We start from the raw sequence: 57,422 nt of genomic DNA, 5'->3' as shown, positions 1-57,422 counted from the left end.
GTGTACGGCAGCGACGGGTCGCACCGCACGCCGTAGTAGTTCTGAACACGACGCTCGGTGGGCAGGCCGTTATCGTCCCAGCCCATCGGGTAGAAGACGCTCTTACCGCGCATCCGCTGAAAGCGGGCGACGACGTCGGTGTGCGTGTACGAGAACACGTGGCCGATGTGCAGCGAACCCGAGGCGGTCGGTGGGGGAGTGTCGATCGAGTAGATCGTCTCGCGGGTCGCGGATTCACGGTCGAAACGGTAGGTACCGTCGGTGTTCCACCGGGTCTCCCACTTGGCTTCAAGCCCTTCGAGGGCGGGCTTTTCGGGGACGCGGTCGGCGCTCATAGTTCTCCGGTTGGTGTGTGCGGCAGCGTGTCGTTGGTGAGCTGCCTGAGTGTTCGGTCAGTCCAATCTACCAAGGCTGGCCCGTTCGGCCGAAACGGGGCCTGCATCAGGCCAGGCGCGGCACCGCCCTGACCAGACGACGGGTATACGGATGCCGTGGGTCGCCGAACACCTGGCCGGCGTCACCGAGTTCCACGATGGCACCCCGTTGCATCACGGCGACCCGGTCGCTCACGTGCTGCACCACCCCGAGATCGTGCGAGATGAACACGAGGCTGAGGTCGAGTTCGCGCTGCAGCTCGTCGAGCAGGTCGAGCACCTGCGCCTGCACGCTGACATCGAGCGACGAGACCGGTTCGTCGCAAATCAGAATCTGCGGGGTCGAGGCGAGGGCCCGGGCGATGCCGACCCGCTGCCGCTGCCCGCCGGAGAGTTCGAGCGGCCGACGGGTGAGCACCGTGGCGGGCAGACCGACACCGTCCAACAGTTCGGCAACGCGGCGAAGCTCAGAAATGCGGCGCACCTCGGCAACGCGGGTGGTGCCGGTGGCACGACGGGTGCCGTGCGGCCCGGCCACCGCGGAGCGCAGAATCTGGCCGACCGAGAGCCGCGGATCGAACGATCCGAGGGCGTCCTGGTAGATCGCGCCGACGGATGCCCGCAGCCGGCGCCGTTCGCGAACGCTCGCGGTCGTAAAGGGCTGGCCAAGTACGCGCACGTCACCGCGCTCCGGCGTGCTGAGGGCGAGCACGAGGCGGGCCGTCGTGGTCTTGCCGGAGCCGGATTCGCCGACAATGCCGAGGGTCGTGCCGCGTACGAGCGTGAAGGAGACATCGTCGACGGCGGCGTGCCGAGTGCCGTCGGGGCGGCGAAAGCCCTTGACGAGTCCGGTCGCCTCGAGCACGACCGGTCGCTCGAGCACGACCGGTCGCTCGGGCAGGGTCGGCTCGGCGGGTCGGGACGGGCTGATCGGGCGCTCGGAGACGCCGTGCGGCACCGACAAGCGGGTGCCGCGCGGCCGATCCGCGGGAACGGCCGCGACCATCCGTCGTGTTTCCGGGTGTGCCGGGTCTGCGAGTACCTGGGCGGTCCGGCCGGTTTCGACGATGCGGCCCTCGCTCATCACGGCGACCCGGTCGGCGACGTGGCTGACCACGGCGAGGTCGTGGCTGATCAGGACGAGCGCCGTGCCGCGCCGGGTGATCTCGCGAAACAGGTCGAGAATCTGCGCCTGCACGGTCACGTCGAGGGCCGTCGTGGGCTCGTCGGCGATCAGCAACGGCGGGTCGAGGGCGATCGCCGCGGCGATCAGCGCGCGCTGGCGTTCGCCGCCCGAGAGCTCACCCGAGCGTTGGTGCACCCGCAGATGTGGGTCGGGCAGGCCGACGGCGTCGAGCAGCTCGATGACGCGGCGGCCGCGGGCGGCGGCGCCGAGGTTCGTGTGCAGGCGCAGTGAATCGCCGATCTCCCGGCCGATCGGCCGCAGCGGGTCGAGCGAGACGAGGGCGTCCTGCAGCACGAGCCCGACGCTCTTGCCGCGCCTTGCCCGCCAGGCCGCTTCGGTCGACGAGACAACGGATGTCCCGTGCAGCTCGAGTCGGTCGGCCGTCATCCACGATCCCGCCCCGGCGAGGCCGAGCAGGCTGCGCGCGGTGACGCTCTTTCCCGAGCCGGACTCGCCCACAATGGCGAGGCACTCGCCGGCCGCGACCTCGAAAGAAACGCCGTGCACGACCTCGCTGCCGCCCGCCCGGCCGCCGAAGCCGACCCGCAGATTGTGCACGACGAGCGGCGCCGGCCCGGCCGATTCCCGAGCAGCGGGGTCACGAACGTCGGCGTTCATGCGTGCCTCAGCCGGCGGTCGAGACTGCGCCCGAGCACGGTCGCGGTGACGGCGATCAGCACGATGAACAGGCCGGGGAAGAAGCTCATCCACCACGCGGAGGTGATGTAGGTGCGCCCGGCAGAGAGCATGGCGCCCCATTCGGCGGTCGGCGGTTCGGCGCCGAGACCGAGGTAGCTCAGGGTCGCCGCCCAGACGATGGCCTGGCCCACGCCGAGGGTCGCGAGCACGAACAGCGGCGCGAGGGTGTTGGGCAGGATGTGCCGCAGCAGAATCTGGGTGCGGCCGAGGCCCTGTACCGTCGCGGCCTCCACGTACGCCGACCGGCGCACCGCGATGAGCTGCGCGCGAATGATGCGGGCGTACCCGGGCGCGGTCGACAGGCCGACCGCGATCGTCGCGGTGATCACCCCGGGGCCGAACACCAGAATGAACAGCAGCGCGAGCAGCAGCCCGGGAAATGCGAAGAGCACCTCGAGTACGCGGTTCACGGTGAAGTCGACGACGGGTCCGAACATGCCGGCGAGGGTGCCGAGCACGATCCCGAGACCCAGCCCGATCGCGGTCGCGGCGGCACCGATCAGCAGCGAGCTGCCCGTGCCGTGCACAACCCGGGTGTAGATGTCCCGTCCCGATTCGTCGGTGCCGAAGCCGTGGGCGAACGACGGCGGCTGAAAGGCCGAGAGCGGGTTGATGCCGAGCGGGTTACCGGGCGCCACCCACTGCGGCACGACGGCAGCGAGCACGAAGAACAGTGCGGCGGCCCCGGCCACGACCTCCGGCGCGGTGAAGCGCCGCGCGCGGTCGTGCAGCGGGGTGGGTGCGGCATCCGCTGCCGGCAGACGGATGTCGCCGCTCACGATCGCACCGCGAGCCGCGGGTCGGCGAGGCGGCTGGCCAGGTCGGTCAGCAGCGTCATCAGAATGTAGACCACGGCGACGATCATCACGACGCCAACGACGACGGGCACGTCACGGGAGGTGACGGCGTTCAGCAGGGTGCGGCCGAGTCCGGGGCGGGCGAAGATGGTCTCCACCACGACTGCGCCGCTGATGAGCGACCCGAAGGCCCAGCCCGAGAGGCTGATCGCGGGCAGAGCGGCGTGCCGCACGGCGTGAATCCAGCGCACGCCGGCCTCGCTCTCGCCCCGTGCCCGTGCGGAGAGCACGAACGGCGATTCGAGGGCCAGCAGCAGCGACTCCCGCATGATCTGGCCGAGAAATCCGGCCAGGGGAACGGCGAGGGTGACGACCGGCAGCACCAGGCCGGCCACGCCGGAGGTGCTGATCGGGGGAAAGACTCCCAGCCAGATGCTGAAGACCACGATCAGGGCGGTCGCAAACCAGAAGTGCGGCAGCGCCGCCGCGACAATTTCGAGGCCGGAGCCGAGGTACCAGGCCACGCGCCCGCCGCGGGTCGACCAGGTCGCCAGCGCGAGGGCGAGCAGCCAGGCGAGGCCGAGGGCGAGGGTCGCGATCAGCAGGGTACCGCCGAGCTGGCTGAGCACGAGCGGGCCGACGTCGATGCTGAGCGCGTATGACCGCCCCAGGTCCCCGGTCGCGAGTCGCACCAGCTGGTCGAGATATTGCACGAACAGGGGCTGATCGAGGCCGTACTCCCGCCGCACGGCGGCAAGCGCCTCGGCAGAGGCCATCGAGCCGGGGCCGCCGAGCACGGCCTCTGCCGGGTCACCCGGAATCAGGCGCACCGCGAAGAACGTGACCGTCGCGACGGCCCAGAGCACGAAGACGGCACCGCCGATCCGGGCCAGCACCCGCAGCACAAGTCGGCCCACGTGTTAGCGGTTCAGCCAGGTGTCGTACAGCGTCGGCACCGACACGCTCGGCAGGGTGCGCATGCCCTGCACGTCGGCCTGGAGCAGAAAATGGTTCTGCTGGTCGTACAGCGGCAGCAGGTGGAATCCCTCGAGAAGGCGATTCTGGGCATCCGCATACAGCGCCGCGCGCTCGGTTTCGTCTGAGATCTGGGCCGCTTCGGTCAGCAGGGCGTCGATCTCGGGGTCACTGACCTGGGCGAGGTTGGCGAAGTAGCCGCTCGGGGCCGGAACAATGCCGTCGGAGTGATACAGCACGCGCAGCACGTCGGGCCCGGCCTTGGTGTACGGCGCGCTGACGGCGTCGTACTCGTTGGCGCCGAGAGCGCCGTACCAGCTGGAGATATCGAGGGGGGCGAGGGACACCTCGAAGCCGGTCTGCTTCGCGGTGGCCTGGATTTGTTCGAAGATCGACTGCTCGGCGGGGATCGACTGGTTGGTGCTCACCGGAAACTGAACGTTCAGGCGTTCACCGTTTTTGACGCGGTAGCCCTCGGAATCTCGTTCGCTCCAGCCGGCCTCGTCGAGCAGGGCGTTCGCCGCGTCGGGGTCGTAGTCGAACAGATCGTCTCGGCCGACCGCGAGCGGTTCGCGGCTGCCGAGCGCGGCGTATGACCGCGTGGCCGTGCCCTGGAACAGGCTCGTGACGGCGTCGTCGACGTTCGCCGAGCGGATGAAGGCCTCCCGCACGAGAACGTCGTCGAACGGGGCCTTGCCGCCGTTGAGCTCGATGCGGTTGGAGGCTCCGGGCCGCGGCGAGTCGAGGTGCACGAGCGTGTCGCTCGCCTCCGCCTGCACGATGGTGTCGGGCTGGGCATTGTCGATCAGATCGACCTCGCCGGACTGCAGGGCGGCGTAGCGGGTGGCCGACTCCGGAATGAAACGCCACACGATCGTCTCGAGGTAGGCCGGGCCCTCGTGGGCGGCGTCAGCCGGCGGGGAGTTGTAGTCGTCGTTGCGCACGAGGGTGATCGCGTTCTGCTTGACCCAGCTGTCGACGATGAAGGGGCCGGTACCGACCGGGGCCTCGCAGTTCTCGTCCTTGCTGCGTTCGAGCCCGGTGGGCGATTGGATCGCGAGCCAGGGCTGCGATAGTGATTCGAGCAGGGCGCTGTCGGGCTCGGTCAGCTCGAACCGCACGACCGTGTCGGAGACGGCCTCGGTGCTGGCAACCTTGCCGAGGGCGAGGTACCCGGTGGAGGACGCGGTGTTCGGGTCGAGCACGTGGGCGACGTTCGCCTGCACGGCCGAGGCGTTCAGGGGGGTGCCGTCGGTGAACGTGACGTCGTCCTGGAGGGTGAAGTCCCAGACCAGGCCATCATCGGTCGTGGTCCAGGACTCGGCCAGCCACGGGATGATTGCGCCGTTGTCGTCGCGGGAGACCAGGGACTCGAGGTACTGTGCGCTCACGAGGGCCTGTGGAAAGTTGCCGCCGACGTGTGGGTCGAGGCAGCTGGGTTGGGCGTCGCCCGAGGCGTAGGTGAAGGTGCCGCCACTGATCGGATCGCCGACGGCGGTCTCGGTGGGCGTGGTGGTGCATCCGGTCGCGAGCAGGCCGACGGCGACGAGCCCGGCGATGGCCGCAAGAGTCTGGGGGGTGGAGCGCATATTCCGGTGTGTCCTCTATTGTTGGACGTTATTGTTGGACCTGGCATTAATGGACTCAGTCCAATAATAGACCGGGCCGAAATCAATCCTAGATCACGGGAGACGCATGTTGCCGACCTATCCGCTGCGCTCCGGTCGACCACCACGTTCCTCCCGCGGCATCCTCGAAGAAGCCGCCGCCGAGCTCTTTCTCGAGCAGGGCTACGCCGGCACCACCATCGATCAGATCTCTCGCCGCGCCGGGGTCAGCCGCAACACCTTCTTTCACTACTTTCCCGCCAAGAGCGATCTGCTCTGGGTCGGCGTCGATGCCGCCCTCGCCGAGTTGCCCGCGGCGCTCGCAGCCTGTCCGGCCGAGCTGACGGCGACGGATGCCGCACGCTGGGCCCTGCTGCGCCTCGCCGCGGCCTGGGGGCCCGCCGAGGTGCCGTGGGCCCTCACACAGTCGGAGGTGATGGGCACCCGCAGCGAGCTGGAGGCATCCGCTCTGTCCCGACTCGCCCGGGCCGCGCCCCTGCTCGCCCGCTGTGTGGCGGCCAGGGCCGTGCGAGAACCCGGCGAGCTGCGCGCGCGGCTGCTCGCGCAGGGCTTCGCGGGGGCCGTGCTCGCCGTCGCGGCCGTCGCGGTGGCGACCTGGGCTCGGGCCGGAGTCGACCGCGGCGAGCTGAGCCCCTACCTGGACGAGGTCATTACACCGGTCTGCACCGGATACGCCCCCCTCTTCGGCTAGAATTGACCGCGAATGACAGTGATCCGGCCATCACCGGTGAGTCTTCGGCAGAACAGGGTCACCAGCCAGGCGGCCACCCAGTAGAGCCGAACGGGTCGGGCCCGTCACAGCCTCTGAACAAGCGGTCGGCCCCCGGGTCGGCAAGCGAGGTGGTACCGCGGCGATTCCGTACAGAATCGTTCGTCCTCGTGGAGCAGGGTTTTTCAACCCGTCCCGTACAGGAGAAGCATTTGTACCCCAAGGGCCAGACATCCGCAACCGGCCAGCCAGCCACCGGCCAGCCGCTCGTTCCCTCGCCGAACTTTCCGCAGCTCGAAACCGAGGTGCTCGAGTTCTGGAAGAACGACGACACCTTTCAGGCATCCATCGCCAATCGTGACGGCGCCGAGGAATGGACCTTCTACGACGGCCCGCCGTTCGCCAACGGCCTGCCGCACTACGGTCACCTGCTGACCGGGTACGCCAAAGACCTCTTCCCCCGCTTCCAGACCATGCGCGGCAAGCAGGTGCACCGCCGTTTCGGCTGGGACACCCACGGCCTGCCGGCCGAGCTCGAGGCCGAACGACGCCTCGGCATCACCGACAAGAGCCAGATCGAAGAGATGGGCCTCGCCGCGTTCAACGCCGTCGCCCGCGAGTCGGTGCTCGAGTACACCAAGGACTGGGAAGAGTACGTCACCCGCCAGGCCCGCTGGGTCGACTTCGAGAACGACTACAAGACCCTCGACATCACCTTCATGGAATCGGTCATCTGGGCCTTCAAACAGCTGCACACCAAGGGCCTCGCCTACGAGGGCTACCGGGTGCTGCCCTACTGCTGGCGCGACCAGACGCCGCTCTCGAACCATGAGCTGCGCATGGACGACGACGTCTACAAGATGCGCCAGGACCAGACCGTCACGGTCACCTTCCCGCTTGTCGGCACCAAGGCCGAAACACTCGGCCTGACCGCCGTGCGCGCGCTCGCCTGGACGACCACCCCGTGGACCCTGCCGACCAACCTGGCGCTCGCCGTGGGCCCCGAGATCGTCTACGCCGTCGTGCCAGCCGGCCCGAACGGCACGCCCGACGCCGAGGTGCTGCGCGAGGGCAGTCTCGACAAGCTCGACCAACGCAGTATCGTGCTCGGCGCCGAGTACCTCATCGCCATCGACCTCGTCGGCAACTACGCCAAGGACCTCGGCTACGACAGCGCGGAGGAGGCCGTCGCATCCGTCTCCCGCACGGTCACCGGCACCGAGCTCGAGGGCGTCGCCTACGACCGCCTCTTCGGCCACTACGCCGACACCGCCGTCTGGGGCACCCAGAACGCGTGGCGTTTCGTGGTGGCCGACTACGTCACCACGAGCGACGGCACCGGCATCGTGCACCAGGCCCCCGCCTACGGCGAGGAAGACCAGAAGGTCTGTGAGGCCGCGGGTATCCCGGTCATCATCTCCCTCGACGACGGCGGCAAGTTCCTCGCCGACATTCCGGAGGTCGCCGGCCAGCTCTGGAGCGACGCCAACAAGCCGCTCACCCAGCTGCTGAAAGACCAGGGCCGGCTGCTGCGCCAGGCCAGCTACGAGCACTCGTACCCGCACTGCTGGCGCTGCCGCAATCCCCTCATCTACAAGGCGGTCTCGAGCTGGTTCGTGCGCGTCACCGACTTCCGCCCGCGCATGGTCGAGCTCAACCAGCAGGTGAACTGGGTTCCCGAGAACGTCAAAGACGGCCAGTTCGGCAAGTGGATCGGCAACGCCCGCGACTGGTCGATCAGCCGCAACCGCTACTGGGGATCTCCCATCCCGGTCTGGAAGAGCGACAACGCGAACTTTCCCCGAACGGATGTCTACGGTTCGCTCGATGAGATCGAGGCCGACTTCGGCGTGCGGCCGACCGACCTGCACCGCCCGTACATCGACGAGTTGACCCGCCCGAACCCCGACGACCCGAGCGGCCAGTCCACCATGCGCCGCATCACAGACGTGCTCGACGTCTGGTTCGACTCCGGCTCGATGCCCTTCGCGCAGGTGCACTACCCGTTCGAAAACCGCGAGTGGTTCGAGGCGCACAACCCGGCCGACTTCATCGTGGAGTACATCGGGCAGACCCGCGGCTGGTTCTACCTGCTGCACGTGCTCTCGACCGCGCTGTTCGACCGGCCGGCGTTCAAGAATGTCGTGAGCCACGGCATCGTGCTCGGCAACGACGGCCAGAAAATGTCGAAGTCCCTGCGCAACTACCCCGACGTCAACGAGGTCTTCGACCGCGACGGCGCCGACGCGATGCGCTGGTTCTTGATGAGCTCCTCCGTGCTGCGCGGCGGCAACCTCATCGTCACCGAGGAGGGCATCCGTGAGGGCACCCGGCAGGTGATGCTGCCGCTCTGGAGCACCTGGTACTTCTTCTCGCTCTACGCCAACGCCTCCGGGCCCAGCGGCTACGACGCGTCCTGGCGCACCGACTCGACCGACGTGCTCGACCGCTACCTGCTGGCCAAGACGCGCGACCTGATCGTCGACGTCACGAACGACCTCGAGGCCCTCGACAGCACCCTCGCCACCACCCGGCTGCGCGACTTCTCCGACGTGCTCACCAACTGGTACGTGCGTCGCTCCCGCGACCGTTTCTGGACCGGTGAGGTCGCGACGGGCTCCAATGAGGCCTTCGACACCCTCTACACCGTGCTCGAAACCGTCTCCCGCGTCGCCGCCCCGCTGCTGCCGCTCGTCACCGAGCGCATCTGGCAGGGCCTGACGGGCGGCCGCAGTGTGCACCTCGAAGACTGGCCAGACCCCGAGCTGTTCCCGGCCGATGACGGTCTGGTCGCCACCATGGACCAGGTACGTCGCATCAGCTCCACCGTGCTGTCGCTGCGCAAGCAGGCCGGACTGCGCGTGCGCCTGCCGCTCGCGAGCCTGACCGTGGTCACCGCGAACACCGCCGCCCTCGCCGAATTCGAGAGCATCCTGCGCGATGAGCTCAACGTGAAGGCGGTCGTGCTCGTCGAGCTCGCCGACGACAGCGCCGAGAGCTACGGCATCACCTCCAAGCTCAGCGTCAACGCCCGCGCCGCCGGACCCCGCCTCGGCAAGCAGGTGCAGCAGGTCATCAAGGCCGCCCGCGCCGGCGACTGGAGCGAAAGCGACGGCATCGTCACCGCCGGCGGCATCGCCCTCGAAGCCGGCGAGTACGACCTCTCCCTCGAGGTCGACAACAGCTCGGGCGAGAACGATTCGGCGCTCGCGCTGCTCGCCGGAGGCGGCTTCGTGCTGCTGGACACCCGCACCACCCCGGTGCTCGAGGCGGAAGGCTTCGCCCGCGACGTCATCCGCGCCGTGCAGGACACCCGCAAGTCCGCCGGTTTCGAGGTCAGCGACCGCATCGGCCTCGACCTCATCTTCTTCGACGAAGACGACGCCGCCTCGTTCGACCTCGCGCAGACGGTCAACGTGGCGGGCGACACCCTCGCGACTCGATTCGCCACCTATCGGCCATCGACGGATGCCGCCCTCGGCTCCCCGGCGCACACCGGCACCCCCGCCGAATGGCTCCCCGGCCTCGTCGGCGCCGAGGTCGAGCACTACGTGCGCTTCGAAGCGGAACACTATGTCAATCACGGCGCTTTCATCGTTGCCGTCGCTCGAGTGAATGGACTCGTCAATGTCTGATACCCACCAGCCGTCCAACCACGACGAGCCGGTCGACCCCACCTTCGACGCGGCCGACGACACCGACGCCGACGAAGAGGCGCAGCTCAACGAACTCTCCGGCCCGGCCGAGCCGAGCGACGCCACCCGGGAGGCCGGCGACGCCGTCTTCGCGGCGCTGCTCGAGCGGGTCGGCGAGTCCGCGCCGCGCCCGCGCCTCGAGCCCACCCGCCGCGCCATGGATCTGCTCGGTGACCCGCAGAACTCGTACCCGATCATCCACATCGCCGGTACCAACGGCAAGACCAGCACGAGCCGCATGGTCGAGAGCATCCTGCGCGCCTACGGGCTGCGCACCGGACTGCTCACGAGCCCGCACCTCGTGCGCCTCAACGAGCGCATCGTCATCGACGGCGAGCCGATCACCGACGAGTTCCTCGCCGCAAGCTGGGCCGACATCCAGCCCTACCTGCTGATGGTCGACGCCGAACTGCTCGCCGCCGGCGACGAACGACTGACCTTCTTCGAGGCCCTCACCGTTCTCGCCTTCGCGTGCTTCGCGGATGCCCCGGTCGACGTCGCGGTCATCGAGGTCGGCATGGGTGGGGAATGGGATTCCACCAACGTCGCCGACGGTCAGGTCGCGGTCTTCACCCCGATCGCGCTCGATCACACGCGTCGGCTCGGCAGCACCGTGGCGCAGATCGCCCGCACCAAGTCCGGAATCATCAAGCCCACCGCATCCGTCGTCTCCGCCCTGCAGACGGGCGACGCCCAGGCCGAGCTCGAACGGGCCGTCGGCCTGACCGAGGCGACACTCGCGATCGAGGGTGACGGGTTTGCGCTGCTGGCAAGCACCGTGGCCGTCGGTGGGCAGCTCATCACCGTGCGTGGCCTGGCCGGCACCTACGAAGACCTCTTCCTGCCGCTCTACGGCACCCACCAGGCCCAGAACGCGATGCTCGCCATCGCGGCCGTCGAATCGTTCCTCGGATCGGGTTCGCAGATGCTCGTCGGCGACCTGCTCGCCGAGGGCCTCGGCTCCGTGACCTCGCCCGGGCGCCTGCAGCTCATTGGCGTCGAGCCGACCGTGCTCGTCGATGCGGCCCACAACCCGCACGGCGCCCTCGCCCTCGCGGCCGCCCTCGAAAGCTACTTCGACTTCGACGAGATCGTCGCCGTCGTCGGAATTCTCGCCGACAAAGACGCCCACGGCATCGTTGAGGCGCTCGCGCCGCGCGTGACCCGTTTTCACGTCACCGAGCCGGTGTCAGAGCGGGCCGTTCCCATGGACGACCTCGCCGAGCAGATCTCCGGCTGGGTCGGCGACGACCGCACCTTCCGCTTCGACGAACTCGCCGACGCCCTCGAGAGCGCACGGGACTGGGCAAGCGAGGGCACCAAGCGTGCGGTCATCGTGACCGGCTCGATCACCCTCGTCGGCGAGGCCATCGTTCTCGGTGACGCCGGTGAATGGATGGCGTCGTGACCGTCGCCCCCGACGCCTCCGAACCCGCGCGCCGTCGCTCGGGAGGACCCCGGTCGGTGCGGCGGTCGCTCGCCTCGATCGTGCTCGGCTTCGAGGTCATCGTGGTGTTCCTCGGCGCGCTCGTGGCCTTCGGCCTCGATGCGGCCCCGCCGGCCATCGCCCTCGGCGGAGGAGCGGTGCTCTGCGTGCTCTTCGTCGCCACGATCGCGTTGCTGCGCTACCCATGGTCCTACCCGGTCGGCTGGGCACTGCAGGCCATCGTCGTCGCCAGCGGATTCCTGGTGCCCGCCATGTTTTTCGTCGGCGCACTGTTCGCCGGCATGTGGGCCTACGCCATGATCACCGGCTCGCGCCTGGACCAGCACGACCCGGGCCCTCAAACCTCCAACTAACTCAACTCGTACCAATTCAAGGAGAACCAATGAGCACCACCGTTGAAGAGACCCTCGTCCTCGTCAAGCCCGACGGCGTCGCCCGCAACCTGACCGGCGAGATTCTGCGCCGCATCGAAGCCAAGGGCTACTCCCTGGTCGACGTCAAGCTCGTGCAGGCCGAGCGCTCGCTGCTCACGCAGCACTACGCCGAGCACGAGGGCAAGCCCTTTTTCGGCCCGCTCGTCGAGTTCATGGAGAGCGGCCCCATCGTCGCATTCCGCGTCGCGGGCAACCGCGTCATCGAGGGCTTCCGTTCGCTCGCCGGCACGACCGACCCGTCGACCGCGGCGCCCGGAACCATCCGTGGTGACCTCGGCCGCGATTGGGGCGTCGCCGTGCAGCAGAACCTCGTGCACGGCTCCGACTCGCCCGAGTCCGCCGCTCGCGAACTCGCGCTCTGGTTTGACTAACACCGAGGTTTGACTAACACCGAGGTTTGATTAACACCGAGGTTCGACTAACAGTCACCCCGGAGCACACACCGCACACCGCACACCGCACACCGTGGCGACGGAAACTTCGGTTTCCGTCGCCATCGCGGTTTCCTTATCACGCTCGGCGCGTATGCTGCCCACAGTCTGCATCTTCCGAGGAGAGGACATCACAATGACGACTCAGCCCACCCCGGTCGACCCGCCCGAACTCTTCCACAGTCCCGCCTTCGCCCAGGGCATGATCGCCGCAGCCGGGCGCACGCTCTACGTCGGCGGTCAGAACGGAACCGACAAGTCGGGTGCGCTGCTCCACGGGCTCGGCCCGCAGACCGAACAGGCGCTGCGCAATGTGATTGCCGTGCTGGCCGCGGCCGGCTCCGGCCCCGAGTACGTCGCCAAACTCACCATCTACCTCGCCGTCGGGGTCGACCCGACCGCCGCGTACGGCGCCACGGCATCCGTCTGGGGTAACCGCCGCACCGCCGTGACCGTGCTGGCCATCACCCCGGCGCGCGAGGGCGCCCTCGTCGAGATCGAGGCCATCGCCACCGTTCCGGGCGTCTGACAGCGTTCCGGGCGCCTGACAGAGAGTACGCCCCCGCCGACGGATGCCCCGGTGCCCGATCGCGGCCCTCGCCACCCCAGGCTCGGAGCCCAAGGGGCCATTCTTGGCTTCTCGTGAGCGAGATGCCAAAATATGCCCCTTGGGAGACCGCGATCCCGCGCGAGACGCCAAAAAATGCCCCTTGAATCGTGACGAAGGGGCATTTTTTGGCTTTTCGCGTCGTGGACAGGGCACCCAAGGGGCCATCTTTGGCTTCTCGTGAGCGAGATACCAAAAAATGCCCCTTGGGCCATTCACCTCGCGCCGGGTCGCCGACAGCCGCTGCGGGGCCATCCGTTTCGAAGGCGGGGCAGCCGTTCGCAGGCAGGCAGGCGGTCGCGTACCGTGGAAGCACTAACGCAAGGAGAGCCATGCCCAGCACCATCCCGACCGTGCTGCTCACCGGCTTCGAGCCCTTCGGCGGCGAGAGCACCAATCCCTCTTGGACGACCGTGCAGGCGGTGCAGGCAGGCTGGGTCGGCGACGCGACCGTGCACGTTCGCGAGCTGCCCGTCAGTTTCGCCCTGGTCGGGGCGGCTCTCGACACGGCGATCCGACAGACGAACCCCGACGTTGTCATCTGCGTCGGGCAGGCCGGCGGCGCTGCCGAGATTCGCGTCGAGCGCATCGCGATCAACGTCGACGATGCCCGCATTCCTGACAACACCGGGTCGCAGCCGATCGATGTCCCCGTCGTCGCCGGCGCACCGGCCGCGTACTTCAGCACGCTGCCGATCAAGGCATCCGTCGCCGCCATCGGCCGCCTCGGAATCGCGGCGGTCGTCTCTCAGACCGCGGGAACCTACACCTGCAACCACGTCTTCTACCGGCTCATGCACGCACTGGCAGTGAGCGGGTCGGGGGTGCGCGGGGGGTTCGTGCACGTTCCCTACGCACCGGAGCAGACCGTGGGCACCGACCACTCGTCGATGTCGATCACGAGCATGGTGGCCGCCGTGACTGCCGTCGTCACGGCAACGCTCGCCACCCGCGTCGATGCCCGCATCGGCGGCGGCGCGCTGGCCAACGAGATCGCACAGGCCAACGAGATCGCACAGGCCAACGAGATCGCACGGGCCAACGAGATCGTTCGCTGAACGCATGCACTCATACCCGGCGCGCCCTGACTCGCACTACGAGGCATCCGCTCTCATCAGGGTGCTGCGCTGGTCAGGGTGTGGCGCAGCCCTCGTCGGCGCGGCGGCAGTCGGGCTTGCCTACGGCAGTCTGCCGCAGCAGATTCCCACGCATTTCGGTGCGACCGGGCAAGCGGATGCGTGGGGCCCGCGCTGGAACGTCTGGCCCCTGCTGGGCGTATGGCTGCTGCTGCAGGTGCTGCTCGCGTTCCTGTCGACCAAGCCCCACGTGTTCAACTATCCGGTCTCCGTCACGAAGGCGAACGCGCAGACGCTGTACCGCGAGGGTGAACGGCTCATGGTGTTCCTCGGCGTCGCGGTGGCCGTCATGTTCGCCGGTCTCACGCTTCTGCTCGTGGGGGCGCCGGGATTTGCGCTCGTCAGTGCCGGCTTCGTGCTGCTGGTCGTGGCCAGTGCGGTCGGTGTCGGCCGCATGCTGCGCAGCCCGCGAGGCTGATGCCCGCAGGGCCGATGCCCGCAGGGCCGATGCCTTCGGGGCCGTGCGCATCGTGCCCGCCTACACTGGGACTCATGAATCGACGTCTCTTCGCGCTTGTCACCGTGCCGTTCCTGTTTCTGTTGGTCGGGTGCAGCCAGATCCAGGACGCAGCCACCGACGCGGCGGGCGACGCCGCGTCGCAGGCCGCGACGGCCGCCGCTGACCGGGTTCAGCAGGAGATCTGCACGGCCGTTGGTGACGGCCAGATCAGTGAGCAAGACCAGGCCGTGCTGGCCGGGCTGCTCGTCGCCGCCGAGGCCGCCGGGGTGCCGTCCGAGTTCACCACGCCGCTTGAAGACATCGCCCAGGCCGGTGACCAGCTGCCCGCCGACGCCATCACCGCGCTGAACACCGCGTGCGGGGTCACACCCACACCGACCCCCGCAGGCTGACGCCCCGTACCACTCGACGCAGATCGGGCGGCTAGATGCGGTTCAGCACGTCCATGTTCAGCTGCGCGACGACGGCGAAGATGATGTAGCACGCGATCGTGATCACGAACAGCCAGGAGTAGCCCACGCCCGCCACCCGGCGCACCGAGTCCGGCGCCGGAATGTTGCCGGTCGTGACGTTGTACAGGGTCACCGCGAGAAAGCCCGGAATCGTGACGGACCAGGTGACCATGCACCACGGGCACAGCACGTCGAGCACGAAGATGCTCTGGTAGATCAGCCAGACCACGAAGACGATCGCACCGAGAAACCCGAGGTTCAGGCCCATCCAGAACCACCTCGCGAAGCGAGCTCCGGCCAGAATCGCCATGCCGACCGTGATCACGACGCTCCAGGCGGCGAGCCCGATCAGAGGATTGGGAAATCCGAAGATGGCGCCCTGCCAGGAAGCCAGGTTCGTGCTGCACGAGACCAGGATGCTGAAGTTGCACGAGAGCTGAGCCGCGGGATTCTCGAGCATGAGGAACTTGTCGAGGGTCAGGGCGAACGCGGCCGCAAACCCGATCGCCCCGGCAATGATGAGGAATATCGCGAGTCCGGTGGGGCGGGTATAGCGCGTTGTATCGGTCACCCTCGGATTATGTCAGACCGCAAGGCACGCGCTCCGTCGAATGCATGCGATAATCGAAGCTGTCGTTGAGCCGCGCTCAAGCAGACGCCAGAGAAAACTTATGGGCAGCAAACGCCCAGATTCATTGGTCCCACGACCAAAGGTATTCGTAACCCAGCCCAGAGCCGGTTGCGGCAGTAAAAGATTCGCGTCGGAATTGCGCAAGTATTTTCTTCGCACGAGAGAGTAACCGGTTGGGTGGCGCGGTCGCCCGATCCGGTCAAGGAGCACACCAGCAATGGTGGAAGACAACGAAATCAAGAAACGCAAGAGCCTGTTCGGCGCTCGCAAAAACACGCGACGGGCGCCAGTGACGGCGGCTCGAGCCACCCCCGCGGAGGTTGACGGCGCCCCCGAGCGCGCCATCGACCCCACGCATGACCTGGCGCCCGAGCGCGCCTCCGAAGGGAACGCTTCCACCGTGAGCGCACCGACCGATACCCCCGACACCACCTCGACCTCCACGTCGTCCGACGAGCAGCGCGTGCTCGTTGAAGAGATCATGCCGTACGAGACGGATGCCCCCGCCCCCGTTCGGCCCGTGGTCCGCACCTCGACCTCGCTGCTGTTTCAGGCGCCCGACATCAGCTCGCTGCCCCCGCGGGCGGCGCCTCGCCGGGACGGTTCTGAGCTGGAACTCGACGACGATGACGACGAGGAAGAGTCGACCCCGACCATCCGTCGCCGTGCCCGTCGCCGCAGCGGCGACGAAGGCCGCGCCGGCCAGGACGACCCCGCCAACACCGTCGTCAAGGTGCGTGCCCCGCGCGAACCCGAAGTGATCACCGAACCACAACGCATCAAGGGTTCCACCCGGCTCGAGGCCAAGAAGCAGCGCCGCCGCGACGGCCGCGACGCCGGACGCCGCCGCCCCGTCATCACCGAGGCCGAATTTCTCGCCCGCCGTGAGTCCGTCGACCGTGTCATGGTCGTGCGCGCCGCGCAGAACAAGATCCAGATCGGTGTGCTTGAAGACGGTGTGCTCGTCGAGCACTACGTGGCCAAGAACCAGGATGCCTCCCTCATCGGCAACGTTTACCTCGGGCGCGTGCAGAACGTGCTGCCGAGCATGGAAGCCGCCTTCGTCGACATCGGACGAGGCCGCAACGCGGTGCTGTATTCCGGTGAGGTCGACTGGGACGCCGCCGCCGAGAACTCCTCGAACGGCAACACCGCCCGCCGCATCGAATTGGCGCTGAAGCCCGGCGACAAGGTGCTCGTGCAGGTCACCAAAGACCCGATCGGCCACAAGGGCGCCCGGCTCACGAGCCAGGTCTCGCTGCCCGGCCGTTACCTCGTCTACGTGCCCAACGGCTCAATGAACGGCATCAGCCGCAAGCTGCCTGACACCGAGCGGGCCAGGTTGAAGAAGATCCTCAAGGAGGTCCTGCCCGAGAACGTCGGCGTCATCGTGCGCACCGCCGCCGAGGGCGCGACCGACGAGCAGCTGACCCTCGACGTGAACCGCCTGACCGCTCAGTGGGCCGATATCGCCCGGCAGGTCGAGACCGTCACCGCTCCGGCCCAACTGCACAGCGAGCCCGACCTGCTGATCAAGATCGTGCGCGACGTGTTCAACGAGGACTTTCAGAAGATGGTCGTCTCGGGCGACGAGTCCCGCGCGACCATCGAAACCTACCTGGGCCAGATCGCTCCCGACCTCGTGGAGCGGGTGCAGAACCACGTCAGCGAGCAGGACGCCTTCGACGAATACCGCGTCACCGAGCAGATCGAGAAGGCACTCGACCGCAAGGTCTGGCTGCCCTCCGGCGGCTCGCTTGTCATCGACCGCACCGAGGCCATGACCGTCGTCGACGTCAACACCGGCAAGTTCGTCGGCTCCGGCGGCAACCTCGAAGAGACCGTCACCAAGAACAACCTCGAAGCGGCCGACGAGATCGTGCGCCAGCTGCGCCTGCGCGACATCGGCGGCATCATCGTCGTGGACTTCATCGATATGGTGCTCGAGACCAACCGCGACCTCGTGCTGCGCCGCCTCATCGAATGCCTCAGCCGCGACCGCACCAAGCACCAGGTCGCCGAGGTCACGTCGCTCGGCCTCGTGCAGATGACCCGCAAGAAGCTGGGCCTCGGCCTGCTGGAATCCTTCAGCGAAAACTGCGAGGCCTGCGCCGGACGTGGCATCGTCATCCACCACGACCCCGCCGTCGCGCACCGTCAGACCGCTCAGCCGCCGATGGAGCGCCGCCCGCGTGCCCAGAACGGTAACAAAGCGCAGAGCGGCAACAACGGCAGCAACGGCAACTCGAACAACAATGGTGGCGGCCGCAACAGTGGTACCGAGGGCGCCGGAAACGGCTCGCACCCCGACACCGCCAAGGCCAACGGCGGCACCCACGGCATCACCGAGGACGCCAAGAACGCCCTCGCCCTCATTGCCGCACGCACGATTGTTCGCCCGGTCACCGAGAGCATCGCCGTCATCGAGCCCGTCATCGAGCTGCCGATCGCCGCCGAGTCGACGCCGACCGACGCCGAGGCGAATACGGACCAGAACACCAACGGCAACACGAACACGTCGACGGATGCTCCGGCGCGCGCCGGACGTTCCCGCGGCGATCGCGGACGCGGCGCAGACCGCGGCCGTAACCGTCGCGGCGCTGCCGACCGTAACCGCGAAGACGCCGCGAGCGATTCGGCCGATGCCGCGGCATCCGTCGACCGAGCCCCGGAGCAGGCGCCCGCCGAATCGCCCGCCCAGCAGGCACCGGCCGAGCAAGCGCCCGAGCCGCAGACGGTCCCCAGCGAGAACGCCGAACCGGTCGAGCAGATGGCGATTCTCGACATTCCCGTCACGAAGTCGCAGCGCACTCGCCGCCCGGTCAGCAAGCAGCTCACCGACCAGCTGCTTGACTCGGTGCTCGACGCTCTGCCTGAGCCCAAGCAGCCCGGTCAGGGCCGCGCCCGCAGCCGACGCGTGACGACCGCCGGTGGATCGACTGCCACCGCGCAGCCGATCGTCTTTCCGTCGCGCGATCCGCAGAACTAGCGCCCACAGAAATACGGTCACCTATCTACATGCACCGGGAGCTGCCCGGCACGGTCATCGTGCCGGGCAGCGTTGACTCTGCCGCAGGATTCGTGCAATCCGGCCGACGGGAGCGCGGGTGCTGAGTCCACGGTCGCGGCTCGGCCGGGTACCCACCGGCGTGTGGATCGGCCTCGCCGTTGTCGCCCTCGTCTTCGCCGTGCGGGCGATCTCCCCGGCACTGTCCGGCTGGGGGCAGGACGGCGGCCCCTGGGCACTTCCCGACCGGGTTCAGGACACCCTCACCCTTGCCCTGAGCGTCATCATCGAGTCGGTACCGTTCGTGCTGCTGGGCATTCTGCTCTCCTCGGTCGTGCAGGTCTGGCTGCCGCACGGTCTGCTGGTGCGCTACCTGCCGCGAAACCCCGTGCTGCGCCGGGCCTGCATCTCGCTGCTCGGCATGTTCTTTCCGGTCTGCGAGTGCGGCAACGTGCCTCTCGCCCGCGGCTTCATGGTCGGCGGTTTCACGGTGCCGGAGTCGATCACCTTTCTGCTCGCCGCCCCGATCCTGAACCCGATCACGATCATCACCACCCATCAGGCGTTCGGCTGGGACAGCGGAATCCTGGTCGGGCGTCTCGTCGGTGGTTTTCTCATCGCCAACCTCGTCGGCTGGCTGTACAGTCGGCACCCCGACCCGCAGAGTCTGCTGACCCCCGCCTTCGCGGCGGCCTGCGAACGACCGGTCGGCGGCCATGACCATGCCCACAGTCGCCTGAACCGCACGACGGAGATCTTCGTGCGCGAGACATCCGTCATCATGCCGGCGCTCTTCATCGGTTCCTTCATCGCCGCGATCACCCAGGTCTTCGTTCCGCGCTCGGTGCTGCTCGCCCTGGGCAGCAACCCGGTCTGGTCGGTGCTGGCGATGATGGGCCTCGCTTTCATCGTCGCTGTCTGCTCCAACGTCGACGCCTTCTTCGTCCTGTCGTTCGGCAGCACCTTCATGCCCGGTGGCATCGTGGCCTTCCTCGTGTTCGGCGCGATGGTCGACGTGAAGATGCTCGCCCTGATGCGCACGACCTTCACGACAAAGACGCTGATCCAAATCACAACGATCGTCGGGCTCACGAGCGCCGCGATCGGATTGCTGGTGAACTACATTGCCTAAGTCACCCATCGTGCCGCCCCGCGGTCGGCCAGGTCGATTCACTCTCGGCTACTTCGCCGCCCGCTGGCAGGGTGTGATGCTCAGCCTGGTGGCCGTGGTGGCCACCATCTGGCTCGGCCTCAGCGGGCAGCTCGGCCTCTACATCCATCCCCGCTACTTCGTCTTCACCCTCGTGATGGCCGTCATCGGGCTGGCCCTCGTGCTCGCCGGCTTCGGCCTGCGCGAGAAGTTCGAGGTCGAGAAGACCGGCCGTGCCCGCTCGGCGCTCACGGTGGTCGGCGTCGTGCTGCTCGGCGTGATCGGCGTGGCCACAATTGTGGTTCCCCCGACCACGCTCACGAGCGCCACGGCGTCGCAGCGTGAGATGAACTCCGGCGGCACCCTGATCGAGGGCGACGCCGACGAGGCCGCGGCCCTCATCGGCACCGGCGACTTCGAATCGCTCTCGGTCAAGGAGTGGGTGTCGCTTCTGAAGCAGTCCTCCGACCCGCACTTCTACGCCGACAAGACCGCCCAGATAACCGGATTCGTGAGTCCCGACGCCAACGACCCTGAGAATGTCTTCTACGTGGCGCGTTTCGTGGTCACCTGCTGCGCCGTCGATGCGACGCCGATCGGCGTGCCCGTGTACCTGCCGGGCTGGCAGTCGAACTATGAGCCGGACCAGTGGGTGCAGGTCACCGGGCTGCTCTCGGTCAATCCGAGTGCCCGCGTCACCGAGCCGCTCGCGATCGATCCCGTCGAGATTCTGAGGGTCGACCAACCAGACGATCCGTATGTCTACTGAGCCTCCGGTGACTCACGAGCACGCGCACGCGCATCCGGTGCCGACCGCGTTGACGGATGCCCCGCGCCACGGTTCGGCCCGCTCATTCCGTCTCGCGTTGTGGTCGATCGTGACCGTGCTGACGCTTGTCTGTGCCGGGCTCGTAGCCGTCAACCTGCTGAACGGACCCCGACTGCTCGGCTTCGACGTCGACCCGGCCGGAGTCGTCGCGAGCGCCAACCAGCGGCTCGTTCTCGAGACCAATCAGCAGCTTGACGACGTCACCGCCGCGCAGGTCACCCTCGTGCCGAACATGCCGATCAGTGTCGAGACGAGCACCGATTCGGTCGTCATCCTGTTTCCGCAGCCTCTCGCCTACAACACCGACTACACAGTGAGCGTCACGGGAGTATCCGGCTCGTCCACCGGCCAGTCCTCCGACTTCGAGGTCTCCTTCGAGACCGAGGAGCCCGAACTGTACTTTCTCAGCCGTGGGGCCGCGCCTGACGCTCAGACCGGCGCCGCAAAGCAGCCCGACCGGGTTCTGCGCACCCTGATCGGATCGAACGAGACCGAGGCGGTCTTCGAGGCCCCGTACATTCAGGAGTTCGTGCCGATCGGAGCCGAGCTCGCGGTGGTGACGCTGAACGCCGACCTCAGCAGCACGCTGACCCGTGTCGACAGCGACGGGGTGGCATCCGCTCTCACGCTGCCCGGCGGTGGTGCCGTGCAGGACCTCGAGGCCGCAGCGGGGGAGTCGCTGCTCGGCTTTCGGTTCACGAGCACGGCGGATGCTCCCGGCCCTGTCTACGAGAATCACCTCTTTCTCTTCAACCTCGCCACGGGAGTCGCCGATCCGGTGCTCGGCCTCGATGCCGAGCCGGTGCAGGCCATCGATTGGGGCTTCATGCCCGGCCGCGCCGAGCTCGTCGCCCAGCTCTATGACACGACCATGCTGCTGGTCAACCCGCTGCTCGTGTCGATCGAAGCCGATGGCGCGCTGCCGGAACCGATTCCGCTCGGCCAGTTTTCGGCGCTCACCGCGTTCGCTCCGGATGGTCGCCGCATCGCCGTGTCGGACTCGAGCGCCCAGTTCGTGCTCGACCTGTCGGAGGGCACCGAAGACACCCTCACGCCAGAGAGCGTGGTCGGGACGACCCGGTACACGGCCGGGCTGCGGTTTCTCGCCGGGGGAGACGGCTTCGTGCAGCGCCTCTCTGAGTTCGATCCCGACACGCAGCAGGTGCGGCAGAACCTCACGCTCGTCAGCGACGGCGTTGAACGCGTCGTCTACGCCCCCAGTTCGGGAGCCGAGTCGATCGTCGGCTTCAGCGTGTCACCCAACGATCAGTACCTTGCCGTGCAGATCGTGCCCAACCGTGACACCTCGGTGAGCGACGGCTACCCCTTCGAGGCCCAGTCGACGGATGCGACGACCCTGTTCGTGAACATCGCCACCGGCCAGATCACCCGCAGCGTGGTCGGCTTCGCCGCGACCTGGTAGGCCGTAGCTCGCTTCCGCTGCTTCAGAGGTCGTCTCGCGGGGTTTCGACCGGCGCGCTGGGCGCGCCGGCTCAACCGGCGGGGCGATCGGTTTCGCTGGTTGAGCGCGAGCGTGCGAGCGTCGAAACCCGGTGCGCCGAACCTCAGAGCCGCGCGGCGGGCTGTGGAGGTCGTCTTGCGGGGTTTCGACCGGCGCGCTGCGCGCGCCGGCTCAACCGGCGATCGGTTTCGCTGGTTGAGCGCGAGCGTGCGAGCGTCGAAACCCGGTGCGCCGAACCGCAGAGCCGCATGTCCGCTACCGGCCGCGGCGCTCGCGGGCGGTGATGCGCAGGCCGCTGCCGACGAGACGGGTGACGAGCTGTCGGTAGGTCACCGGCACGGCGCCCGCGGCCACCAGATCGGCGTAGCGGTGCTCCGGCACGTCGTAGTGGTCCCGGTCGAAGCTGCGCGGCGGCAGGCCGGCAGCGGCGGCGAAGGCGTGCAATTCCGACAAAGATTCGTCACTCACGACGTGTCCCCACACGGTTCCGTGCGCAGGCCAGCTAGGCTGATCAATGAGTATGGTCATGGTGAGAGTGTAATTCGCTCCCGACCACGACTCGCCGCGGCCCAGTTTGACCGGGCGTGGTTGTTCAGGTAAAGTCGACCCTTGGTGTGCGTTGGGCTTAAAGTCTGCGCAGTTACACCAAAGGTTTTCTGATTGTTATGTGCCGTCCCGGCCCGTTCCACGCAGTGACTTCCATAGAATCGAGGCCTCGCGGCCTCCCAGAGATTGGTACGTAAAGTGGTTTACGCAGTTGTGCGCGCCGGTGGGCGGCAGGAGAAGGTAGAGGTCGGCACCATCGTGACGATGGACCGAATCAAGGCTGACAAGGATGGCGTCGTCGAACTGGCTGCTGTGCTCCTCGTCGACGGCGACAAGATCACCTCGGACTCGACGTCGCTGGCCAAGGTCAAGGTCACCGCTGAGGTTTTGAACAACCTCCGCGGCCCGAAGATCGTTATCCAGAAGTTCAAGAACAAGACCGGTTACAAGAAGCGTCAGGGGCACCGCCAGGAGCTCACTCGCGTTCAGATCACCGGCATCGTCTAGGCCTAGGAGAAGAACAGATGGCTCATAAAAAAGGTGCGAGTTCCAGCCGTAACGGCCGCGACTCCAATGCACAGCGTCTCGGTGTCAAGCGCTTCGGCGGCCAGGTTGTCGGTGCGGGCGAGATCATCGTTCGCCAGCGTGGCACCCACTTCCACCCCGGCGTGAACGTCGGACGTGGCGGCGACGACACCCTCTTCGCTCTCGCCCCGGGTTCGGTTGAATTCGGTGCAAAGGGTGGCCGCAAGGTCATCAACATTGTGGTGGCTGCCGCGTAGGCATCCATTTTTTGTACGAACGTGAGGGCGGGCTTCGGTCCGCCCTTACGTGTTTCTGCGTTAGTTTTCGCCACCTGAAAGGGGCCACCAATGGCCACATTTGTTGACCACGTGACGCTGCACTTGCGAGCGGGTAACGGAGGCAACGGCTGTGTCTCGGTAAAGCGGGAGAAGTTCAAGCCTCTCGCCGGCCCCGACGGCGGCAATGGCGGTGACGGCGGCGACCTCGTTCTCGTCGCCGACCAGAGCACGACGACACTGCTCGGCTACCACCGCTCGCCTCACCGCAGCTCCGAAAACGGCGGCCCCGGAATGGGTGACCACCGCAACGGCGGCAACGCCGAGATTCGTGAACTTCTCGTTCCGATCGGCACCGTCGTCAAGGACATGGAGGGCAACGAGCTCCTCGACATGGATGAGCCCGGCCTGCGCCTCGTCGTGGCCCCCGGTGGCCAGGGCGGGCTCGGCAACGCCGCGCTCTCCTCCACCAAGCGCAAGGCCCCCGGCTTCGCTCTGCTCGGCACCCTCGGCTTCGAGGGCGACGTCTACCTCGAGCTCAAGACCGTCGCCGATGTGGCCCTCGTCGGCTACCCCTCGGCCGGCAAGTCCAGCCTGATCGCGGCGATGTCCGCGGCCAAGCCGAAGATCGCCGACTATCCCTTCACGACCCTGCACCCGAACCTCGGTGTCGTTGACGCCGGCGAGACGCGCTACACCGTCGCCGACGTTCCCGGACTGATCGAGGGCGCGAGCGAGGGCAAGGGGCTCGGCCTCGAGTTCCTGCGCCACGTCGAACGCTGCACCGCCCTGCTGCACGTTCTTGACTGCGCCACCCTCGAGCCCGGCCGTGACCCGCTCAGCGATCTTGACGTGATTCTCGGCGAGCTCGGCGCCTACCCGGTGCCAGAAGGCCAAAAGCCGCTCCTCGAGCGTGCCCAGCTGATCGCCCTCAACAAGATCGACGTTCCCGAAGGCCGCGACCTGGCGAACTTCGTGCGCGCCGACCTCGAAGCCCGCGGCTACCGTGTCTTCGAGATCTCGACGGTCACGCACGAAGGGCTCAAGAGCCTCAACTATGCCCTCGCCGAGGTCGTCGAAGCCGGCCGCATCGAAACCGCCGCGGCCGAAGCCAAGAAGCCGCGCATCGTCATCCGCCCGCGCCCGGTCGACGACGGCGGATTCGTCGTGCGTGTCGAGGGCGGCTCCTTCGGCAACATCTACCGCATCCTCGGTACCAAGCCGGAACGCTGGATTCAGCAGACCGACTTCACCAACGATGAAGCCGTTGGCTTCCTGGCTGACCGGCTCGCCAAGCTCGGCATCGAGAACGAGCTCTACAAGGCCGGCGCCATCAGCGGTTCGACCGTCATCATCGGCCCCGGACACGGCGTCATCTTCGACTGGGAACCCACCCTCACCTCCACGGCGGAACTCATCACCGCACCGCGTGGAACGGATGCCCGCCTCGACGAGCCCAAGCGCCGCACCAGCAACGAACGCCGCACCGAGTACTTCGGCCGCATGGACGCCAAGGCGTCGGCGCGTGCCGAGCTCATTCGCGAGCGCGAAGCCGGCATGTGGCAGACCGGCGAAGAAGAGCAGAACGAAGACGTGCGTTCTGGGGCAGCGGATGCCGAGCCTGAGAGCGACACGGTCGTTGACGCCACCACGGCCGAGACCGAAACCGAGACCGAAACCGCGAATGCGGCCGAGGCCGACACGGTTGACACGGCCGAACCCGCCGACGCACCGACAGAGGACAAGTAATGCCCGGTTTACTCCGTGAGAACGTAGCCACCGCCAAACGGATCGTCGTGAAGGTCGGCTCGTCCTCGATCAGCGGGGACAACGCCGACCAGATCACGCCGCTCGTCGATGCCCTCGCCGAGGCCTACGGGCGTGGCACCGAGGTCGTTTTGATCTCCTCGGGCGCCGTCGCGACCGGGATGCCGTTTCTGAACCTCGACGAACGCCCGGTCGATGTCGCCACCCAGCAGGCGGCCGCAGCCGTCGGCCAGAACGTGCTCATCTTTCGTTACCAGGACAGCCTCGACCGCTACGGCATCGCCGCGGGCACCGTGCTGCTGACCGAGGGCGACATCCTCAAGGAGCCGCACCGCAGCAACACCCGGCGGGCCCTCAACCGGCTGCTCGACCTGCGCATTCTGCCGGTCGTCAACGAGAACGACACCGTCGCCGTGTACGGCCTGCGCTTCGGCAGCAATGACCGGCTCGCGGCCCTCGCGTCGACGCTCATCGACGCGGACCTGCTGATCATGCTCAGCGACGTCGACGCGCTCTACTCCAAGCCCCCGCACCTGCCGGGCGCGGTGAAGCTCGACTTCATCAGCCACGACGACCCGCTCGACAGCTTCGAGTTCAGCTCAAGCGGAGCCACCGGCGTTGGCACGGGGGGAGCGAGCACGAAGGTTGTCGCCGCGCGGCTCGCGACGGCCGCCGGAACCGCGGTGCTCGTCACCAGCACCGACCTCGCCGCCGAAGCCATTCGCGGCGAACACGTTGGTACCTGGTTCGAACCGACCCCGACCGCGATGCGGCGTGCCCTGCTTTAAAACCGGCACCGCTGTAGAACCGGGACCGCTGTAGAACCGGCACCGCTGTAGAACCGGCACCGCTGTAGAAGTCTGGTCGCGTTCGGCGTAACATGGCCGTTCTGCGGGGGCAGATGGATGCCTGCTCGACGGGTGTCACTCGCGGAAAGTAGCACCACGTGTCCCCGCTGTTCAGTCTTCCAACCACCACAGATTCCGTCGCAGGGCGGCTGTCTCGACGTGCTTTTCTTACGGGCGCCGCTGGAACCAGTTTCGGGGTGATCGGTGTGACGGCAGCCGACTGGGTTGGCCCAGCCCGGGCCGCCGGTGCTGCGCACGGTTCACCAGTCGCCGGCGCATTCGGTCAGCACCCCGCTCAGCGGCCCTACCTGGCCGTTCCGGGGCTGGGAGCTGCCGCGATCACCCGTGATGGGTTTCGGCTGTTGTACCCGAGTGGTGTGCGCACACTCTACGTTTCCGGCACCGGCAGTGACTCCAACACGGGGCTGTCCGGCGCGACCGCGTTCCGATCACTGCAGAGTGCCATCGCCGTCGCCCGCGCGGGTGATCGCATTCTCGTCGGCGCTGGCACCTATAGTCACACCCTGTTTTACGATCGACACGGGTCCGACACGGCCTGGATTACCGTTGAGAATGTGCCGGGAACGACCCCGATCATCGACGTGTCGACCTCCGTCGCGTCGTGGGACAGCAGCAAGCTGAACAACGGAATCGATATTCAGCTCTCGAGCCATGTGGCGGTATACGGGCTCGAGATACGCGGCCAGCAGAAGAGCCGGGACACGAACCCGTCTGGGGTGGCCATCTTTCGTTCGTCCAGCCATATCGCGGTTTGGGCCTGCCACATCCATGATTTTCCCGGTGGGGGCATTAACTGTTTCTACGTGGCACAGACGGCCTTCGGCGGCCAGACCCTGCCGGGCGGCGGCTGGGACGCCGTGGACCTGTTCTTCAACACCATCCACGGCACCTCCAAGTACTCCCCGTACAACACCTCGGGTATCAGCTTCTACGGTGCCCAGGACCTCACCGGCACGACCAGCGCCGAGCGCTACGGCAGCGGCTACGGCTACGGCTATCGGGCCGTTGGCAACTACATCTACGACGTGATCTGCACGGTGCCCTACTCTCCGGGAGGCTACGCCTTCGTCACGGACGGTAACGGCATCAGCCCCGACTCCCTGGCGGTGCCCAACAGCCTCAACCCGTCGCTGCGCCCCTACCTGAAACGCGGGCTCATCGAGGCAAACGTGATTGTGGCCTGCGGTGGTCGTGGCGTGCACATCTACAACACGAAAAACGTCGACGTCGTGAATAACACCCTGATTGGCAACCTCAGAACCGCCAGCCCCGCCATCAGCGGATCAACCGAGGTGGCCCTGCAGCTCGACGTCGCCGACCGGAACAACGGCGTGGTCATCGCGAACAACATTCTGGCCCCGATGAACACCTCCAAGACCTTCGACCTGACCGCTCAGACGGTAACCGCGAACACCGCGGTCGGCGGGCGCGATGCGGTGCCCGCCGGTAATCTGGACCTGCGCTCTCGGGGCCTGGCGATTTTCACCCAAACCCCGACCGCTGCCGCCCTGATCGCGGGCATGAATCTCACCGGCCTGGTGCCCACCGTCGCGACGTGGGCGCCACGCCCTTTCGGTTCGCTCGGGTTTCAGGCTCTCGGAGCGACGCCACAGACCGGGGCCAGCGTAACGGTCGGCGCCCTGCCCCCCACGGTCAGGTGAGAACGTCGCCTCGAACGAGAGCATTGTTCGCATCGCGCTTTTCCGTGCGCTCCCAGACGAGTCCGCCGTCACGTCGGAACATGGCGAACCCCTGCGCGAGCGGGATTGACCACCACAGCCAGTAGACCAAGACGAAGAGCAGGTTGACCCTCAGCACGTACCCGACCCGGTCACGCACCCGGGGGAGCACCGGCCGGGACATACGCCCCGCCTGCACCATCCCCCACACCATGAGGGTCAGGGCCAGAAGCATCGTTCCGACCGAGAGTACGGTTGTTCCCAAGCCGAAATCCACCGGGTTGGGCTGCGTTTGGTCGACGACCACCCAGATACCCACGGCAAATCCGATCGGGTTGAAGGCGAGCGACAGGCACGGCACAAAGTTGAGTCGGGCGCGAAACCGTTGCGCCGGGGTCATTCCCATTCGAGTCAGGGGAGTCGACAACGATTGAAAGAACCCGGCAACCCAACGCCGCCGCTGGATGACGCCCTGACGCCACGTCGCCGGAACCTCCTCGATCAGTGGGGATTCGACCACTCCGAGCCGCGCCCCGTTGGTCCACATTCGCATACCGATCTCGGGATCTTCGATCGTCAGCCACGGGTGGAAGCCCCCGACGGTCAGCAGGTCGCTGAACCGAAAGAATAATCCCTTACCGAGCACATAAAACGGATGCCTTCCATCCGCCGACATGTGCTTATACAGCGATGAATCCCACGCGATGTGATCCATGGCGTAGAACGACGCGGGCCAGCTGCTCAACAGATTGCCGGTAATATTCGTGTTCTGCACCACGTCGTAAGTCTGCATGCCGATCGCGGCTGTTTTCCAGTAGTCCGCCGGCACGACGCTGTCCGCGTCGATGTAGGACAGCAGCGCGTCCTCGTTGCCGGGAGCCACCTGGTACATGGCCCAGATCAGCTGACGTGTCTTCTTCGGCGGCAGGTCCTTGTCGCCCTTGCGCTTGTCGTGGTGCCACCAGTAGGCCTTCGGATTCGCCTGCCACGCGTCCCAGACGGCGTTCCAGCTGGGGTGCGTCGTGGCCGGCACGGGAAGCACCTCCAGGAACGGAAATTCCAACTGGAGTCGTTCGAGTGACACAATCGTCTCCCGATCATTGTCGTTCGGGATCGCGATGACGCGCAGCAGCCCCGCCGGATACTCGGCCCGCAGCATGCCGGTGAAGGTGGTGCGCATGGTCTGTTCGAGTTCGCGCAGCACCGGATAGAACAGTACGATCGGCGGGAGCCTGCTGGGCAGCGTGGCCGATCGGTCGACAAGGTTGACCGGCAGGGTGTAGAACCAGATCGTCACGAGCACGCTGACCAGATAGACGATCTGAACGCCGACCAGCAGTGTGGTCAGTACCGCGTCGCTCATACCGTGAGGCCGCGCTTGCGCAGTTCGTCGTTGGCCGCGCTCACCCTGTCGACCGCTGTCTGCGAGCCGACCCAGTTGACGAGTTCGGCAACGCCCTTCTCTCTAAAGCGGTATTCCGGCTCGAATCCGAGGATGTCCTTGGCGAGTGTCGGATCGGCCCAACAGTGCCGAATATCACCCGCGCGGTACTCACCCGTGATGATCGGCTCGATCTCCTCACGCCCCAGGGCGCGGGCCAGGGTGGTCGCGACCTCGGAGATGCTGACGGGATCGCCAATACCGATGTTGATCGCCTGCCCGTTCGCCTTCGGAGCCGTCAGCGCCAGCACGGTCGCGGTCGCGACGTCTTTCACGTGCACGAAGTCACGCTTCTGGTTTCCGTCCTCCATCACGATGGGCGGCAATCCATTCAGAATTCGCCCGCTGAATATGGCGGCAACCCCGGTGTACGGGTTCGACAGAGCCTGGCGGGGACCGTAGGTGTTGAAGTAGCGCACGGCCGTGACGTCGATGCCGTAGGCCGCACCGACCGAGAGGGTCAGCAGTTCCTGGTCCATTTTCGAGATTGCGTAGACGGATGTCGGAAACAACGGCTTGCTCTCGGCCGTGGGGACCGGGGAGAGGTCGTGGCCGCAGATGGTGCACGCGGGCTCCCACCGGCGTTCCCGCAGCTGGGCTTCCGAGCGCAGCCGGGGGGCGATGGCGCCGTGCTCGGCACACCAGTACGAGCCCTCGCCATAGATGGACATGGAGGACGCCACCACAATCTTGGACACCTCGTGCTTGGAATTGACGATGACATCGAGAAGGCGGGCGGTGCCGCCGGTGTTCGCGTCGACGTAGCGGGAAATTTCGTACATGGACTGGCCGACACCGACCTCGGCGGCCAGATGCACGATCTGGTCAACACCCTTGAGCGCCGTCGTGAGGCCCTCGGCATCGTTCATCTCGCCATAGATGAATTCGGCATCCTCGGAAACATAGCGGGGGCCATTCCCCGAGTGCACCTGTTCGACCAGTTTGTCGTAGACCCGAACCTCGTGCCCCTGCCCGAGCAGAATATCCACGACGTGCGACCCAATGAATCCGGCTCCGCCGGTGACGAGAATCTTCATGCGAGTGCTTCTTTCTCGGCCTGGAAGCGGCCATTTCTGTGATGGGTGGGCATGTCAGGCGGCCGGTTCGGCGTAGAGCCGATCCAGGGAGGTGTCGGAGGTCGGGCTGTCCGACTGCCCGTCGGGCTGTCCGCCGACCAGAAACGGCGCCGCATTGCGCACCTCCTCCGGGCGGCTGGCGAACCACGCAATGGTCTGCTTGAGGCCCTGCAGAATTCCCACCCGAGGGCTCCACTGCAGGGAGCGCATGGCCAGGTCGATGTTGGGCTTACGTCGGGTGGGATCATCGATCGGGAGGGGAAAATACTCGATCTCCGACTGGGAACCGGAGAGTGCCACAATGAGCTCGGCGAGACTCGCGACGGTGCGTTCGGCCGGGTTCCCAATGTTGACCGGGCCTGTCTCGGTCGAATCCAGAAGAGCGATGAGCCCGCGAATGAGATCGTCGACATAGCAGAAGCTTCGGGTCTGTGACCCGTCGCCGTAGATGGACAGCGAATCACCGTTCAACGCCTGGGCGATGAACGAGGTCACTACCCGGCCGTCGATGGCCCGCATCCTGGGCCCGTACGTGTTGAAGATGCGCACGATTCCGACATTGGTGCCGCGTGAGCGTCCGTAAGCCGTCGTCACCGCTTCCGCATAGCGCTTGGCCTCGTCGTAAACACTGCGTGGACCGGTCGGGTTGACGTTGCCCCAGTAGTCCTCGCGTTGCGGATGCACCGCGGGGTCACCGTAAACCTCGCTCGTGGACGCCAGAATGAACCGGGCGCCATGCCGGTCGGCGAGTTCCAGCATGTTTTCCGTGCCTCGACTGCCGACCAGCAGCGTCTCGAGCGGGATGCGGTGGTAGTCGGGCGGCGAGGCGGCGCTGGCCAGATGAGCGACCGCATCCACCGGCACGTCGCCGAGGGCGAGATCGAGGGCATCCCGATCTGTGACGTCAACGGTCAGAAAGGTGAAGCGTGGATTCTTGCGGATGTGGGACAGATTCTCCTCACGTCCCGTCACCAGATTATCGACACAGGTAACGGAATCGCCACGGTCGAGCAGGGTCTCGCAGAGATGCGAGCCGAGAAAGCCGGCTCCGCCGGACACGACAATATGCAAAGTTGTACCTCTTTTTCTCGGGTGAGGGCTGCGACTTGTCAGGGTGAGCGAGGGGCGAGCGAGCGGTAAGCAGGGTGAGCGGGCCGCAGGTTCGTTACGTGAGCATATTTCAGCCCCTAATGGGCGTATGTCCCCATTTCGGGGCGGTTGACGGGGGGTGGTTTGCTCACGGAGGATAGCGTGACTGTTTTGAGCCCAGTGCGGCGATTACCTGCGCAAGGATTTCGGTAAACTGCGCTTGGTTGCGCGCGGCGTGGCCGGTGTCGGCGCCGAAAGGCCGGTAGTTTGTGGGGTTGCTCGTTGTGACTGTTGAGACCGTGGGGAACAGGGGTCGATGAGGGCCCACTCGCAGAGTGTGGTGCGGTCGGCCGCCCGCATCGTCGTGAAGGTCGGATCGTCGTCGATCTCCGGCGCGAATGCCGGCCAGATCGCCGTGCTTGTTGACGCCCTCGCCGAGACGCACATGCGCGGGGCGGAGGTCGTGCTCGTGTCCTCCGGCGCGATCGCGATCGGCATGCCCTACCTCAACCTCGACGAGCGCCCGACCGACCTCGCGACGCAACAGGCCGCGGCATCCGTCGGCCAGAATTTGCTCGTGTTCCGCTATCAGGACAGCCTCGACCGCTACGACATCGTGGCCGGACAGGTGCTGCTGACCGCGCATGACCTGGAGAATCCTGCCCACCGCGGCAACGCGCAACGGGCCATGGAGCGCCTTCTCGGGTTGCGCATCATGCCGATCGTCAATGAGAACGACACCGTGGCGACCCATGAGATTCGTTTCGGCGACAACGATCGGCTCGCGGCGCTCGTGGCGACCCTGATCCAGGCCGATCTGCTCGTGCTGCTCAGCGACGTCGACGCGCTCTACACGCGGCCGCCGCACCTGCCGGGCGCCGAGCGCATCGTGCACGTCGACGCCGGGGACCCCCTGCCGGGAATGGTCTTCTCGGCCGCCGGCCCGTCGGGCGTGGGCACCGGGGGAGCGAGCACGAAGGTGACCGCGGCCCGCATTGCCGCCGCCGCGGGCACCGCCGTGCTCGTGACCTCGACCGGCCTCGTGGCCGAGGCCCTGCGCGGGGAGCGCGTCGGAACCTGGTTCGAGCCCTCGCCCACGACCAGGGGGCACACGATGTCGTGGCCGGACGGCAGCACAGGCGTCTTAAAGTAGGCCCGTGTAAACTGGGCGGATGCTGCAGCCGCTGACCGAAATCGCACCGCTCACACCGACTCTCGAGGCCGCCCGCCGCGCCTCACTGAAACTCGCTTCCGCTCCGACCGAGGTGAAGAACCGGGCCCTCGCCGCCATCGCGGGGGGGCTTCGCACGAACTCCGCCGCGATCATCGAGGCCAACGAGGTCGACCTCGCGAACGGCGTCGCCAAGGCCATCTCCGCCGGGCTGCTTGACCGCCTGACCCTGGACGCTGCGCGCATCGCCGCCCTCGCCGACGCCGTCGAGGCGATCATCGGCCTGACCGACCCGATCGGAACGGTCGTGCGCGGCAGCAGCCTGCCCAACGGCATCAAGATCAGCCAGGTTCGGGTGCCCTTCGGTGTCGTCGGCGTCATCTATGAGGCCCGACCGAACGTGACCGTCGACATCGCAGCGATCGCCCTGAAGAGCGGCAACGCTGCCGTTCTGCGCGGCGGATCCGCCGCCGAAAACACCAACCGGGTGCTCGTCGCCGTCGTGCAGGCCGCGATCGAGAGCGCCGGACTGCCCGCAGAGAGCGTGCAGACCATCGACCCCTTCGGCCGCGCCGGAGCGACCGAGCTCATGAAGAGCCGCGGCTACGTCGACGTGCTCATTCCCCGTGGTAGCGCGAACCTCATCAACACCGTTGTCACCGAGTCCACGGTGCCGGTCATCGAAACCGGCGCCGGTGTGGTGCACGTCTACCTCGACGAGAGTGCGCCCGAGCAGTGGGCGATCGACATCGTGCACAACTCCAAGACTCACCGCCCGAGCGTCTGCAACGCGCTCGAGACGCTGCTCGTGCACCGCCACGCGGCCGCGCGCCTGTTACCGGCCGTGCTGGACAAGCTCACCGCGTCCGGCGTGACCATTCACGCGGATGCCCGTGCTCGCTCTCTCTACCCGGCCGCGGTTCCCGCAACCGAGGAGGACTGGTCGACGGAGTACATGAGCCTCGACATCTCGGTGAAGATCGTGGATTCCCTCGACGAGGCGATCGCGCACATCCGTCGCTATTCGACCGGTCACACCGAATCGATCGTGACCAACGACCTCGCGAACGCGGAGCGCTTTCTGAGCGAGGTGGATTCCGCATCCGTCATGGTGAACACGTCGACCCGGTTCACGGATGGCGGCGAGTTCGGCTTCGGCGCGGAGGTGGGTATCTCCACCCAGAAGCTGCACGCCCGCGGCCCGATGGGCCTGCCGGAACTGACCAGCACCAAGTGGGTCGTGCGCGGCTCGGGACAGGTGCGCGCGTAGCCCGCACTAGGATGTATTCGACGGCTTACGCCTCATAATTTTTGTCTGAAGGAGATCCCATGTCGTTTGTGAACGCTGCGTTTGTGACTAGTGTGCTGGCCGAGGCCGAACACGCTGTCGTTGAGTTGCCCCTACCGCTGCTGACCTACCCGGCCGTGGCGCTCGTGCTGTTCGTCGCCCTCGCCGGCGTGCTGTGGAGCTACCGCGACGTCGCGAACCGCCACAGCGCCAAGGCCGAAGCGTACGCCAAGGCGCACGGCGGCGGGTCGTCGGCGGGCGGACACTGAGCTTCGTCGTTCGGAACACTATGTGCACCTTGAAGTCAATCACCACGGCGTGGTGACATCACTGACGACCCGTCGCCCGCGAATTGGCGTGATGGGTGGTACCTTCGATCCCATCCACCACGGGCACCTGGTGGCCGCGAGCGAGGTCGCGCAGAGCTTCGACCTTGACGAGGTCATCTTTGTTCCGACCGGGCAGCCGTGGCAAAAACACGGTGTGACCCAGGGGGAGCACCGTTACCTGATGACGGTCATCGCGACCGCATCGAATCCGCGGTTCACCGTCAGCCGGGTCGACATCAGCCGCACCGGGCCGACGTACACGATCGACACCCTGCGCGACCTGCACGCGGAACGGCCAGACGCCGAGCTCTTCTTCATCACCGGCGCCGATGCCATCACCCAGATCCTGGGGTGGAAAGACGTTCAGGAACTGTGGGAACTGGCCCATTTCGTGGCTGTGAGTCGCCCGGGTCATGAGCTGAGTGTTTCGGGTTTACCGAACCAGGACGTAAGCTTGCTGGAGGTTCCGGCTCTGGCCATCTCGTCCACTGACTGCCGGGCACGTGTGAACCGGGGCTTCCCGGTCTGGTATCTGGTCCCCGACGGGGTTGTCCAGTACATCTCAAAGCATCATCTGTATCGGAGTGTGGCATGACGTTGGGCAACGACCCGCAGCCACTGACCAGGCGCCAAGCCCGAGAGCTGGCCGACAGTCAGGCGAAGGCGTCGACCGACCACCACGGGCGTCACCCCGCTGACAACAGCGCCCCCGACGCGCCCAGTCCGGCCAAGACGGATGCCGCCCCGGTCGATTCCGCCAAGGCCGATTCTGCTTCGACCGCTGGCGCGCCGACGGATGCCGCCCCCGCCGCTCCGCAGTCGGCCAAGGCAGCCCGCCGGGCACGCAGCGCCGACGCCGCGGCCGAGAAAGCACTGGCCAAACCGTCAGCCAAGCAGGCAGCAAAGGCCACGTCCAAGCCCGCAGCCGTACTGCAGGCCGACGCCACCGCGAAGCCCGCAGTCGCCGCGAAGCCTGACGTTACCGAGCGGCCCGCCGCAGAGTCAGCACCGGTCACGACCGAGCGCACCTACACTCGCCGCGAACTGCGAGCGCGCAACACGGCCGCACACCCCGCCGGGGCCGACGACTCATCTGTTGCCACCCCGAGCCCGGCCACGCCCTCATCCGCTCCCGAACCGTTAGACGACTCACCCGCGGTGACGCAGCCGCCCGCGGCCGTCCGAACGCCGATGGCGCGCCCATCGGCCGTTCGGCCCTCGCCCGTTCGCCCGCCCGCACCCCTCGCCGTCGACGACAGCGTGCCGATTCCGCCGGTGCCCGCCAATCATGGGCGACCCGCAGTGAGCCGCCAGTCCAGCCCGACACCGGCTCCGTTCGACGCGAGCCGCCTGCCCGGCCTGCACCCGCCTGTCGGACACTGGTCGGTCGACAGTGACGACGACGAGCCGTCGGCCGATGTGCGCCCCGCGTCGTACGACCGAGCGCGGCCGTTCGATGAAGCAGAGCCCTTCGACCAGATCATGGCCCGCGGCCTGGGCGCCGGTGGCATTCCCACCACGACGAACGCCCTCATTCTTCCGTCGATTCCCAACCAGGGGTCGACGTCGGGGCCGCTCACCGATTCCGGTGAGATCCTGATCACCGGTTCGTTCGATCTTCCCCGCAGCCTGGGGTCGACCGGTCAGCTGCCCAACCACTTCGACTCCTCGGAGATGGACCACATGCTCGACCAGTTCGACGACGATGGTGCACCCGGCGCCGCCGCGCCGGTCAGCGCCAGCCGGGCCGTGAGCACCCACGCGTCCACTCGTAATGTCATGGCGGCGCCCAAGCGACGCTTGCCCTCGCTTCCGGCGGTGCTCGCCATCACGGCGGCGGTCCTCGCGCTCGGCGTGCTGGCCCTGTTCGTCGGTGGCTACCTGCTCAACATCTTCTAGGCCACCTTTTTTCAGGCATCCGCTTCTCGGTCGCCGCTTCTCGAATTCACTCGCATCTCTCTTCCAGACTCAAGGATTTAACTTTATGACCGCTACACCCCACGCACACGAGCTTCTGCAGGTGGCCGTTCTCGCGGCCGACGACAAGGGCGGCGAAAACCTCGTCGCGCTCGACGTGTCGAACCCGCTTCCGCTCGCCGACATCTTCTTCATGGTCACGGGCCGCTCAGAGCGCAACGTGATTGCCATCGCCGGCGAAATCGAAGACAAGCTGATCGAGGCCGGCCACAAGCCGCTGCGTCGCGAGGGGCGCACGGCGGGCCGCTGGGTTCTGATAGACTTTGGGGACTTGGTGGTGCACGTTTTCCACGAGGAAGAGCGCGAGTACTACGGTCTCGAGCGTTTGTGGAAAGATTGCCCGGTCGTACCGATCGAGCTTCCCGCGCACAAGGTTCAGGACTAGCCTGAATTTGCTTCTCGTAGAAAATGTAGTAATCTAAACAAGTTGTTTCGGAGAGATTCGAAACAAATTTGGGTCCATGGCGCAGCCCGGTAGCGCACCTGCATGGCATGCAGGGGGTCAGGGGTTCGAATCCCCTTGGATCCACACCCAAGAAATAAGAAGTATGAAATAGGCAAGACACAAAAACCCCGGCCTCGGTCGGGGTTTTTTGTGTCCGTTTTTTATGTCCGCTGTCGCACTCTCAGAATCGTCGCGTAAATTGGGCGGATGTCCCCGAATCTGAATTCGTCGATCGAACGCGGCACTGACCCGCAACGTCCGATTCGTCGTGCTCTGCACCGGGCCCGGGCCTGGGTTGAGAAGCATCCTCACCTGCGCTGGGTTTATCGCGCCGCAGTCGCCGTGCTCGGCATCGTCATCATTGTGATCGGCATCCTCCTCATTCCGCTGCCCGGACCCGGCTGGCTCATCGTGTTCATCGGCCTCGCCGCTCTCGGCACCGAGTTTCCCGCTGCACACCGTCTCGCCGCCTTGCTCAAGCGCATTCTGACCCGCGCGCTGGCCTGGTGGCGTCAACGCCGCGCCGCCCGCCAACAATCGGCGGATCGGGACACGGTGCAGATCTGACCCGATACCGCGACTGACCTGATACCGTGACTGACCCGATACCGCGACTGACCCGATACCGTGATGCGCCGGCAACACCGGCGTAACAGCGACACCGCAGGCTGGGTGAATGAACCGGGGGAGCGCACGACGCGCAGCACAGACGACAAACACGTCAGACACCACGCGCAAGCGCCCGGAAACGGCCGACCTGCACTGCCACGAGTGCGGCCAGCTGCCGGAGGTGTCAAAGACACGGCTTACCGTGGCGAACGTGCTCACGATCCTGCCGATCGAGATTCTGGTGCACGCCCTCGTCGTGGGCACGAGCATGCCCTACCTCGCGAAGGTGCTCACCCTCGCCGTCACGGCGACGGCCGTGGTGATCTGGGTCGCGGAGCCCTCTGCCCGGCGCCTGCTTCGGCGCTGGCTGCACGCGCCGGCGCTGCGCAGCCGCAGGCGGGTGCACGCATCCGCTGCCCTCTGGCGCGTGCGTACCGTGCTGCCCGACGGCACGGGCACCCTGGAGCGCATCACCCACGGCTTCACCCGACTTGACGCGAACATTCTCAGCATCCATGTGCACCGGGTCACCGGCGGGGTGCTGGACGAGTTCATTCTCAGCGCACCGGGCAGCCTGACCGACGACGAACTCGTCACCGAGGTCGAGGCCTGCGGCGGCCGCGACACCCGGGTGTGGCCCACATCGCCCGTGGCTCTCACCGACGGACAGAGCCGGGCGCTCACGCTCGCGACCCGACTCGCGCACGACCCGGGCGAACTGGTGGCCACGGTGGCCGAACTGCTCTCGGCCGAGCATCTCGACGAGGGCGCCGAGCGGATGCTGGCTCCCAGCAGTCGGCACGACGGCACCCTCATCAAGATTCCAACGAGCTGGCACGGCCCGCTCTACTTCGTGCGTCCCGGTGACCCGTTCACGCCCGCCGAGGCCGGCCGCGCGCACCGCCTCGCCGAACTCGCAGAGGTCGTCACCCTCGGCCAGGCCGCCTCAGCCGGAACCGTGACGAAAAGCGGATAAATTGAGCATCCCTAGTCGAAAGGCGCACGATTTGGGCGTTCTAGAGCGTGTGATCCGCGTTTCGCAACGCGTGTTCCTCGCCGACGAACCGATCCCGGCCGGCTCGGTACCCGAAGATCGCCGCGAGCGCCCCGATCACGAGGAACATCACCCCGGCCGCCGTGAAGGTACCGGTCGCGGCGTGCAACTGCCCGACGAGCAGGGTGCCGGAGGACCCGAGGCCGTAACCGACGCCCTGCATCATGCCGGACAGGTGAGCGGCCGCGTGCGCGTCTCTGGTGCGCAGAATGATCATGGTCAGTGCGACGGCGGTCAGGCCGCCCTGGCCGAGACCGAGCAGCCCGGTCCACACCCAGATCAGCTCGAGTGGTCCGAAGATACTGAGGGCAAATCCGCCACTGGCCATCAACGCCAGCACCAGGTTGATTGCCCGCTGGTCGCTCAGCCGAACGGCCAGCGCGGGCGCGGCGAGCGAACCGGCCATCTGCAGCACGATCGACACCGACACGATCAGGCCGGCGGAGCCCCCATCGATGCCCCGCTCACGCAGAATCGGTGCAAGCCAGGCAAACACGCTGAACGACATCATGGCCTGCAAGACCATGAAGATCGTAATATTCCACGCCGTCGACGACCGCCAGACGCTCGGGCCCTGCGCCACGGAGGCCCGTCGCAGGTGCTTCTGCCGTACGGCGATCGGCGTCCACAGCAGCACCATCACGGCGGCCGGAATCGTCCACGCGAGCAGGGCGAACTGCCACGATCCCGTCGCATCAAACAGCGGATGCGTCAGCCCGGCCCCGAGCGCCGCCGACGCGCAGATTGACATCGTGTAGAGGCCGCTCATGAGTCCGAGCCGGTGATGGAAGTTGCGCTTCACGAGTCCCGGCAGCAGCACGTTGACGATCGCGATCGACGCACCGCTCACCGCCGTGCCGATGAGCATGGCCGGCAGCAGGCCCAGGCCGCGGGTCGCGAGGCCCAGCGTGAGCAGCATCATCGCGCCGAGAATCACCCGTTCGGCGCCGAACCTGCGGGCCAGGATCGGCGCAACCGGAGCAAACACACCGAGCAACAGCACCGGTACCGAGGTCAGCAGCGTCACGACGAGCACCGACATGCCGGTGTCGGCGCGAATCTCGGTGAGCACGGCGGCGAAACTCGAGAACAGGGTGCGCAGGTTGAGGCCGATGAGCACGAGCAGCAACCCCAGCACGAAGAGCGCCCTGGCACCGGTGATTGCCCCAGGATCCGCCGTGGGATCCGGTGCGGGCACCCGCGGTGGCACGCTGTGAGTGTGCGGTCCGGGGACATCCGTCGTGCGGTCAGTCATCGTGTGCCTCGATCGTTAGGCGGCCCCGCAACGTCGTCGTGCGCTTCCCTGAGGTTACTGGACCTGCCCGACCCCGGAAACCGAAGAGATTGTGCCCGCAGCAGGCGGAGAACCGGATTTTCACTCGGCGGCGGCCGATAATGGATATCGTGACTGTTCCTAATTCTGGTGAGGTTCTCGCTCCGGCGAGGCCGCTGCGCTGCCCCTGTCTCAGTGGTGAAAGCTACGGCGCCTGCTGCCAGCGGCTGCACGCCGGTGAGTTGCGCGCCCCGACCGCGGAATCCCTGATGCGGGCGCGGTACTCGGCGTTCGCGGTGGGGGAGCCGCTGTATCTGCTGAGCACGTGGCATCCCTCGACCCGGCCGGAGACCCTGCAACTCGACGAGGACCTGCAGTGGGTGCGCCTCGACGTGCACCGCGCCGATCGCGGCGGGCTGCTCGACACCATGGGCGTGGTCGAATTCACCGCGCACTTTCGCCTGCACGGCCGGCGTCATGAGCAGCACGAGGCCAGCCGCTTCGTGAAAGAGAACCGGCACTGGTTCTATGTCGGCGAGCTCGACTAGCCGTCTCGATCAGGCCGGCAGAAACATGGCGCCGAGCAGCGCGAGGTAGACCACGACGAAGACGGCCGGAGTGCCGAACCTCACCACGTTGATCCACGGCGCCGATGCGACAATGCGGCGGCTGATCGCGCTCGGGGCTCCGATCATGCGCAGGTCATCGATGACCGCGAGGCCTTCATTCGCGGCCGAGATCTGCACGACGGCGCCGAGGATGCCCGAAGCGAGCAGAATTCCGGCGGCTCCGATCTTGACGCCGAGGTCGGCACCATCGAGTCCGATCGCGAGAAACCCCACGAGCGCCGTCAACAGAAAGGTCGGCGCGATCTGCGACACGATGAGGTGCCAGCGGGCCTTGATCCACAGGGCGATGAGGTCGGACTCGGTCATGGGGCTCCCGCCGCTTCTGTCGGCGGTTGACCGACGCTTCAATTCTCGCCGGTTGTGGCGGGTTGCGGTGAAACTGGGGCCCGATACCATCGCAGCCGTCATCCGCGACGAAGACCAGCACCCGAACGGCACTCGCATTCGACCGGAGACAAGGTAGCGTAAACCAGTGGGTGCGGCGGCCGACCGGCCGTGGATCTCACTCGTCCGATCTCTTTGAGGAGTCTCATGGAAACCTGGCCCGGAACCGCCTACCCGCTCGGAGCGACCTACGACGGCAGTGGCACCAACTTCGCCCTCTTCAGTGAGGCAGCCGAACGTGTCGAGCTCTGCCTCTTCGACGACGACGGGGTGGAAACCCGCGTCGAGGTGCGGGAGTCAGCCGCGTTCATCTGGCACTGCTACCTGCCGCTCGTGCAGCCGGGGCAGCGCTACGGCTATCGGGTGCACGCCGAGTATGCGCCGGGCGAGGGCAAACGCGCCAACTCGAACAAGCTGCTGCTCGACCCGTACGCGAAGGCCACCTGCGGCACCATCGACTGGGACCCGTCGTTGTTCTCTTACAACTTTGGCGACCCGGAATCCCGTAACGACGAGGACTCCGCGCCGCACATGATGCTCGGCGTCGTCGTGAACCCGTTCTTCGACTGGGCCGGCGACCGGCCGCTGCGCACCCCCTACAGCGAGTCGCTGATCTATGAGGCCCACGTGAAGGGGCTCACGAAGCTGCAGAACGAAGTGCCGGAATCCCAGCGCGGCACGTATGCCGGGGTGGCGCATCCGTCGATCATCGAGCACCTGCAAAAGCTCGGCGTGACCGCCATCGAGCTGATGCCCGTTCACCAGTTCGTGAACGAGGGCACCCTGCAGGACCAGGGCCTGAGCAACTACTGGGGCTACAACACCATCGGCTTCTTCGCCCCGCACAACGCGTACTCCTCGACCGGTGACCTGGGCCAGCAGGTACAGGAGTTCAAGGGCATGGTGCGCAGCATGCACGATGCCGGCATCGAGGTCATTCTCGACGTGGTCTACAACCACACCGCTGAGGGCAACCACCTCGGCCCGACGATCTCGTTCAAGGGCATCGACAACGAGGCGTACTACCGCCTGATGGACGATGACAAGCGCTATTACATGGACTACACCGGCACCGGCAACACGCTCAACGTGCGTCATCCGCACTCCTTGCAGCTGATCATGGACTCCCTGCGCTACTGGGTGATCGAGATGCACGTCGACGGTTTTCGCTTCGATCTCGCGAGCGCTCTCGCCCGCGACCTGTACGACGTCGACAAGCTCTCGACCTTTTTCGAGCTCGTGCAGCAGGATCCCGTGGTCAGCCAGGTCAAGCTCATCGCCGAACCGTGGGACGTGGGACCTGGCGGCTACCAGGTGGGCAACTTTCCCTCGCAGTGGTCTGAGTGGAACGGCAAGTACCGCGACACCGTGCGTGACTTCTGGCGCGGCGAGCCGTCGACGCTCGGCGAATTCGCTTCCCGCGTCGCCGGCTCGGCCGATCTGTACGAGCACTCCGGTCGCCGCCCGGTCGCGTCGATCAACTTCATCACCGCGCACGACGGCTTCACCATCGCCGACCTCGTCTCGTATAACGAGAAGCACAACGACGCCAACGGCGAGAACAACCAGGACGGCGAATCGCACAACCGGTCCTGGAACTCCGGCGCCGAGGGGCCCACGGATGACCCTGAGGTGCGGGGCCTGCGGGCCCGCCAGCAGCGCAACTTTCTCGCGACGCTGCTGCTGTCCCAGGGCGTGCCCATGCTGCTGCACGGCGATGAACTCGGCCGTACTCAGCTGGGCAACAACAACACCTACGCGCAGGACAGCGAGCTCAGCTGGATTCACTGGGATGAAGCGGATGTCCCACTCATCGAATTCACGGCGGCCGTCAGTCGACTGCGCAAAGAGCACCCCACGTTTCGGCGCAGCCGGTTCTTCGATGGGCACCCGGGTCGCCGGGTCGAGGGCGCGGCCCTGCCCGACATCGTCTGGCTGAGCCCCGACGGTGACGAGATGAAGGCCGAGGACTGGGACGAAAGCCTCGCCCGTACCGTGGCCAAGTTTCTCAACGGCCAGGGCATTCGGGAGCGCGACGCGCGCGGCAAGAACGTCACCGACGTCAACTTTCTGCTGTGCTTCAACGCCGACCCGAACGACGTGGAATTCACCCTGCCGCCCAAGAACTACGCCCTGGCCTGGGAAATCGTCGTGGACACCGCCGGCGAGGGGGCGGACTCGATTCCCCGCCCGGCGGGGGCCATCCACACCGTCTCGGCTCGCTCGCTCGTTGTGATGCGGGCCTACCAGCCGCCGGAGACAACACCGGACCACTCCGTGGCCGCCTCGCTCGCGGGGCTGTCGGGGCCGGTCGTGCCGGTCATGCCCGACGGTGAGTTGTCACCGGATCTGCTCGAAGAGACAGCAACGGGTGGCACGGCGAAGGATCGTCCTGCGAACGTGGGCCCTGCGAAGGGTGTGACCGAGACGGAGGCGCCGACCAAGCCGAAGGCGAAGCCGCGGTCGAAGCCGCGGGCCAAACACCAGGCCGAGGGCGCCGGCGAATGAGGGTGCCGGCCTCGACGTATCGGCTGCAGATCACCGCTGACTTCGATCTGGATGCCGCGGCCGGGGTTCTCGACTACGTCACCGATCTCGGCGCGGACTGGATCTACCTGTCGCCGCTGCTCGGCGCCGAGCCGGGGTCGGAGCACGGCTACGACGTCGTCGACCACGCCGCCGTCGACCCGGCCCGCGGGGGACCTGCGGCACTCGCCCGGCTCGCCGCCGCCGTGACCGAGGCCGGCCGGGGCATCCTGGTCGACATTGTGCCCAACCACATGGGCGTCGCGACGCCCCGCGCAAACTCCTGGTGGTGGGACCTGCTTAGGCACGGCCAGGAGTCGCGCTACGCCGAGGCCTTCGACGTGGACTGGGAGGCCGGCAACGGCAAGATCAGCCTGCCGGTGCTCGGCGACGATTCCGCGGGCGGTTCGGAACTCGACCGGCTCGAGGTTGTCGGCGACGAACTGCGCTACTACGACCATGCGTATCCGCTGGCTCCGGGCAGCGCCGACGACGGGGCATCCGCTCGCGTCGTGCATGACCGGCAGCACTACACGCTGATGGGCTGGCGCCGCGCGGACACCGAGCTGAATTACCGCCGCTTTTTCGGCGTCAACAGCCTTGCCGGGATCCGGGTCGAGGTGCCGTGGGTGTTCGCCGAGTCGCACGCCGAGATCGTGCGCTGGATGCGGGAGGGCCTCGCTCAGGGTCTGCGCGTCGACCACCCCGACGGCCTTGCCGACCCGGGCGGCTACCTCGACCTGCTGCGCGACGCGACGAGCACGATCGAAGATGACGGTGAGCACGCCGAAGGCGAGGTGCTGGCCGAGAAATACATCGTGGTCGAGAAGATTCTGGACGGCCGTGAGCAGCTGCCGACGAACTGGTCCACGTCGGGCACGAGCGGCTACGACGCCCTCGCCGACGTCGACCGGGTGCTCGTGGACCCGGCCGGTGAGGGGCCGCTTGACGCCCTCGAGGCACGCCTGCACGATCCGGAAGCGGCCACGCCGGCACCGGTGTCGTGGGCAGCGATGGTGCACGAGCAGAAACGCAGCATCACCGATGGGATTCTGCGTTCCGAGGTGCTGCGGCTGGCCCGGCTCGTTGCGGAGCCGGGCGGTGCTGGTGCTGATGCTGATGCTGATGCGATCGCCGAACTGCTCGCGTGCTTTCCGGTCTACCGTTCTTACCTGCCCCTCGGCGCCGAGCATCTTCAACTCGCCGCCACCCGCGCCCGCACCCACCGCCCCGACCTGTCGCAGCAGATCGACCGGTTGCTGCCCGTGCTGAACGACCCGGCGCATCCGGCCGCCGTGCGCTTTCAGCAGACCTCGGGCATGGTCATGGCCAAGGGCGTCGAAGACACCTCGTACTACCGGTTCAGCCGGCTGACCTCGCTCAATGAGGTCGGCGCCGACCCCGACGAGTTCGCCGTCGACGTGGCCGAGTTTCATCGCCGGCAGCAGTTGCGCCAGGCCGCCTGGCCGACGTCGATGACGACCCTCTCGACCCACGACACCAAGCGCGGTGAAGACGTGCGTGCGCGCATCTCGGTACTCGCCGAGATTCCGGGCGACTGGCAGGCGACCCTCGGGCGGCTGCGCGCCGCCGCCCCGCTCGGTGACGCCCCCTTCGAGAACCTGTTGTGGCAGGCGATCGTGGGGTCCTGGCCGGCCGGCCCCGAACGCCTGCGCGACTACGCGCTCAAGGCCGCGCGGGAGGCCGGCACCTCCACCGAATGGACGGCCACCAACGAACCCTTCGAGCAGTCCCTGCGCGACCTCGTGGCCGGCCTCGACGACGGCGTCACGGGCGCGATCGTCGCCGACTTCGTCGACCGGGTGCGGCAGGCCGGTTGGTCGAACTCGCTCTCGGCCAAGCTTCTGCAGCTCACCGCGCCGGGCGTTCCCGACGTGTACCAGGGCAGCGAACTCTGGCAAACCTCCCTCGTCGACCCCGACAATCGCCGCCCGGTGGACTACGCCGCCCGGCGAGCCCTGCTCGAAAACATTGACGACGGATGGCTCCCCCCGATCGACGAGACCGGCGCGGCCAAGCTGCTGGTCACCTCGGAGGCACTGCGGTTGCGCCGGGACGAACCCGAACGGTTCACGCGCTACGCCCCGGTCGCCGCGTTCGGAACGGCCGCGGCGCACGTGATCGCGTTCGAGCGCGGGGCCGCGATCACCGTCGCGACCCGACTGCCGCTCGGGCTCGAGGCCGGCGGCGGCTGGGGCGACACCACGATCCTGCTGGCCGGCCGCGAGTACCTCGACGTACTGACGGGTTCGCACATCGCCGGGGGAGCGACCTCGGTCGCTGAGCTGCTTGAGCGCTACCCGGTGGCGCTGCTGATCCCGAACGACCTGCCCGCCGACGAGCCTGTCGACGATCCGGCCGCGCTGCCCGATGAGAGTGAGTCCTGATGAGCCGCACATTTGACGTCTGGGCACCGACGGCATCGGTCGTCGAGCTGGTGCTGGAGGCCGGGGCCCAGCCGATGGTGCGGCAAGCGGATGGCTGGTGGCAGGCACGGGTCGACCGGCCAGCGCAGCAGTCCGCCGACGAGCCGCACGCCGCGATCGACTACGGCTTTCGGGTCGACGGCAACGGGCCGTTCCCCGACCCGCGATCTCGATGGCAGCCGCAGGGCGTGCACGAGTTCAGCCGCACCTTCGACCCGGCCGAGTACGCCTGGGGCGACGGCGCGTGGCCGGGCAGGCCGCTCGCCGGCGGCGTGATCTACGAACTGCACCTCGGCACCTTCACGCCGGAGGGCACGCTCGCTGCGGCGGCCGGCCGCCTCGAGCACCTGAAGTCGATCGGCGTCGACTTCGTCGAGCTGCTGCCGGTGAACGCGTTCAACGGCACGCACAACTGGGGCTACGACGGAGTGCTCTGGTACGCCGTGCACGAGGGGTACGGCGGCCCGGCGGCCTACCAGCGCTTTGTCGATGCCTGCCACCAGGCAGGTCTCGGCGTGATCCAGGACGTCGTCTACAACCACCTCGGGCCGAGCGGCAACTACCTGCCGCAGTATGGCCCCTACCTCAGCACTCAGGCCGGCAACACCTGGGGTTCCTCGCTCAACCTCGACGGCCCCGACTCCGACCCGGTGCGCCGTTACATCATCGACAACGCGCTCATGTGGCTCGGCGACTACCACGTCGACGGCCTGCGGCTCGATGCCGTGCACGCCCTGCGCGACAGCCGCGCCCTGCACCTGCTCGAAGAGCTGGCCGTCGAGGTCGACGTGCTCAGCGAGACCGTCGACCGCCCCCTGACCCTGATCGCGGAGTCGGACCTCAACGACCCTCGACTGATCACCCCGCGCGATGCCAACGGTTACGGGCTCGCCGCCCAGTGGAGCGACGACTTTCACCACGCCGTGCATGTCGCGCTCACCGGCGAGACCAGCGGCTATTACGCCGACTTCGAACCCCTCAGCGCTCTCGTGAAGGTGCTCGACCAGGGCTTCTTTCACGACGGCAGCTACTCGAGCTTTCGGCGGCGCAGCCACGGTCGGCCGATCGACAGCGATACCGTGCCGACCTGGCGGCTCGTCGTCGCCTCACAGAACCACGACCAGATCGGCAACCGCGCGATCGGCGACCGGCTCAGCGTGACAGCGGATGTGGGCCAGCTCGGCATCGCCGCCGCCCTCACCCTGCTCGGCCCGTACACGCCGATGCTCTTCATGGGGGAGGAATGGGGCGCGAGCACACCCTGGCAGTTCTTCACCTCGCATCCCGAACCCGAGCTCGGGCGGGCGACCGCCGAGGGCCGCATCAGAGAGTTCGCCCAGATGGGCTGGGACCCGGCCGTGGTGCCCGACCCCCAAGACCCGCAGACCTTCGAGAGGTCCAGGCTCGATTGGTCCGAGCTCGGCCAGCCGGAGCACGAGCGAGTCCTGGGGCTCTACCGCGATCTCGCGCGGCTGCGCCGAGAGGTGTCCGACTTCACCAGCCCGTACTTTGACGACATCGACGTGGAGTTCGATGCGGATGCCCGCTGGCTGTGCCTGAAGCGCGGCGACACCGAGGTACTCGTCAACTTCTCGGCGACCCCGAAAGCGCTGCCGGCCGGGGATGGCGCGGTGCTGCTGGCGTTCGCGGCCGCGCCGGCCGCGATCATCCGTCGTCAGCCCGGTTCGATCGTGCTCGCCCCGCATGCCTTCGTGGTGCTCGCCGCCGCGCTTGTCGACCCGAAGTAGCGACCGGCGCGCTCTCTTCGTGTTGTCGGCACGCGACATGTCCGAGGTGGCCCCACGAGGTCGATTGACGGGGTCAGCCCGGGCGGGGGTGACGGCCAAGGGGCGTTTTCTGGCTTTTCGCTCACGAAAAGCCAGAAATAGCCCCTTGCACCGCTTTGCCATCAGGCGAAAAGCCAAAAAATGCCCCTTGAATCGACCTCAAGGGGCATTTTTTGGCTTGTCGCGAGGTAATTGGGGTTGCCAAGGGGCGTTTTCTGGCTTTTCGTGAGCGAGAAGCCAGAAATAGCCCCATGCCCGAGGAGATCGGCTGGGGCGGCACGGGATTGCGCCACCGTGGGACCGACTGCTCTCCCGGCAGTGGCCAGCGTCAGCGGGACGGGCGACGGTTCCAGGCGCTGATGCCGCCGACGGGCACGATGATGAGGCCGGACGCGATCAGCAAGGGGATCCAATCACCGATGACGACGCTCACCCAGATGCCCAGTGCCAGCAGGAACACGCTGTAGAAGATCGCAAAGCGAAAAATGATGCGGTTGGACTTGTCGATCGAGGGCGTGGCCATGGTTCCACGCTAGAGGATGCCACGCTGCCCGGCAATTCTCCGCGCTGAACTCGTGTTACGGCCTCTCCATCGGCTCAGCGAGGGGAGGGGAACCCCTCCCGCGCCGGATGAAGTACGCGGCGGTGGCCACCGCGAGGAGTGGTCCCCAGGCGAGGACGGGTGCGTAAGTAAGCCCCATCAAGGGAAGGTCGGTGGCGTCGACCGTGCCCCACAAGAAGAGCTGGCTGAAGCTGATCCAGGTGATCAGGGCGGCGCCGATGGAGGCCGGGATAACCGCTGCCATGCGATGTACTGGCCTGCCGCCGATGAGGGGCATCCACCGGGGGACGACCTCGCCCCAAGGATAGACGAGGCCAAGGGTGAGAAGAGCGAGACCCTCGAGAATCACCGCGAGACCAATCGTGTACAGGGCTCCCCAGCCGGGCAAATCGTAGTCCGCGCGCAGTACGGCATCGCTGAAGCCAACGGGGATCCCCACGCTCATCGCCAGACGCCACAGTCCGGAGGGCAGTACGCAGAGGGGTACGGCGTGGGCGACCCAGAACGCCCAGCGTGGCACCGTGACGGCATAGTCGGGTCGTTGCACTCGCTCGGCAGTCGTCGTCATGCGTCCAGTCTGTCGGAGCTGCACGGGTGCGGCATCCCACTCAGGGTTGATATTGCCGACCGTACCTGCCGATCGTCTTCGTGCCGCATAATTCATCCGATCCGGTCTCTGCGCTGTATCCGGGGCTGCGAAACCACAGCGCGCATTGGCGCAAACCCGGGATGCACCGTTGTGGTGCCCACTGCCTTCTGATCTTCGCGGTGCTGCCGTTTCGCGCGCAGGGCGCCGCGGCTTGGAACCTGTGCGGATGGTCGGCGCTGCTAGATTGTGGCCCATGGCGATTTCGTTCGAATGCACCACCGAGTCGACGCTGGCACCGCAGCGGCTCTTCGACCTGGCCCGGGACATCACCGCCCACACAGAGTCCATGTCGGGGTCGCGCGAGACTGTCGTCAGTGGTGTTCGCAGCGGGCTCATCGGCATCCATGAGCAGGTTACCTGGCGCGCCTGGCACTTCGGGCTGCCGCTGCGCCTGACGAGCCGCATCACGGCGATGACCTCGCCCACGAGTTTCACCGATGAACAGGTCCGGGGGCCGTTTCGCTACTTCACCCACGAGCACGTCTTTCTGCCGCACGGCGTCGGTACGCTGATGATCGATCGGGTGTCGTTTGCGGCGCCCTTTGGGCCGCTCGGTCGGGTCGTCGAACGTCTCGTGCTCGCCACCTACCTGCGCAGACTGATCGAGCGGCGCAATGTGTTTCTTCAGAGCATCGTCAGCTGATTGTGCCGCGGTAACTTTCGGCCGTGGCGAGAAGTGCTTCGTTCCACGGCGTGGCGACGACAGCGAGTTCACGCTCGGTCTCGGTCGAATCGATGATGTACGGCACCACGAACTGGTAACTGGAAGCCCACACTTCGTGCATCATCGGGTTGACTACACCGAGCGAGCGCAACATCAGCTGCGGATAACCGGCGACCTTACCGTGGCTGCCATAGTGTGCATTGAGTTGCCCCACGATGTCGGTGCGGCTGACGGTTGCGCTCGGAACATGCCAGATTCGACCCCAGTCGCCCGTGTGGTCAGCGGCGGCGATGAGGGTCGTCACGATGTCGGGCAGGTAGCTCCAGCTGTGCACGAGCCGCGGTGTACCGACCCCGCGAGCCGTCTTCGAGCGCAGCACCGCGGTGAAAAATGACTCGCCGAGATGGGCGGTTCCGGTGGCTCCCGGCCCGAAATAGTCGCTGGCGCGCACTTCGACGGCCTGGATACGGCCGGCGTCATGCGCGGCGCGCACCTGAGCCCATGCGGCCCGGCGAATGAGTCCCTTGGATTCGGTCGTCGTCTCGGGTGAGTGCTCCGTCATGGGACCGGTCGGTGACCCGTACGGGTAGAGGTTGCCCATCACCACGATCCGGGCGCCGGTAGCGGAGGCTGCGGCGATCGCCGCGTCAATGATGGGCGGCCACTGCCTGGCCCAGTCGGTGTACGGCGGATTCGTGCAGAGAAAGATGGTGGAGACATCCGTTGCGGCGCGCGTGAAGGCGGCCGGATCACTCGCATCCAGCACGAGCGTGGCGGCCCCCTGCGCGGCAGAGCCCGAGCGGGTCGCGATGGTCACCGTATCGCCGCGCGCGGCGAGGCGTTCGGCGAGCGGACGGCCGATCAGGCCGGCTCCTACGACGAGCTGGGTGTTCATGGGGTCCAATCGCTTCGATTCGGGCGCGTCAGGTGTGTCCCGCGGAGTATGACAGACCGAGAATACGGCAGCGGCGTGGACTGACTCGCTGCCGGGAGACCGCGGGGGCTCACCATAGTATTGCTACATGGAAACTACTGAAAACCCGACCGGCGCTGAAACCGCCGAGTCAGGCATCCGCTCGAAACGTGCCGGCGCGCTCAAGATCGCCGGAGCGATCGCGCTGCTCGTCGTTGTCGTGCTGCTCATGGGCTGGCCGACGGAGTGGTTCGACTACATCACCAGCATCGTGCTGCTCGTCGTCGCCGTCATGTGGGCGTTTCAGGGAATTCGCGTGTTCACCAAGGCAGGCGACTCGACCCAGAGTAGGTAGATCAGGGCAGGTCTGAGACGCCCGTGTAGGTGGCGCTCTCGGGCAGTCCGACGACGACGCGCCTCAGCAGGGCGTCGGCCTGCCGCAGCCGCCCCGGGTTACTCCCCATTCGCAGGCCGACAATCTACCTTGTCTATCTCGCCAGGGCGAAGACATAGAGTGAGGAAATGCAATCCAAGACTCGGCCGCGCCGGGCATCCGTTGTCCAACACCTCGGGCGGATGCTGCTGGGCGCGTTCCTGCTGACGGCCGGCGTCAGCCACCTCACCGTCAACCGCACGGCTTTTCTGGCCCAGGTTCCAGAATGGTTGCCGCTGCCGGGAGATTTTGTCGTCGTCGCTTCGGGCATCGTGGAGATCGTGCTCGGCCTCGCCCTGCTCGTGCTGTGGCGATATCGGGTGCCGGTCGGCTGGCTCGTGGCCGCGTTCTTCGTGGCGATCTTTCCCGGCAACGTGTCGCAGTTCGTGACCGAAACGGACTCCTTCGGCCTTGATTCGCAGCTGTCCCGCGGCATCCGGCTGCTGTTCCAGCCGTTGCTCGTGCTCTGGGCGCTTTGGTCGACCGGCGCCTGGGCGGCCTGGCGCGCTCGCCGACGCGACTAACCGGCAGCTCGCCTACGCGGGCCGCGTCACGTCGGCGAGCAGCTCGAGCACGTGCCGGTACGGCTCCTCGGTGGCCCGGGTCATGCCGAGCTCGCAGGTGCGGTTGCACGAGGCGTGAGCGGATGCCCCGAACGCCTCGACTTCGGCGGCCTGCACGCGCGTCGCCGACTCGGTGAGCTCAGGATGCAGCATGCCGCGGTCGCCGGCGAAGCCGCAGCAGCCCCAGTTCTCGGGCACGTCGACGCGGTCGGCCACCGCGGCCGCGACGCTGTCGAGCGAGGAGTTGATGCCCATGCGGGTCGACGAGCACGTCGGGTGCAGGGCGAGCGAGGGAAGCTTCGTGTATTGGGGGAGCGAAGGCAGAATCTGCGTCGCGGCGAATTCGACGGCATCCATCACCCGCAGCCGCACGTCGCTCTGGTCGCTCTCGATGCTCTGCCGCAGTCCCTCGGTGCACGAGGAGGCGTCGCAGATGATCGTGAGCCGGCCGCCATCCGTCGCCTCGTGCAGGGCCGCGAGGGTGCGGGCTCGCATCGACGCCTGGCCGGTCGCCATGCCCTTGGACGCCCACGGCGTGCCGCAGCAGAGGCTGTCGATGGCCGGCGGCACGAGCAGCGTGATGCCGGCGCGCGCGCAGAGTTCCTCAAAGCTGATCTGCACACCCGGCGTCGCCTTGTCCGCCGCCCCGAACATGGTGCTCACGCAGGCCGGGAAGTAGACGACGGATGCCGCCCCCACCGGCGCCGGCCGGGTGCGGGACACGCCTCCCGCCGGCAGTTCGCCCGAGTAGAGGGGAACCGTGTCGGTGCCGAGCACCGCGCGGGCGAGCACGTTGGGCGCGTGCACGACGGGCGTCGGGACCTTCTGCACCACGGTGAGGGCGAGGCCGGCGCCGCGCGTGACGGTGCTCCAGTTCTTCGCGGCGACGTTCCAGACCGCGTTCGCGACCGGGCCGGCGTCTTTCTTGCGCAGGCTCTTCACGAGCAGGCCGGTGTCGATCTGCACCGGGCAGGCCGTCTGGCACATGCCGTCGACGGCGCAGGTCTGCACGGCGTTGTAGTCGTAATCCTTGGTGAGCTCGGCGACCAGGGCCGTGTCGCCGTCCAGGCGGGCCTGTTCGATCGCGCGCAGGGTGACGATGCGCTGCCGCGGGGTCAGGGTGATCTCCCGGCTCGGGCAGACCGGTTCGCAGTAGCCGCACGAGACACAACGGTCGACTTCTTCGGCCACGGCGGGCGTGGACTTGATGTCGCGTAAATGCACCTCGGCGTCGTCGTTCATGAGCACGCCGGGGTTGAGCAGGCCGGCCGGGTCGCACAGCAGCTTGATCTGGCGCATCACGTCATAGAGCTCGTCGCCGTATTGGCGGCGCACGTAGGGCGCCATCACCCGCCCGGTGCCGTGTTCGGCCTTGAGCGAGCCGCCCTCGCCGAGCACGAGCTCGACCATGTCCTCGGTGAAGTCCCGGTAGCGGTCGAGGGACTCGGTGCCGGCGAAGCCGTCGGTGAGCATGAAGTGGATGTTGCCGTCTTTGGCATGCCCGAAGATCACGCTGTCCCGGTACTGGTACCGGTCAAAGAGCGAGATCAGCTCGATGCAGGTGCGGCCGAGGGCCGGAACGGGCACCACGACGTCTTCGAGCAGCGCGGTCGTGCCCTGCGGGCGGGCGCCGGCGACGGCCGCGTAGAGGCCCTTGCGCAGGTGCCACATCTGCGCGCGCGCCGCGGCGTCGCTGCTGAACTCGGCCGGACTCGACAGGCCGAGACCGGCGGCGAGTGTCACGCCGGTGCCCTGCAGTTCGGCGAGGCGTTCGGCGCTGTCGGCGTGGTATTCCACCAGCAGGGTGGCGTGATCGACGACGGCGAGGTCGCGAATGATCGGCGGCGCGTCGGGCAGGCTCTGCCCGACCTTGAGCGAGAGCGCGTCCATCAGCTCGAGGGTCGCGGCGCCCGTCTCGACGAGCGCCGGCAGCGCCGCGTTGGCCGCCTCGAGGTCGTCGAAGACCAGCAGGCTCGTGGTGACGTGGGCGAGCTTGGGGATGGTGCGGAACACGGCCTCGGCGACGAAGCACAGAGTGCCCTCGCTGCCCACGATCAGGTGCGCGAGAATGTCGACCGGCCGGTCGTAGTCGAGAAGCGAATTCACGCCGTAGCCCATGGTGTTCTTCATCGCGAACTGGCGCTCGATGGTCGCGACGGATGCCGGATTGCCGCGTACCCGCCGCGCCAGGCGCAGCAGGCCCTCATGCAGGGCCGGTTCGAGCGCGCGCAGCCGGGCATCGGCATCCGCTTCACCGGTGTCGATCACGGTGCCGCTCGGCAGCACCAGCGTGAGCGATTCGAGGGTGCGGTAGGTGTTGTCGGTCGTGCCGCAGGCCATGCCCGAAGAATTGTTCGCGATGACGCCGCCGATGGTGCAGGCGGATTCGCTCGCCGGGTCGGGCCCGAACTTGCGGCCGTAGCGGGCGAGCCGGTTGTTGAGGGCGCGCACGGTGACGCCGGGCTGCACGCGCACCCGGGCGCCGCCGTCGAGCACCTCGATCTTCGTGAAGTTGCGGCGCACGTCGACGAGAACTCCGTCGGTGAGGGCCTGGCCGCTGAGGCTGGTGCCGCCGGAGCGAAAGGTGAGGGCGACACCCTGAGCGGCGCTCGCACGCAGCAGCCGGCCGACCTCGCCGGCATCCTGCGCCACGACGACCGCCTGCGGGATCAGCAGAAAGTGCGAGGCGTCGTGCGCGTTGGCGTGCCGGTCGATGGCCCGGGTCTTGACGCGGGTCGGGTCGGCGACGGCGGTGCGCAGCGAGTCGAGCAGGGCAGCGGATGCCGCGCCCGGTTCGGTCGTAGCTGTGCGCCGCGTCAGGGTGTCGGCGCTGTCCGACCCAATCGGCATTACGGAACCATCCAGCCGAGCACGGGGGTGGACTGCAGCACGATCAGCACGGTGATCAGCAGCAGCAGGCTCAGGCTCCAGCCGATCAGCTTGCGGAACAGGGTGCTCTCCTCGCCGGCCATGCCGACCGCGGCGGCGGCCACGGCGAGGTTCTGCACGCTGAGCATCTTGCCGAGCACGCCGGCGGAGGAGTTCGCGGCGGCCATCAGCGTTGGCGACAGGCCGGTCTCGGTCGCCGCGGAGACCTGCAACTGGCCGAACAGTGAGTTCGACGAGGTGTCGGAGCCGGTCAGGGCGACGCCGAGCCAGCCGATGACGGGGGAGAGCACCGCGAAGAACACGCCGGTCGTGGCGAGGGCGACACCGAGCGAGTTGGTCTGGCCAGAGAGGTTCATGACGAACGAGAGGCTCAGCACCGCGGTAACGGTCACGATCGTCCAGCGCAGCTGCACGAGGGTCTGCCAGTAAGTGGCGAGGCCCTGGCGAATCGACATCCGGTAGAGCGCCATGGTGACGATGCCGGAGAGCATCAGCAGGGTTCCGGTGGCCTTGATGTGGTCGAGCTTGAAGGTCTGCGCGGGAACCGGGTCACCCGCGGCGTTGACGACGTCGAGGCCGGGCCACGGGAAGGTGACGCTGCCGATCGCACTGAGCCAGGTCTTGATCGCGGGAATCTGCGCGATCGAGAAGATGGTCATGATGATCAGGTACGGCGCGACAGACATGAAGACCTGTCCCGCCGGCGGGCGCGTGGTCTTCTCGAGCACGGCGGTCGTGCCCGTCTCGGGCGCCGGGGCGACCGGAACGGTACCGGCGCGGCCGGCGAGAACGGGGGCGGAGTCGCCGCCGGCCGATACGGCATTGCCGGAATCGACATCCGTCACGCCGATGATTTCGCGCGGCTGCCAGAACTTCAGCATGATCAACACGGCGGTAACGGTCGCGACGGCCGCGACGACGTCGGTGAGCTCGACCGCGAAGAAGTTCGCGGTGACGAACTGGGAGAGGCCGAAGACGAATCCGGCGACCAGGGCGACCGGCCAGGTCTGCCTCAGGCCGCGCTTGCCGTCGACCATGAACACGAGAATAAGCGGGACCAGAATGGCGATGAACGGCGTCTGGCGGCCGGCCATCTGCGAGAGCTCCTGCACCGGGATGCCGGTCACGCCGTTGAGGGCGATGATCGGGGCGGCCATTGCGCCGAATGCGACCGGCGCGGTGTTGGCCAGCAGCGACACGAGGGCCGATTTCAGCGGCTTCATGCCGGCCGCCATCAGCATCGCGGCCGAGATCGCGACCGGCGCGCCGAAGCCGGCGAGCGACTCGAGCAGGGCGCCGAAGCAGAACGCGATCAGGATTGAGAGAATGCGCAGGTCGTTGGTGATCGAGCGGATGGTGCGGCCCAACACCTCGAACCACGGAGTCGCCACGGTGAGCTTGTAGATCCACAGGGCGTTGACGAGGATCCAGAGAATCGGGAACAGGCCGTAGAACGCGCCGGCCGCGGCGGCGCTGAGTGCCTGGCCGACCGGCATCTGCCAGCCGACGACGGCGAGCACGATCGACAGCAGCAGGCTCGCGAGGGCCGCCTTGTGCGCCTTGACGCGGAAGACGCCGAGCAGCACGAACAGCAGCACGAGGGGGAGAGCGGCGCAGACGGCCGAGAGGACCAGATTCCCGAAGATGGGATCCGTGACTTGCGGAAAGAGTTCCGTGACGGGCTGAACGATGAGGGTCTCCACACTGAGAACGCGCCACCCAGCGTGACGTCCTGAATATTGTCTAACAAGTTCACAAGTAAGTCAATCAACCATGAAGTCCGGTCTGGCAAGATAGAAGATTATGACTCCCCAGAGCATCCCCGTCACGGCCACCTCCATCGTGGACGCGATTGCCGCCGACCTGCGTGCGCGCATGTTCTCCGGCGAGCTCACCGCCGACACGCCGCTCACCGAAACCGACATGGCCGCCGCGTACAACGTGGCGCGGCCCACGGTCAAGGCCGCGATTGAGCGACTCGTCGCCGAGGGCCTGCTCGTGCGTGGTTTGCACAAGACCGCGAGGGTCGCGGCCCTCGGCCCCGCCGCGGTCAGCGACATTTACCATGCCAGGGCCTACCTCGAGAGCGAAATTCTGAGGCGGCTGGCACGCACGCGGCTCGTGCCGACGGATGCCGTGGCCGCCAACGCCGAGATCGGCCGCCTGTCCGAGGGCACGCCGACCGATCTGATCGAGCCGGACATCCGCTTTCACCTGAGTCTGATCGATGCGGTCGGGAGCGATCGCATGAGCAAGATGTACCGATCGCTGATGAGCGAGGTGCGCCTGTGTATGAACCGTGTGCAGTCGCTCAATCTGCTCGCGCCTGGCCTGATCTACGCCGAGCATGAGCGCATTCTCGAGCTGATCGCGGCCGGTGAGGGCGATGCGGCCGCCGCGCTGCTCGATGACCACCTGGGGCGGGCCCGCGAACGCCTGATCAAGGCCCTCGGCGGCGAGCCGGGCCCGCAGGCCGACGCGCCGACCGACCTGCTGGCTCGGTCATGACCCACCTCGACCCCGATACGGCAATCGCCCTGCAGCGCCTGGCCGCGCTCAATGCCGACGAGGGAGCCGACCCGCTCGAGGTGCTGCGGGGCATCCGCGCGCTGCAGAACGCCCTCGAGACGGATGCCGCCACGCTCGCGAGCGTGCGGGCCGCGGTCACCGCCGGTGCCGGTTGGGACGACGTCGCCGAGGCGGCCGGCCTCAAGGCCGCCGCGGCTCGCTGGCGCTGGCTCGGCACCGATGCGGAGATCGCCGCGCGCCTGGCCGCGGGACGCAAGCGAAGCGCGCGGCCCAGTTCGGTGCCCACCGACCTGCCGGGCCTGTCGGTGGCCGAAGCGGCGGCTCGGCTGGGCGTCACCGCCTCGGCGATCTACCTGCAGGTGAGCCGCGGAACCCTTGAAAGTCGCGAGGTCACCCTGCCGGACGGGCGCACGTACAAACGCGTGTTCCCGCCTTCCTGAGACAGATCCACAGTTCGCCAGCCTAAAATGGCCCAGCGCGTGCACACTGGATGTGCTCGCAGCACAGATACGGCCAGCACAGATACGGCCAGCACAGATACGGCCAGCACAGATACGGCCAGCACAGAATTCTGCCACGGTGATCGCCCGCAACGGTGATTGCCTCACCACCTCGAGGACGACGGAGCGAGACATGACTGAGAATCCCCCCACCACCCCCATGCGTATCCCCGGTGAGTCCCCGTCCTGGGCGGCCGACAGCCAGCTGACCGAGGTGATTCAGCCGGTCACGCCGCGCGCATCGAGCACGCCGAGCACGCCGAGTGCGTCCGGTGCGTCGAACACCTACGGTGCATCGGAGTCGCCCGCGTCGACCGCTTCGGCCTCCAGCATCGCCGCGGCGCCCGCCGCCGCGCCCGCGCCCGCGTCTGCGCCCGCGTCGACCTTCGCGCCGGCCCCGCTGCCCGCTCCGGAGACCCGGCCCG

The 57,422-nt window shown here is 67.2% G+C and carries 52 protein-coding genes, 1 tRNA gene and 1 pseudogene (1 of these 54 running past the window's edge); 37 read left to right on the top strand and 17 right to left on the bottom strand.

The window, feature by feature from the left end:
* The 5 genes from valS to E3T55_RS01605 all read right to left on the bottom strand — a co-directional run.
* Positions 1-335: the 5' portion of a valine--tRNA ligase gene (gene valS / locus E3T55_RS01625; protein WP_134517835.1), read on the bottom strand. Its footprint begins 2,248 nt before the window's first position; only the first 335 of its 2,583 coding nucleotides appear in the window; its start codon is at positions 333-335; its stop codon lies off the left edge, out of view.
* Between the two features lie 106 nt (positions 336-441).
* Positions 442-2,178 carry a dipeptide ABC transporter ATP-binding protein gene (locus E3T55_RS01620; RefSeq protein WP_198418489.1) on the bottom strand — a complete coding sequence of 579 codons (1,737 nt, stop codon included), beginning with the start codon at positions 2,176-2,178 and terminating at the stop codon, positions 442-444.
* Positions 2,175-2,990 (bottom strand): ABC transporter permease, encoded by an 816-nt coding sequence (locus E3T55_RS20530; protein ID WP_420897957.1) that lies wholly within the window; start codon positions 2,988-2,990, stop codon positions 2,175-2,177. The genes E3T55_RS01620 and E3T55_RS20530 overlap by 4 nt, the downstream gene beginning before the upstream one ends.
* A gap of 44 nt (positions 2,991-3,034) precedes the next feature.
* Positions 3,035-3,973, bottom strand: a complete 939-nt coding sequence (locus E3T55_RS01610) for an ABC transporter permease (protein WP_134517832.1) — start codon at positions 3,971-3,973, stop codon at positions 3,035-3,037.
* A gap of 3 nt (positions 3,974-3,976) precedes the next feature.
* Entirely contained in the window at positions 3,977-5,620 is a 1,644-nt protein-coding gene (locus E3T55_RS01605; RefSeq protein WP_134517831.1) for an ABC transporter substrate-binding protein, read from the bottom strand.
* Positions 5,621-5,726: 106 nt separating this feature from the next.
* Here E3T55_RS01605 and E3T55_RS01600 point away from each other — a divergent pair, with 106 nt between their 5' ends.
* From E3T55_RS01600 to E3T55_RS01560, 9 genes are all read left to right on the top strand, one after another.
* The gene (locus E3T55_RS01600; protein ID WP_134517830.1) at positions 5,727-6,350 is read left to right on the top strand and encodes a TetR family transcriptional regulator; all 624 of its coding nucleotides are present in this window, start codon (positions 5,727-5,729) and stop codon (positions 6,348-6,350) included.
* A 230-nt stretch (positions 6,351-6,580) separates the two neighbouring features.
* On the top strand, positions 6,581-10,003 hold the full coding sequence (gene ileS, locus E3T55_RS01595; protein WP_134517829.1) for an isoleucine--tRNA ligase: 3,423 nt from the start codon (positions 6,581-6,583) through the stop codon (positions 10,001-10,003).
* On the top strand, positions 9,996-11,471 hold the full coding sequence (locus E3T55_RS01590; protein WP_134517828.1) for a bifunctional folylpolyglutamate synthase/dihydrofolate synthase: 1,476 nt from the start codon (positions 9,996-9,998) through the stop codon (positions 11,469-11,471). Before ileS ends, E3T55_RS01590 begins: the two co-directional genes overlap by 8 nt.
* On the top strand, positions 11,468-11,863 hold the full coding sequence (locus tag E3T55_RS01585) for a DUF4233 domain-containing protein (protein ID WP_241992784.1): 396 nt from the start codon (positions 11,468-11,470) through the stop codon (positions 11,861-11,863). Before E3T55_RS01590 ends, E3T55_RS01585 begins: the two co-directional genes overlap by 4 nt.
* Positions 11,864-11,892: 29 nt before the next feature.
* Positions 11,893-12,315: a nucleoside-diphosphate kinase gene (gene ndk / locus E3T55_RS01580; RefSeq protein ID WP_134517826.1), complete on the top strand. Its 423-nt coding sequence runs from the start codon at positions 11,893-11,895 to the stop codon at positions 12,313-12,315.
* 196 nt (positions 12,316-12,511) lie between these two features.
* The gene (locus E3T55_RS01575) at positions 12,512-12,904 is read left to right on the top strand and encodes a RidA family protein (RefSeq protein ID WP_134517825.1); all 393 of its coding nucleotides are present in this window, start codon (positions 12,512-12,514) and stop codon (positions 12,902-12,904) included.
* Positions 12,905-13,314: 410 nt separating this feature from the next.
* Positions 13,315-14,040 (top strand): pyroglutamyl-peptidase I, encoded by a 726-nt coding sequence (gene pcp / locus E3T55_RS01570; protein WP_241992783.1) that lies wholly within the window; start codon positions 13,315-13,317, stop codon positions 14,038-14,040.
* A 4-nt stretch (positions 14,041-14,044) separates the two neighbouring features.
* Positions 14,045-14,536 (top strand): DUF1648 domain-containing protein, encoded by a 492-nt coding sequence (locus tag E3T55_RS01565; RefSeq protein WP_166791640.1) that lies wholly within the window; start codon positions 14,045-14,047, stop codon positions 14,534-14,536.
* A 74-nt stretch (positions 14,537-14,610) separates the two neighbouring features.
* On the top strand, positions 14,611-14,970 hold the full coding sequence (locus E3T55_RS01560; protein WP_134517823.1) for a hypothetical protein: 360 nt from the start codon (positions 14,611-14,613) through the stop codon (positions 14,968-14,970).
* A 31-nt stretch (positions 14,971-15,001) separates the two neighbouring features.
* Here E3T55_RS01560 and E3T55_RS01555 read toward each other — a convergent pair whose 3' ends face one another.
* The gene (locus E3T55_RS01555) at positions 15,002-15,601 is read right to left on the bottom strand and encodes a vitamin K epoxide reductase family protein (protein WP_134517822.1); all 600 of its coding nucleotides are present in this window, start codon (positions 15,599-15,601) and stop codon (positions 15,002-15,004) included.
* A gap of 277 nt (positions 15,602-15,878) precedes the next feature.
* Here E3T55_RS01555 and E3T55_RS01550 point away from each other — a divergent pair, with 277 nt between their 5' ends.
* From E3T55_RS01550 to E3T55_RS01535, 4 genes are all read left to right on the top strand, one after another.
* Positions 15,879-18,650, top strand: coding sequence for an Rne/Rng family ribonuclease (locus E3T55_RS01550; protein ID WP_134517821.1), 2,772 nt, complete (start codon positions 15,879-15,881; stop codon positions 18,648-18,650).
* 118 nt (positions 18,651-18,768) lie between these two features.
* Entirely contained in the window at positions 18,769-19,800 is a 1,032-nt protein-coding gene (locus E3T55_RS01545) for a permease (RefSeq protein WP_134517820.1), read from the top strand.
* Entirely contained in the window at positions 19,793-20,587 is a 795-nt protein-coding gene (locus E3T55_RS01540; RefSeq protein ID WP_241992782.1) for a TIGR03943 family putative permease subunit, read from the top strand. The genes E3T55_RS01545 and E3T55_RS01540 overlap by 8 nt, the downstream gene beginning before the upstream one ends.
* A complete protein-coding gene (locus E3T55_RS01535) occupies positions 20,577-22,070 on the top strand; it encodes a hypothetical protein (protein WP_134517819.1) in 1,494 nt (497 codons plus the stop codon). Before E3T55_RS01540 ends, E3T55_RS01535 begins: the two co-directional genes overlap by 11 nt.
* A 294-nt stretch (positions 22,071-22,364) precedes the next feature.
* On the opposite strand, the gene E3T55_RS01530 is transcribed toward E3T55_RS01535, so the two are convergent.
* Complete coding sequence (locus tag E3T55_RS01530; RefSeq protein ID WP_134517818.1) at positions 22,365-22,637, bottom strand: DUF4031 domain-containing protein; 273 nt, start codon at positions 22,635-22,637, stop codon at positions 22,365-22,367.
* A 216-nt stretch (positions 22,638-22,853) separates the two neighbouring features.
* Between E3T55_RS01530 and rplU the strand changes: the two genes are divergently transcribed.
* From rplU to E3T55_RS01505, 5 genes are all read left to right on the top strand, one after another.
* Positions 22,854-23,162, top strand: coding sequence for a 50S ribosomal protein L21 (rplU, locus tag E3T55_RS01525; RefSeq protein WP_134517817.1), 309 nt, complete (start codon positions 22,854-22,856; stop codon positions 23,160-23,162).
* Positions 23,163-23,179: 17 nt separating this feature from the next.
* Positions 23,180-23,437, top strand: coding sequence for a 50S ribosomal protein L27 (rpmA, locus tag E3T55_RS01520; RefSeq protein WP_119976571.1), 258 nt, complete (start codon positions 23,180-23,182; stop codon positions 23,435-23,437).
* 90 nt (positions 23,438-23,527) lie between these two features.
* Entirely contained in the window at positions 23,528-25,204 is a 1,677-nt protein-coding gene (gene obgE, locus E3T55_RS01515; RefSeq protein ID WP_134517816.1) for a GTPase ObgE, read from the top strand.
* Entirely contained in the window at positions 25,204-26,010 is an 807-nt protein-coding gene (gene proB / locus E3T55_RS01510) for a glutamate 5-kinase (protein ID WP_134517815.1), read from the top strand. Before obgE ends, proB (E3T55_RS01510) begins: the two co-directional genes overlap by 1 nt.
* A gap of 437 nt (positions 26,011-26,447) precedes the next feature.
* A complete protein-coding gene (locus E3T55_RS01505) occupies positions 26,448-27,752 on the top strand; it encodes a right-handed parallel beta-helix repeat-containing protein (RefSeq protein ID WP_134517814.1) in 1,305 nt (434 codons plus the stop codon).
* Here E3T55_RS01505 and E3T55_RS01500 read toward each other — a convergent pair.
* From E3T55_RS01500 to E3T55_RS01490, 3 genes are read right to left on the bottom strand one after another with little or no spacing between them, the layout of a single operon-like run.
* A complete protein-coding gene (locus E3T55_RS01500) occupies positions 27,745-29,133 on the bottom strand; it encodes a glycosyltransferase family 2 protein (protein ID WP_134517813.1) in 1,389 nt (462 codons plus the stop codon). The genes E3T55_RS01505 and E3T55_RS01500 overlap by 8 nt on opposite strands.
* Positions 29,130-30,248 carry an NAD-dependent epimerase/dehydratase family protein gene (locus E3T55_RS01495; RefSeq protein WP_134517812.1) on the bottom strand — a complete coding sequence of 373 codons (1,119 nt, stop codon included), beginning with the start codon at positions 30,246-30,248 and terminating at the stop codon, positions 29,130-29,132. Before E3T55_RS01495 ends, E3T55_RS01500 begins: the two co-directional genes overlap by 4 nt.
* Positions 30,249-30,302: 54 nt before the next feature.
* Positions 30,303-31,346, bottom strand: coding sequence for an NAD-dependent epimerase/dehydratase family protein (locus E3T55_RS01490; RefSeq protein WP_241992781.1), 1,044 nt, complete (start codon positions 31,344-31,346; stop codon positions 30,303-30,305).
* 346 nt (positions 31,347-31,692) lie between these two features.
* On the opposite strand from E3T55_RS01490, the gene proB (E3T55_RS01485) reads away from it, so the two are divergent.
* The 9 genes from proB (E3T55_RS01485) to E3T55_RS01445 all read left to right on the top strand — a co-directional run bounded on the left by proB (E3T55_RS01485) (position 31,693) and on the right by E3T55_RS01445 (position 38,171).
* Positions 31,693-32,529, top strand: a complete 837-nt coding sequence (gene proB / locus E3T55_RS01485; RefSeq protein WP_134517810.1) for a glutamate 5-kinase — start codon at positions 31,693-31,695, stop codon at positions 32,527-32,529.
* A 19-nt stretch (positions 32,530-32,548) separates the two neighbouring features.
* A complete protein-coding gene (locus E3T55_RS01480; RefSeq protein WP_134517809.1) occupies positions 32,549-33,817 on the top strand; it encodes a glutamate-5-semialdehyde dehydrogenase in 1,269 nt (422 codons plus the stop codon).
* 59 nt (positions 33,818-33,876) lie between these two features.
* Positions 33,877-34,104, top strand: a complete 228-nt coding sequence (locus tag E3T55_RS01475) for a hypothetical protein (protein ID WP_134517808.1) — start codon at positions 33,877-33,879, stop codon at positions 34,102-34,104.
* Positions 34,105-34,156: 52 nt separating this feature from the next.
* Positions 34,157-34,759: a nicotinate-nucleotide adenylyltransferase gene (nadD, locus tag E3T55_RS01470; RefSeq protein ID WP_174775418.1), complete on the top strand. Its 603-nt coding sequence runs from the start codon at positions 34,157-34,159 to the stop codon at positions 34,757-34,759.
* Positions 34,756-36,063, top strand: a complete 1,308-nt coding sequence (locus E3T55_RS01465; RefSeq protein ID WP_134517806.1) for a hypothetical protein — start codon at positions 34,756-34,758, stop codon at positions 36,061-36,063. Before nadD ends, E3T55_RS01465 begins: the two co-directional genes overlap by 4 nt.
* Before the next feature lie 85 nt (positions 36,064-36,148).
* Positions 36,149-36,526, top strand: coding sequence for a ribosome silencing factor (gene rsfS, locus E3T55_RS01460; protein ID WP_134517805.1), 378 nt, complete (start codon positions 36,149-36,151; stop codon positions 36,524-36,526).
* A gap of 70 nt (positions 36,527-36,596) precedes the next feature.
* Positions 36,597-36,670: transfer RNA gene (locus E3T55_RS01455), tRNA-Ala, on the top strand.
* 123 nt (positions 36,671-36,793) lie between these two features.
* Positions 36,794-37,153: a TIGR02611 family protein gene (locus E3T55_RS01450; protein WP_134517804.1), complete on the top strand. Its 360-nt coding sequence runs from the start codon at positions 36,794-36,796 to the stop codon at positions 37,151-37,153.
* 244 nt (positions 37,154-37,397) lie between these two features.
* A complete protein-coding gene (locus E3T55_RS01445; RefSeq protein WP_241992780.1) occupies positions 37,398-38,171 on the top strand; it encodes an ACT domain-containing protein in 774 nt (257 codons plus the stop codon).
* Positions 38,172-38,211: 40 nt separating this feature from the next.
* Here E3T55_RS01445 and E3T55_RS01440 read toward each other — a convergent pair whose 3' ends face one another.
* Positions 38,212-39,504 (bottom strand): CynX/NimT family MFS transporter, encoded by a 1,293-nt coding sequence (locus tag E3T55_RS01440; RefSeq protein ID WP_134517803.1) that lies wholly within the window; start codon positions 39,502-39,504, stop codon positions 38,212-38,214.
* Positions 39,505-39,653: 149 nt separating this feature from the next.
* Here E3T55_RS01440 and E3T55_RS01435 point away from each other — a divergent pair, with 149 nt between their 5' ends.
* Positions 39,654-40,070 (top strand): YchJ family protein, encoded by a 417-nt coding sequence (locus E3T55_RS01435; RefSeq protein ID WP_241992779.1) that lies wholly within the window; start codon positions 39,654-39,656, stop codon positions 40,068-40,070.
* A 9-nt stretch (positions 40,071-40,079) separates the two neighbouring features.
* Here E3T55_RS01435 and E3T55_RS01430 read toward each other — a convergent pair whose 3' ends face one another.
* The gene (locus tag E3T55_RS01430; protein ID WP_134517801.1) at positions 40,080-40,457 is read right to left on the bottom strand and encodes a hypothetical protein; all 378 of its coding nucleotides are present in this window, start codon (positions 40,455-40,457) and stop codon (positions 40,080-40,082) included.
* 225 nt (positions 40,458-40,682) lie between these two features.
* Here E3T55_RS01430 and glgX point away from each other — a divergent pair, with 225 nt between their 5' ends.
* From glgX to treZ, 3 genes are read left to right on the top strand one after another with little or no spacing between them, the layout of a single operon-like run.
* Positions 40,683-43,043: a glycogen debranching protein GlgX gene (gene glgX / locus E3T55_RS01425; RefSeq protein ID WP_134517800.1), complete on the top strand. Its 2,361-nt coding sequence runs from the start codon at positions 40,683-40,685 to the stop codon at positions 43,041-43,043.
* Positions 43,040-45,469, top strand: a complete 2,430-nt coding sequence (treY, locus tag E3T55_RS01420) for a malto-oligosyltrehalose synthase (protein ID WP_134517799.1) — start codon at positions 43,040-43,042, stop codon at positions 45,467-45,469. Before glgX ends, treY begins: the two co-directional genes overlap by 4 nt.
* The gene (treZ, locus tag E3T55_RS01415) at positions 45,469-47,256 is read left to right on the top strand and encodes a malto-oligosyltrehalose trehalohydrolase (RefSeq protein ID WP_134517798.1); all 1,788 of its coding nucleotides are present in this window, start codon (positions 45,469-45,471) and stop codon (positions 47,254-47,256) included. Before treY ends, treZ begins: the two co-directional genes overlap by 1 nt.
* A 367-nt stretch (positions 47,257-47,623) precedes the next feature.
* Here the strand turns inward: treZ and E3T55_RS01410 are convergent, their stop codons facing one another.
* Positions 47,624-47,818 carry a hypothetical protein gene (locus E3T55_RS01410; RefSeq protein ID WP_134517797.1) on the bottom strand — a complete coding sequence of 65 codons (195 nt, stop codon included), beginning with the start codon at positions 47,816-47,818 and terminating at the stop codon, positions 47,624-47,626.
* A 55-nt stretch (positions 47,819-47,873) separates the two neighbouring features.
* On the bottom strand, positions 47,874-48,425 hold the full coding sequence (locus tag E3T55_RS01405) for a hypothetical protein (RefSeq protein ID WP_174775411.1): 552 nt from the start codon (positions 48,423-48,425) through the stop codon (positions 47,874-47,876).
* 274 nt (positions 48,426-48,699) lie between these two features.
* On the opposite strand from E3T55_RS01405, the gene E3T55_RS01400 reads away from it, so the two are divergent.
* On the top strand, positions 48,700-49,149 hold the full coding sequence (locus tag E3T55_RS01400) for an SRPBCC family protein (RefSeq protein ID WP_134517796.1): 450 nt from the start codon (positions 48,700-48,702) through the stop codon (positions 49,147-49,149).
* Here E3T55_RS01400 and E3T55_RS01395 read toward each other — a convergent pair.
* A complete protein-coding gene (locus E3T55_RS01395; RefSeq protein ID WP_134517795.1) occupies positions 49,142-50,065 on the bottom strand; it encodes an NAD-dependent epimerase/dehydratase family protein in 924 nt (307 codons plus the stop codon). The genes E3T55_RS01400 and E3T55_RS01395 overlap by 8 nt on opposite strands.
* Before the next feature lie 127 nt (positions 50,066-50,192).
* Between E3T55_RS01395 and E3T55_RS01390 the strand changes: the two genes are divergently transcribed.
* Complete coding sequence (locus E3T55_RS01390) at positions 50,193-50,438, top strand: hypothetical protein (RefSeq protein WP_134517794.1); 246 nt, start codon at positions 50,193-50,195, stop codon at positions 50,436-50,438.
* A gap of 167 nt (positions 50,439-50,605) precedes the next feature.
* The gene (locus tag E3T55_RS01385; RefSeq protein WP_134517793.1) at positions 50,606-51,040 is read left to right on the top strand and encodes a DoxX family protein; all 435 of its coding nucleotides are present in this window, start codon (positions 50,606-50,608) and stop codon (positions 51,038-51,040) included.
* A gap of 12 nt (positions 51,041-51,052) precedes the next feature.
* Here E3T55_RS01385 and E3T55_RS01380 read toward each other — a convergent pair whose 3' ends face one another.
* Both E3T55_RS01380 and E3T55_RS01375 read right to left on the bottom strand, forming a co-directional pair.
* Positions 51,053-53,929 (bottom strand): FAD-binding and (Fe-S)-binding domain-containing protein, encoded by a 2,877-nt coding sequence (locus E3T55_RS01380; protein WP_134517792.1) that lies wholly within the window; start codon positions 53,927-53,929, stop codon positions 51,053-51,055.
* Entirely contained in the window at positions 53,929-55,671 is a 1,743-nt protein-coding gene (locus E3T55_RS01375) for an L-lactate permease (protein ID WP_241992778.1), read from the bottom strand. The genes E3T55_RS01380 and E3T55_RS01375 overlap by 1 nt, the downstream gene beginning before the upstream one ends.
* Positions 55,672-55,771: 100 nt before the next feature.
* Between E3T55_RS01375 and E3T55_RS01370 the strand changes: the two genes are divergently transcribed.
* The 3 genes and pseudogenes from E3T55_RS01370 to E3T55_RS20150 all read left to right on the top strand — a co-directional run.
* A complete protein-coding gene (locus E3T55_RS01370) occupies positions 55,772-56,476 on the top strand; it encodes a GntR family transcriptional regulator (protein ID WP_134517791.1) in 705 nt (234 codons plus the stop codon).
* Positions 56,473-56,937, top strand: coding sequence for a hypothetical protein (locus tag E3T55_RS01365; protein ID WP_134517790.1), 465 nt, complete (start codon positions 56,473-56,475; stop codon positions 56,935-56,937). Before E3T55_RS01370 ends, E3T55_RS01365 begins: the two co-directional genes overlap by 4 nt.
* Positions 56,938-57,130: 193 nt before the next feature.
* Positions 57,131-57,422: pseudogene (locus tag E3T55_RS20150) on the top strand (hypothetical protein); the annotation flags it as partial.

The organism is Cryobacterium frigoriphilum, from assembly GCF_004403305.1.
Lineage (GTDB): Bacteria > Actinomycetota > Actinomycetes > Actinomycetales > Microbacteriaceae > Cryobacterium > Cryobacterium frigoriphilum.
This window is presented reverse-complemented; position numbering and strand designations above follow the sequence as displayed.

Excerpts from the sequence above, each read along its gene's own strand:
- glgX (WP_134517800.1), top strand. The coding sequence starts at position 40,683 with ATGGAAACCTGGCCCGGAACCGCCTACCCGCTCGGAGCGACCTACGAC.
- E3T55_RS01440 (WP_134517803.1), bottom strand. The coding sequence starts at position 39,504 with ATGACTGACCGCACGACGGATGTCCCCGGACCGCACACTCACAGCGTG.
- treY (WP_134517799.1), top strand. The coding sequence starts at position 43,040 with ATGAGGGTGCCGGCCTCGACGTATCGGCTGCAGATCACCGCTGACTTC.
- E3T55_RS01565 (WP_166791640.1), top strand. The coding sequence starts at position 14,045 with ATGCACTCATACCCGGCGCGCCCTGACTCGCACTACGAGGCATCCGCT.
- E3T55_RS01575 (WP_134517825.1), top strand. The coding sequence starts at position 12,512 with ATGACGACTCAGCCCACCCCGGTCGACCCGCCCGAACTCTTCCACAGT.
- E3T55_RS01600 (WP_134517830.1), top strand. The coding sequence starts at position 5,727 with ATGTTGCCGACCTATCCGCTGCGCTCCGGTCGACCACCACGTTCCTCC.
- obgE (WP_134517816.1), top strand. The coding sequence starts at position 23,528 with ATGGCCACATTTGTTGACCACGTGACGCTGCACTTGCGAGCGGGTAAC.
- rpmA (WP_119976571.1), top strand. The coding sequence starts at position 23,180 with ATGGCTCATAAAAAAGGTGCGAGTTCCAGCCGTAACGGCCGCGACTCC.
- E3T55_RS01620 (WP_198418489.1), bottom strand. The coding sequence starts at position 2,178 with ATGAACGCCGACGTTCGTGACCCCGCTGCTCGGGAATCGGCCGGGCCG.
- E3T55_RS01410 (WP_134517797.1), bottom strand. The coding sequence starts at position 47,818 with ATGGCCACGCCCTCGATCGACAAGTCCAACCGCATCATTTTTCGCTTT.
- E3T55_RS01385 (WP_134517793.1), top strand. The coding sequence starts at position 50,606 with ATGCAATCCAAGACTCGGCCGCGCCGGGCATCCGTTGTCCAACACCTC.
- E3T55_RS01430 (WP_134517801.1), bottom strand. The coding sequence starts at position 40,457 with ATGACCGAGTCCGACCTCATCGCCCTGTGGATCAAGGCCCGCTGGCAC.
- E3T55_RS01605 (WP_134517831.1), bottom strand. The coding sequence starts at position 5,620 with ATGCGCTCCACCCCCCAGACTCTTGCGGCCATCGCCGGGCTCGTCGCC.
- pcp (WP_241992783.1), top strand. The coding sequence starts at position 13,315 with ATGCCCAGCACCATCCCGACCGTGCTGCTCACCGGCTTCGAGCCCTTC.
- ndk (WP_134517826.1), top strand. The coding sequence starts at position 11,893 with ATGAGCACCACCGTTGAAGAGACCCTCGTCCTCGTCAAGCCCGACGGC.
- rsfS (WP_134517805.1), top strand. The coding sequence starts at position 36,149 with ATGACCGCTACACCCCACGCACACGAGCTTCTGCAGGTGGCCGTTCTC.
- treZ (WP_134517798.1), top strand. The coding sequence starts at position 45,469 with ATGAGCCGCACATTTGACGTCTGGGCACCGACGGCATCGGTCGTCGAG.
- proB (WP_134517810.1), top strand. The coding sequence starts at position 31,693 with ATGAGGGCCCACTCGCAGAGTGTGGTGCGGTCGGCCGCCCGCATCGTC.
- E3T55_RS01380 (WP_134517792.1), bottom strand. The coding sequence starts at position 53,929 with ATGCCGATTGGGTCGGACAGCGCCGACACCCTGACGCGGCGCACAGCT.
- E3T55_RS01535 (WP_134517819.1), top strand. The coding sequence starts at position 20,577 with ATGTCTACTGAGCCTCCGGTGACTCACGAGCACGCGCACGCGCATCCG.
- E3T55_RS01400 (WP_134517796.1), top strand. The coding sequence starts at position 48,700 with ATGGCGATTTCGTTCGAATGCACCACCGAGTCGACGCTGGCACCGCAG.
- proB (WP_134517815.1), top strand. The coding sequence starts at position 25,204 with ATGCCCGGTTTACTCCGTGAGAACGTAGCCACCGCCAAACGGATCGTC.
- E3T55_RS01495 (WP_134517812.1), bottom strand. The coding sequence starts at position 30,248 with ATGAAGATTCTCGTCACCGGCGGAGCCGGATTCATTGGGTCGCACGTC.
- E3T55_RS01560 (WP_134517823.1), top strand. The coding sequence starts at position 14,611 with ATGAATCGACGTCTCTTCGCGCTTGTCACCGTGCCGTTCCTGTTTCTG.
- E3T55_RS01500 (WP_134517813.1), bottom strand. The coding sequence starts at position 29,133 with ATGAGCGACGCGGTACTGACCACACTGCTGGTCGGCGTTCAGATCGTC.
- E3T55_RS01370 (WP_134517791.1), top strand. The coding sequence starts at position 55,772 with ATGACTCCCCAGAGCATCCCCGTCACGGCCACCTCCATCGTGGACGCG.
- E3T55_RS01530 (WP_134517818.1), bottom strand. The coding sequence starts at position 22,637 with ATGACCATACTCATTGATCAGCCTAGCTGGCCTGCGCACGGAACCGTG.
- E3T55_RS01395 (WP_134517795.1), bottom strand. The coding sequence starts at position 50,065 with ATGAACACCCAGCTCGTCGTAGGAGCCGGCCTGATCGGCCGTCCGCTC.
- E3T55_RS01480 (WP_134517809.1), top strand. The coding sequence starts at position 32,549 with ATGCTGCAGCCGCTGACCGAAATCGCACCGCTCACACCGACTCTCGAG.
- E3T55_RS01450 (WP_134517804.1), top strand. The coding sequence starts at position 36,794 with ATGTCCCCGAATCTGAATTCGTCGATCGAACGCGGCACTGACCCGCAA.
- E3T55_RS01550 (WP_134517821.1), top strand. The coding sequence starts at position 15,879 with ATGGTGGAAGACAACGAAATCAAGAAACGCAAGAGCCTGTTCGGCGCT.
- E3T55_RS01465 (WP_134517806.1), top strand. The coding sequence starts at position 34,756 with ATGACGTTGGGCAACGACCCGCAGCCACTGACCAGGCGCCAAGCCCGA.
- E3T55_RS01405 (WP_174775411.1), bottom strand. The coding sequence starts at position 48,425 with ATGACGACGACTGCCGAGCGAGTGCAACGACCCGACTATGCCGTCACG.
- E3T55_RS01590 (WP_134517828.1), top strand. The coding sequence starts at position 9,996 with ATGTCTGATACCCACCAGCCGTCCAACCACGACGAGCCGGTCGACCCC.
- E3T55_RS01390 (WP_134517794.1), top strand. The coding sequence starts at position 50,193 with ATGGAAACTACTGAAAACCCGACCGGCGCTGAAACCGCCGAGTCAGGC.
- E3T55_RS01365 (WP_134517790.1), top strand. The coding sequence starts at position 56,473 with ATGACCCACCTCGACCCCGATACGGCAATCGCCCTGCAGCGCCTGGCC.
- E3T55_RS01475 (WP_134517808.1), top strand. The coding sequence starts at position 33,877 with ATGTCGTTTGTGAACGCTGCGTTTGTGACTAGTGTGCTGGCCGAGGCC.